Source organism: Verrucosispora sp. ts21, from assembly GCF_002879555.1.
Taxonomy (GTDB): Bacteria; Actinomycetota; Actinomycetes; order Mycobacteriales; family Micromonosporaceae; genus Micromonospora; species Micromonospora gifhornensis.
This window is the reverse complement of the sequence record NZ_PNOZ01000057.1, coordinates 1-41,111: the sequence shown is the minus strand read 5'-3', so window position 1 is coordinate 41,111 and position 41,111 is coordinate 1. Positions and strand designations below refer to the sequence as shown.

Genomic DNA, 41,111 nt, shown 5'->3' with positions numbered 1-41,111 from the left:
TCCGCCGCGAGGGCGGCGAGCGCTCCGGTGGCTTCCAGGGCGGCGACCGCCGTGAAGGCGGCTTCCGGCGCGACAGCGGCGAGCGTTCCGGCGGGTTCCGTGACGGCGGCGACCGTCGTGAAGGCGGCTTCCGGCGCGACAGCGGCGAGCGTTCCGGCGGGTTCCGTGACGGCGGCGACCGTCGTCAGGGCGGGTTCCGCCGTGACGGCGGCGAGCGCTCCGGTGGCTTCCAGGGCGGTGACCGCCGTGAAGGTGGCTTCCGTGGCGGCGACCGCCGCGAAGGTGGCTTCCGTGATGGTGACCGTCGTGAGGGCGGGTTCCGTGGCGGTGACCGCCGTGAGGGCGGCTTCCGCGATGACAGAGGGCGCGGCGACGACGCGCGTGCTCGGCGGGACGGAGCGGAGCAGGCCGACGGCACGGCGGCTCCGACGCTGCCCGACGAGATCCTCGCGACCGACCTCGACAAGGACGTTCGCGCCGAGTTGCTCTCGATCGCCAAGCCGGTCGCGGAGACGGTAGCGCGTCACCTCGTGGCGACCGGGCAGCTGATCGACGAGGACCCGGAGCTGGCGCTGGCGCATGCCCTGGCCGCGCGTCGCCTGGCATCGCGGATCTCCGCGGTCCGGGAGGCCGTCGGGCTGGCCGCGTACCACGCTGGCGAGTGGCAGACGGCGATCGCGGAGCTGCGGACGTACCACCGGATGAGTGGTCTGCAGAGTCACCTGGCGGTCATCGCCGACTGTGAGCGGGCCCTGGGCCGCCCCGAGCGGGCGATCGACCTGTTCCGTGGCGCCGACCAGGAGAAGCTCGACCGGGCCGTCGCGATCGAACTGCTGATCGTGGCCGCTGGTGCCCGAGGTGACCTCGGACAGCGGGACGCGGCCGTGGCCATGCTCCAGGTACGCGAGCTGACGTCCGAGACGGCGGAGCCGTGGACGGCGCGACTGCGGTACGCGTACGCCGATGCTCTGCTGGCCGTCGGACGGCGCGCGGAGGCCCGGGAGTGGTTCTCCCGTGCGGCGGAGGTCGACGCCGACGCCGAGACCGACGCGGCCGAGCGGCTGCTCGAACTCGACGGCGTGCTCATCGAGGGCGACGAAGAGGACGAGGCGGCCGAGGAACTGGTCGCCGGCCCGGGCGCGCCCGGAGCCGTCGAGGCCCAGCCGGACACCGACGTGTCCGGGGCCGCTGTCGCGTTCGCCGAACGCGCCGGTGACGACGACGAGGACGACGACGCGGACGACGACGACGAGGACGACGACGACGAGGACGGCGCGACCGAGGACGTGACCGTCGCCGTCGCCATCGAAGGCGAGCCCGGTGACGCTGTGAACGCGGACGACGCGGTCGAGGACAGCGCGGTGGAGAACAGCCCGGTCGTCGCGGTCGTCGAGGGCGACGCGGTCGAGGACGTGGCCGGGGAGGCTGCGGACGAGGAGCGGGACGACGACGCGGTGGTGCCGCCGACGGTTACGCCGGTCGACGGTGCGGACCGGTCCGAGGAGAGTGGCTCGCCGGAGTCGGAGACGCAGCGGCGATGAGCGGTGGCGGGGAGCGGCTGGTCGACGGCTACGCCTTGGTCGTCTTCGACCTGGACGGCGTGATCTATCTGATCGACCGGCCGATCCCCGGCGCGGTCGAGGCCGTCGCGCGGTTGCACGACGAGGGTCGGGCCGTGGCGTACGCGACGAACAACGCGTCGCGTCGCGCGGCCGACGTCGCCGACCTGCTCACCGGAATGGGTGTGCAGGCCCGGCCGGACGAGGTGCTGACCAGCGCCGGGGCTGCCGCCCAACTGCTGGGTGAGCGGCTGCCCGCCGGGGCGCCCGTGCTGGTGGTCGGTGCGGAGGCGCTGCGTTCCGAGGTCGCTGCGGTCGGGTTGAAGCCGGTGTCGCGGGCCGAGGACTCGCCGGTGGCGGTGATTCAGGGCTACGGTCCGCAGGTGGGTTGGGCTGACCTGGCCGAGGCGGCGGTAGCTGTGCGGCAGGGTGCGTCCTGGATCGCGACGAACACCGACCGGACGCTGCCCAGCGGTCGGGGACCGCTGCCCGGCAACGGTGCGTTGGTGGCCGCGTTGGCCACGGCGCTCGGGCGGGAGCCGGACGAGGTGGTGGGCAAGCCCGCACCGGAGTTGTTCGCCACCGCCGCGCGTCGCGCCGGTGAGGGGCGGACCCTGGTGGTCGGTGACCGGCTGGACACCGACATCGAGGGCGCCAACCGGGCCGGGCTGGACAGTCTGCTGGTGCTGACCGGTGTCAGTGACGTGCCGGAGTTGCTTGCTGCGCCGTCGGACCGGCGTCCCACGTACGTCGGGTGGAATCTGGCCGGGCTCTTCGACCCGGCGGAGGTGGTGCGGGTGCCGGCGCCGGCGGGTGACGTCGGCGGCTGGCACGTGGTCACCGGCGCCGACGGCTGGGAGTTGGCCGGTGCCGGGCGTCCCCTGGACGCGCTTGCGGCGCTCTGCGCGGTGGCCTGGTGGCATCGGCCGACCGGTGTACCCCGGGCGGCGTCGGCGGAGGCGGCGCAGGCGTTGGATGCTCTCGGCCTGACCTCCTGACCGCGCTCAGAGCAGCTTGCGGAGCTTCATCAGGTCGAACGGGTTCGCCTTGATCGACACCCGGCGGTTGGCCACCGCGCGGGTGACGTCGAGTTCGCCGCGGACCAGAGCGACCAGGTCGTCGCTTGTCGTACTCAAGGCGATCTTGGCTTTGGGGTCGTCGCCGTCGGCGAGGTCGATCAGCCGTCCGTCGCTGATCCGGCCGTGGAAGGCGGTCTCCAGGTCGGTGATCCGGCAGGCCAGGGTGCGATCCAGGTCGACCCGCTCACGGACGGTCTGCGCGTTGCTCTCCAGCCGGGCGGCCAGATCCTGCAACGCCTGCCGGCACTCGTCCACCGTGGCCACCATCGCCTCCTCACCACACCACGTCATCCCCCGGGCACCGTACCGCACGGGGTGGTCCGGGTGGCCCGGTAGCGTGACACCTGCAGACCCGCCGGGTGGAAGGAATCAGGCATGCAGGACGCGTGGCGCGCCTACCTCGAACTGGCCATGGGCTTGACGGAGGCGCCTCGGAAGAAGGCGCAGGACGCGGTGCGTCGGGCGATGGGCTCGACCGGCGCGACCGCCGCTCAGCTCCAGGCCCTCGCCGACGAACTCCGTGCGACCGGAGCGGCGAACCGGGAGTCGCTGACCAAGCTGGTGCGTTTCGAGGTCGAGCGGGCGCTCGGTGCAGTGGGGTTGGCCAGCGCCGACGAGGTGGCCGAGTTGGAGCGCCGGGTGCGGGAGTTGGAGCGCCGGCTGCGGACGGCCGGCGGGGCGGGCGGTCCGGCGTCGTCCGGCGACGGTGCGTCGGTGGGTACGCCTGCGACCGCTGCGGCGGCTCCGCCCAGCAAGGCCCTGGCCAAGCAGACCGTGGCGAAGAAGGCGGTCGCGAAGAAGGCGGTGGCCAAGAAGGCGGTGGCGACGAAGCCGGGCGTGAGTTCCGGCGAGGAAGCCGGGGACGCGGCGGTGGCCAAGCGGCCGGCGACGAAGGTCGTGGCGAAGAAGACGGTCGCGAAGAAGACGGTGGCCAAGAAGGCAGCTGGTGGGTCCGGCTCGGCGCGTCGAGCGGACACGGACGGCGCGGCATGAGTGCGCCGGGGCCGCTGCCGGGGCCGCTGCCGGGGCCACGTCCGGGTCCGCCGCCGCGTCGCTTCAGCGCGGAGGACACCGACGACGTCGAGCACCCGGCGGTGCAGGCCGCGGTCCAGGCGATGGCCAATGCCGCGGCCCTGGCCCCGGCCGACCAGATCGCGCAGTACGAGGCCGCGTACCAGACGTTGCGGGAAACGCTGGCCACCATCGATCAGGCCTGAGGAGACCGTCGGTCAATGGCACGTCGAAACCGGTTGGACGCCGAACTCGTCCGCCGTGGCCTGGCCCGTTCGCGGGAGCAGGCAGCCGCTCTGGTGGAGGCCGGTCGGGTCCAGTTGCGGGGGGTGCGGGCTCACAAGGCCGCCGCCATGGTCGATCCGGCCGATCCGCTGCTGGTCACCGGTGACGACCCCACCTCGGAGTACGTGTCCCGGGGCGGCCACAAACTGGCCGGGGCGCTCGCCGCGTTCACTCCCGGCGGGTTGACGGTGGCCGGTCGACGCTGCCTCGACGCCGGCGCGTCCACCGGGGGCTTCACCGATGTGCTGCTGCGCGCCGGTGCGGCCGAGGTGGTGGCGGTCGACGTCGGCTACGGGCAGCTCGCCTGGTCGCTGCGCAACGACGAGCGGGTACGGGTCTTCGAGCGCACCAACGTGCGGACGCTCACCACCGACGTGATCGGTGGTCCCGTCGAGCTGACCGTCGCCGATCTGTCGTTCATCTCGCTGCGGCTGGTGCTGCCGGCGCTGGCGGGCTGCACCGACGGGGACCTCGTGCTGATGGTCAAGCCGCAGTTCGAGGTGGGCAAGGAGCGGGTCGGCGCGGGCGGGGTGGTGCGGGATCCGGCGCTTCGGGCCGAGGCGGTGCTCGATGTCGCGGCAGCGGCTGCCGGGCACCAGTTGGGTCTGGTGGACGTGGCGGCCAGCCCGCTGCCCGGGCCGAGCGGCAATGTCGAGTTCTTCGTATGGTTACGCCGGGGCGCGCCGCCGGCCGATCCGCAACGGGTCCGGGCGGTGGTCGCCGCCGGGCCGCAGGGCCCGACGATGTCCGGGGAGGTGCCGGGCGCGGCGACGGAGGAGGTCGCAGGGTGAGCGCGAACAGTGGGCGTCGAACGGCACACCCGTACCGGCCGCTCGCCGGTCGGCGGGTTGGTGCCGTGACCGGAGGGTGGGGCCGGTGAGCCGGACCGCTCTGCTGGTCACTCACACCGGTCGTCGCCGCAGCACCGAGCATGCCCGGGCGGTGGCCTGCGACCTGATCGCCGCCGGTTTCGAGGTGCGGGTGGTCGCCGAGGAGGCCGAGGATCTGGACCTGCCCAAGGTCATTCCGGTCAGCGGTCCGCAGGCCGCCGATGGCGCGGAGATCGTTTTCGCGCTCGGTGGCGACGGCACGTTCCTGCGTGCGGCGGAGCTGGCCCGGCCGGCGAAGGTGCCGTTGCTGGGTATCAACCTCGGCAAGGTCGGTTTCCTGGCCGAGGCGGAGATCGATGACCTGGACAGTGCGGTAAGTGACGTGGTCTCCCGCAGTTACACAGTCGACGAGCGGCTGACCGTCGACGTCACGGCCGAGTTCGACGGCGGGCCGACCATCGAGTCCTGGGCGTTGAACGAGATCAGTGTCGAGAAGGGCGAGCGGTCCCAGATGCTGGAGCTGATGGTCGATGTGGATGGGCGGCCGTTGTCGCGGTACGGCTGCGACGGCGTGGTCTGCGCCACCCCGACCGGGTCCACCGCGTACGCGTTCTCCGGTGGCGGGCCGGTGGTCTGGCCGGAGGTGGAGGCGTTGCTGCTGGTGCCGATCAGTGCGCATGCGCTGTTCAGTCGTCCACTGGTCACCGCACCCACGTCGACCATCTCGATCACTGTTGATCCGTACACCACGCTTGCGGTGTTGTCCTGCGACGGTCGGCGCGTCTACGACGTGCCGCCGGGGGCGCGGATCACCGTGCGGCGGGGTGCGCTGCCGGTGCGGGTCGTGCGGCTGCGGGATCGGCCGTTCACCGATCGGCTGGTGGCCAAGTTCGACCTGCCGGTGCAGGGCTGGCGGGGCTCGCGTCGCTGACCGCTCCCGCTTCGTGAGGCCCCGGCGGTAACCTGCCGGACACCTGTCCGCCGTCCGGCGGTCCGTCCGGTGTCCACCTGGCGACATGTCGCCGGTGCGGCGTGCCGCGACTAGTGACCGTGCGATGCGGCGCGTCGCAGACTCCGAGCAATCGATCTTCGATGGATCGGGCCCCCGGAGCAGAGGAGCGCATCGCATGCACAGGCCCCCACGCTGGCTGATCGCCGGCGCGGTCGGCGCGTTGGCCGTCGGACTCGCCACACCCGTGTCCGCCGACCCGCCCGCTCACCCCACCGGCCCGGTGCCCGGGCTGACCGCCCCCGGTACCGGACCCGTCCGGATCACCCTCATCACCGGTGACCAGGTCGACCTCGTGCCGGCGGCGCCCGGTCGGGTCGCCGCGACCGTCCGTCCCGGCCCCGGCCGGGAACGGGTCATCTTCCAGACCCTGCAGGTGGACGGCGGGCTGCGGGTGATGCCCAGCGACGTCCTGCCGTACGTCTCCAGTGGCGTGCTCGACGCCGACCTGTTCGACGTGCAGGAGTTGGTCGAGGAGGGCTACGGCGACGACGCGCAGGGTGTCCTGCCGTTGATCGTGCGCTACCAGGAGCCGGCGTCCGGTCGGGTGCGGCCGCTGGCCGCCGTCGCCGAGGCGCGCCCGTTGGCGAGCATCAACGGTGCTGCCGTGCGGGTCGACAAGGACGATGTCGGTGGCCTGTGGAAGCAGTTGGCGGGCACACCGGCGGCCCGTCAGGGCGATGCCGCCCCGGCACTGGGTGCCGGCATCGCCGGCGTCTGGCTGGACGGGCGGGTGCGTCCCGCCCTGGAGCACAGTGTGCCGCAGATCGGCGCGCCCACGGCCTGGGCGGCCGGCCGCGACGGCAGCGGTGTCACCGTGGCCGTGCTGGACACCGGCATCGACGCCACCCACCCGGACCTGGCCGGTCGGATCGTGCAGGCGCGGGACTTCTCCCGCAGCGGCAGCGCCCACGACGGTCACGGTCACGGCACGCACGTCGCCGGGATCGTCGCCGGCAGCGGTGCCGCGTCGGACGGTCTGCGCAAGGGTGTCGCCCCGGGCGCACGGCTGCTGGTCGGCAAGGTCCTCGACGACAACGGCTCCGGCTACGACTCGGACGTCATCGAGGGCATGGAGTGGGCCGCCCACTCCGGCGCGAAGGTGATCAACATGAGTCTCGGTGGCGAGGCCACCGACGGCACCGACCCGACGAGTCAGGCGCTCAACGACCTGAGCGCGCAGACCGGGGCGCTGTTCGTGGTCGCTGCCGGCAACGCGGGCGAGGCGCGTACCGTCGGCTCGCCGGGCGCGGCCACGGCGGCGCTCACCGTCGGGGCGGTGGACCGCGCCGACGAGTTGGCGTGGTTCTCCAGCCGCGGGCCGCGCGTCGGTGACAACGGTCTGAAGCCGGAGATCACCGCGCCGGGCGTCGGTATCGTCGCGGCCCGGTCCGCCGGCACCGGTATGGGTACGCCGGTGGGTGAGGCGTACACGACCGCCTCCGGCACCTCGATGGCCGCTCCGCACGTGGCCGGTGCGGCGGCGATCCTCGCTCAGCAGCACCCCGGCTGGAACGCCGGGAAGCTGAAGGATGCGCTGGTCAGTACCACGACGGCGAATCCGCGGTTGACGGTCTTCGAACAGGGTGGTGGCCGCGTCGACGTGGCCCGGGCGCTCGGCCAGCGGGTGTACGCCTCGGCCACCGCCGACGTCGGTCGGGTGGCCATCGGTGGCGGTGCGGTCGAGCGGCGCGTCACGTACACCAACGGCACGGACGCGGCGCAGACCCTGCGGCTCGCCCTGGACCTGCGGCACCTGGACAGCGGGAAGGCCGTGACCGGTGGGGTCGACGTCGCGGCGGGTCAGGTGAGCGTGCCGGCGGGTGGCAGTGTGCCGGTGTCGCTGCGGGTGGACCCGGCGAAGCTGGCCCCCGGGCCGCACGGGGGCTGGCTGGTGGCGACCGGCGCGAACGGGGTGGTGGCCCGTACGGCGGTCGCCTTCACCGTCGCCCGTCCGCAGCGCAAGCTCACCGTCACCGTGCTGGACAGGCAGGGTCAGCCGGCCCTGTCACCGGGACTGACGGTCTTCGGTGAGCAGCCCGAGTCGGACTACTGGGGCCCGTGGGCGGGGACGGACACGCTGCTGGTCGAGGAGGGCACGTACCTGCTGACCGCGATGGTCGAGCATGGCGCGCCCCTGGACGAGCAGCTGACCTCCGTCATCGAGCCGGAGCTGACCGTCGACCGGGACATGAGCGTGGTGCTGGACGCGCGTAAGGGTGTCCCGGTGCGGATCGAGACGCCGAAGCCGACCGAGCAGCGGGCGTCGCTCAGTTACTACGTGCACCGGGTGTTGGGCAACGGCCGGCAGATCGACCACGGGGCGATGGCGTTCAGCACCGTGCAGCAGGTCAACGTCACACCGACCCGGCCGGTGCGTACGGGTCAGTTCGAGTTCGCCTCCCGTTGGCAGCTCGTCGCGCCGATGGTGGAGGCGAAGATCAGCGGGGTGTCCGGCTCGTCGGACATCAACCTGATGGGTATGTCGCCGGCGCCGACCGGCCGGCGGAAGCTGCCGCTGGTCTTCGCCGGCACCGGCACGCCCGCCGAGTTGACCCGGGTGCGGGGTGCGGCCGCGCTGCTCACCGCCGACCCGCGCCTATCGGAGGAGGAACAGGTCGCCGCCGCCGCGGCCGCCGGCGCCGCCGCGGTGCTGATCGTGCGGCCGGCGGATTTCAGCGCCTGGACGGTGTGGCGTCCGGAGGGCGACCGGCTGCCGGTGCCGTCGCTGGTGGTGGCGTACGACGACGGGCAGCGGCTGATCGCGGCGGCGCGTAAGGGCCGCACGACGCTGGACCTGACGTTGACCGTGGACAGCCCGTACCTCTACGACGTGTGGCAGGTGTCGACGGGGCGGGTGCCGGAGCGGATCGTGCACACGGTGACGGCGAAGAACACCGCCGAGGTGACCGCGAGCTACGGCGGCACCGGCGCGGGGTGGGCCACCGAGCAGCGGTTCAGTTGGCGTCCGTGGCAGACGCACTCCTGGAACGACGACCAGCGGATCGTGCGCAACGGCACGACCCGGCAGGAGTTCGTCAGCGCCGGAGACAGCTGGTGGCAGCACCGGGTGCTGCACAAGGTGATGTTCATGCAGTGGGGGCCGCTGGCCGACGGCCTGAGCCAGCAGCCCCGGCGGTACGGCGCCGGCGACCGGGTGACCGAGACCTGGCACGCCCCGGTGGTCCGTCCGGCGGTGCCAGCCGGTGCCCAGTCGGTGCCTGCGCGTACCGGTGACACGCTGGACCTGCAGGTGGCCGAGTTCGTCGACGCCGACGGTCACTTCGCTGGAGCCGACACCGGTGAGGAGCCGTCGACCGTCGAGGTGCGCCTGAGCCGGGACGGGCGGCAGATCGCGGACCTGTCCGACGGCTGGGCACCGGTGCCCACCACCGCCGGTTCGGCCCGCTACCGGCTGGACGTGTCCACCCGACGCTCGTCGGCGGCGTGGCGTTACGCCACCCGCACCGACACGGCCTGGCAGTTCACCTCGGCCCGCCCGGCCGGGGACCGGCCCACGCCGCTGCCGCTGCTGCAGGTCGACTACCAGGTTCCTGCCGACCTGCAGGGTGAGGTGCCGGGCAAGCGGGCGCACAAGCTCGGGCTGACCCTGCGCCATCCGGCCGGGGTGCCCGCGCCGACCGGCACCAGCCTGCGCGTCGAGGTGTCCTTCGACGGTGGGCGGAGCTGGCGTACGGCTTCGGTGAAGGCGCACGGCGGCCGGTACACCGCCACGGTGCCGGCCGGTCGGGGCAGTGTGTCGCTGCGGGTGCAGGCCAGCGACCGGGCCGGTAACAGTGTCGAGCAGACCGTGATCGACGCGTACGGGCTGCGCTGAGGCGCCGGCTGCGGGCGGGGCGGCCGGGTGGCTGTCCCGCCCGCAGCCTGCGGGGTCAGATCCAGCCGCGGCGGGCGGCCTGGAAGGCCAGGCCCGGTCGGGTGTCGACCCCGGCGACGGCCATCAGGTCGGCGAGGCGGCGTTGCACGGTTCGTCGGCTCACGCCGAGCTGTGAGGCGATGGATTTGTCCGGTACCCCGGCCACGAACAGGGACAGCAGCCGCACCTCGTCGGCCTGCGGCCGGTAGCCCTCGGTGACGTCGGCCGGTGGTGCGGTGGAGCGCAGCGGGGTGGCCATCTGCCAGTGGCTTTCGAAGAGGGCCAGCAGCGCGTCGAGTAACTGGCTGCGGCCGATCACCGCGGCGCTCGGTTCGCCGCTGCTGCGGTCGGGTACCAGCGGGCACAGGGCCGTGCGTGCGTCCACGATGGCCAGGCGCACCGGCAGGCGGTCGAGGACGCGGGCCTGTTCGCCGGCGCGTACGCCCTGCTCGACGTCTTGCAGCGCGGCGGGTTCGAGGAGCATCTCGCGTTCGTAGATGGCCCGGTAGCGGACGCCGCGGGCGAGGGCGTCGAACTCTTCGACGTTGTCCTGGCCGGGCATCGCCAGCGGGTTGGCCCGGCAGAACCAGAGCACCTCGGAGCGGGCGGCGTTCTGCATGTCGCGCAGGCGGTCGCGCAACGCCTGCGCCCCGGTGATCACCTCCACCAGATGTGCGGCGTCGTGTCGTCGCATCGCGGCCCGGTACTCCTCGGTGAGCTGGTTGACCGAGGCGCGGGCCGTCTCCAGGGCCTCCTGCTGGCGCAGCAGTGCCCCGCCGAGCGGGACGTCCGGCGCGAGGGGGCGCAGCGCCGCGTCCGGTTCGGGGCCGGCCGGCAGGACCAGCCCTTTGGCGCGCAGGGCGTCGAGGTGGGTGACGATGTCGGTACGGGGACGGTGCAGCCGTTCGGTCAGCTCGTCGATGCGGGCCGTGGTGAGCTGCACCAGGCAGCGGTAGAGCTCCTCCTCGGCCGGGGTCAGGCCGATCACCTCCAACATGGGGCTGAACTGTACGACGCCTGCCGTCGGGACGCGCCGCGGCCCGCGCCGGCTGGTCAACTGTCGGGGACCGCGTCTACTGTCGGGTGCTGTGCTGGAAGAGCTGCGCATCACCGGACTGGGCGTCATCGAGGACACCACGCTGCCGTTGACCGGCGGGATGAACGTCATCACCGGCGAGACCGGTGCGGGTAAGACCATGGTGGTGACCGGCCTCGGTCTGCTCTTCGGTGGCCGGGCCGACGCGGGGCGGGTGCGTGCTCAGCCTGGTCGGGCGGTCGTGGAGGGGCGGCTGCGGCTGTCCGGGCGGTTCGCCGAGACGGTGCACGCGCGCATCAGCGACGCCGGTGGTGAGCCGGACGAGGACGGTTCGCTGCTGTTGAGCCGTACGGTCACCGTCGAGGGGCGGTCGCGGGCGCATCTGGGCGGGCGGGGCATGCCGGTGTCGATGCTCGGTGAGGTGGGCGAGCAGGTGGTGGCCGTGCACGGCCAGTCCGACCAGCTGCGGTTGTTGCGTCCGGCCGAGCAGCGTGCCGCGTTGGACCGGTTCGCCGGCCCGGAGCACGAGAAGTTGCTGGACGCGACGCGGGAGGCGTACACGCAGTGGCGGCGGGTGGTCGACGACCTGGCCGACCGGCGGCGCAACGCGCGGGAGCGTCATCAGGAGTCGGATCTGCTGCGGTTGGGTCTCGACGAGATCACCCGGGTCGATCCGCAGCCGGGTGAGGACGACGAGCTGAAGGCCGAGGTGCAGCGGCTGGAGCATGCCGAGGGTCTGCGGGCCGCGGCGCAGCTGGCGCACCAGTGCGTGGCCGGTGGTCTGGAGGCCACCGACGACACGCCGGACGTGTCGACGCTGCTGGGCACCGCCCGGCGGACGTTGGAGGCGCAGGCCGGCACGGATCCGCTTCTCGGTGAGTTGGCGGCGCGGCTGGAGGAGGCCGCGACCCTGGTCGCCGACGTGTCGGTGGAACTGTCGACGTATCTGGCCGGCCTGGATGCCGATCCGGCCCGGTTGCAGGCCATCTACGAGCGTCGGGCGGCGTTGCGGGCGTTGACCCGCAAGTACGCCGACGACGTCGACGGGGTGATCGCCTGGGCGCAGCGCGCCGGTGCCCGGTTGTCGGAGCTGGACACCTCGGATGAGTTGCTCGACGAGTTGGACCGGGAGGCGTCGCGGCTGGCCGGTGAGGTGGCCGAGCTGGCCGGGCGGTTGTCGGTGTCCCGACAGGAGGCGGCGGCCCGGTTCGCCGACCAGGTCACTGCGGAGTTGGCCGGGCTGGCCATGCCGCACGCCCGGGTGGAGGTGGCGGTGCTGCCCCGACCGGCGGGTCGGTCCGAGCCCACGTTGTCGGTCAACGGGGTGGAGGTCGGTGTCGGGCCGGACGGTGGCGACGAGGTGGAGTTGCGGTTGCTGGCGCATCCGGGTGCGCCGTCGTTGCCGTTGCAGCGGGGTGCCTCCGGTGGTGAGCTGTCGCGGGTGATGTTGGCCATCGAGGTCGTCTTCGCCGGTTCCGGTGGCCCGCCCACGTTGGTGTTCGACGAGGTCGACGCGGGGGTCGGTGGTCAGGCGGCGGTGGAGATCGGGCGGCGGTTGGCCCGGTTGGCCCGTAGTCACCAGGTGTTGGTGGTGACCCATCTGCCGCAGGTGGCGGCGTTCGCCGACCGGCATCTGGTGGTGGCGAAGGACACCGGTGGTGCGGTGACCACCAGTGGGGTGCGGGTGGTGGAGGACACCGAGCGGGCGCGGGAGCTGGCCCGGATGTTGGCGGGTTTGCCGGACTCGGATCTGGGTATCGCTCACGCGGAGGAGTTGCTGGCCGTGGCGGCCCGGGAAAGGCGGTCGTGAGACCATCATTGTGAGCGGAGGCACACCGGCCTTCGCCGGTATGTGCTTCCCTGGGTAGGCGGCCCTGCTCAGGCATGTCGCGACAGATTCGCCTGCCTCACATGCCAGGATGGTCACGATGCGTCTACCCACGTTGCGCCGGGCCCGGAACGCGGAACCGGGACAGATCCTCGGCACCGCACGCCTTGACCGCCGGACGAAACGCCTGGTCGGGCGGCTCCGCCCGGGTGACATCGCGGTCATCGACCATGTCGACCTGGACCGGGTCGCCGCCGACTCGCTGGTCGCGGTCGGTGTCGGTGCGGTGCTCAACGCCAAGCCGTCGGTCTCCGGCCGGTACCCGAACCTCGGGCCGGAGGTGCTGGTCGCAAACGGCATCCCGCTGCTCGACGACCTGGGTGAGGGCATCTTCGAACGGATCCGCGAGGGCGACACCGTGCGGATCGACGGCAACACCGTCTTTTTGAATGACGACCCGGTGGCGCACGGCAGCCTGCAGGACGCCGAGAGCGTGGCCAAGGCGATGACGGATGCCCGGGAGGGCCTGTCGGTGCAGTTGGAGGCGTTCGCCGCCAACACCATGGACTACCTCAAGCAGGAGCGTGACCTGCTGCTCGACGGTGTCGGCGTGCCGGACATCGTCACCGAGGTCCAGGGCCGGCACTGCCTGATCGTGGTCCGGGGTTACGACTACAAGGCCGACCTGGACGTGCTGCGCCCCTACATCCGCGAGTTCAAGCCGGTGCTCATCGGCGTCGACGGTGGCGCCGACGCGCTGGTCGAGGCGGGCTACACCCCCGACATGATCATCGGTGACATGGACTCGGTCACCGATGACGTGCTGCGCTGCGGCGCCGAGGTGATCGTGCACGCCTACCCGGACGGGCGGGCGCCCGGCCTGCCCCGGGTCAACGGCCTGGGGGTGTCGGCGGTGACCTTCCCCGCCGCGGCCACCAGCGAGGATCTGGCCATGCTGCTGGCCGACGAGAAGGGCGCGTCGCTGATCGTGGCGGTCGGCACCCACGCCACCCTTGTCGAGTTCCTCGACAAGGGCCGCGGCGGCATGGCCTCGACGTTCCTCACCCGGCTCAAGGTCGGTGGGAAGCTGGTCGACGCCAAGGGCGTCAGCCGGCTCTACCGGCAGGGCATCTCCGGTTCCTCCCTGCTGCTGCTGGTGCTCTCGGCGGTCGCGGCCATGGCATCGGCGGTGGCCGTCTCCACCGTTGGTAAGGCGTACCTGGGTGTGGTCTCCGAGTGGTGGGACAATTTCGTGTTCCAGCTCGGCCAGCTCTTCTAGCCCCCGACCGATTCAAGAGGCTGCAAGCGTGATCAATTTTCGCTACCACGTGGTTTCCCTGACCGCGGTCTTCCTGGCACTGGCGATCGGCCTGGTGGTCGGCACCGCCGCGCTCAACGGCCCGGTGGCCGATTCGCTCAAGGAACACGTCGACGCGCTGAGCAAGGCCAACCAGCAGATGCGCCAGACGGTCCAGAGCATGGAACGGGAACTGGAGCTGGAGGAGGAGTTCGCCGCCGAGATGGCGCAGATCACGCTGCCGGGCAAGCTGACCGGCAAGCGGGTGCTGGTGCTGACCACGCCGACCGGCCGTGACCACGCCGAAGGCGTGATCAAGATGTTGCAGCTGGCGGGCGCCGACCTCACCGGCCGCATCGATCTGCAGGACAAGTTCATCAACCCGGAGAACAACAACAACCTGCTGGAGTTGGCGGTCACCGCGGCGCGGCCGACCGGGGCGCCGACGGCCAACCTGCCCGGCAACGGCCACGGGGTGGAGACCTCCAGCGCCCTGTTGGCCACCGTGCTGCTGGACCAGCCGGCCGGGTCGGAACCGGTCACCGAGGCCGACCGGCGGGCCGTGCTGGCCGCGTACAGCAACGCCAGCTATCTGAGCGCCGCCGACCGGATCACCACGGCGGCCGAGGCGGTGGTGGTGGTCAGCGGGCTGCCGTACGTGGACAAGGACTCCGCCAAGAAGGACGAATCGGTCGTCAAGATCGCCGAGCAGTTCGACCGGACCGGGGGCATCGTGGTGGCCGGCAACGGCTCCGCCAACGGCAACCTGGTGGCTTTCGTCCGCGGCGACGCCGTGCTCGCGCAGACCATCTCGACCATCGACAACGCCAACACCGTGCAGGGGCAACTGGTCACCACGCTGGCCCTGGTGCAGCAGCTCACCGAGCGCAAGGCCGGTCAGTACGGCGTGGGTGACAACGCCGCGTCGCTGCTGCCTAAACTGCCCCAGTGAGCGCCGGTGCACTTGGTGCACCGAATTCGACGATGTCCGCCGACTGGCAGGAGGGCCGTGTGAGCGTGCGGAGCGAGGCGGCGGCGTGACGATCGTGCGGGGACTGCTGGCGGCGGGCATCGGGGCGGCTGCCGCCCGGTACGCGCTGCGTCAGGTGCGCACCTCCCCGGCCGGGGCCGGGCTTGAGCGGACCAACTTCCGCGGCCGTACCGTCACCCTGGCGGCCGGGCCGGCGCTCGCCGCGGGTGCCAGCGGCGCGGCGGCCTGCGGGGCGGCGAGCGTGCCCGCCGGCGCGGCGACCCTGCTGGCCGGGCTCGGCGCCGGTGCCGTCGGCCTGTACGACGACGTGGTCGGCGCCCGGCCGGAACAGAAGGCGTACAAGGGCTTCGCGGGGCACCTCGCCGCGCTGCGGCAGGGCCGGGTCACCGCCGGCCTGGTCAAGATCGTCGGGGTGGGTGCGGCCGGTCTCGGCGCCGCGACGCTGCTCGCCGCCGACCAGGGCGTGGCCGGGCATCGGCGGCGGCAGCGGCAGGGTCCGCTGGGCCGTGGCGTCGACGTGCTGCTCGGCGCGGGTGTGATCGCCGGGACCGCGAACCTGCTCAACCTGCTGGACCTGCGGCCCGGGCGGGCGTTGAAGTCTGGCCTGCTGCTCGGCACACCGTTGACCGCGGGCCGGCAGGGCGGGATCGCCGCCGGTGCGATCGGTGCCGCCGCCGGGCTGCTCCCCGCCGACCTGGACGAGGACGTGATGCTCGGCGACAGCGGCGCCAACGCCCTCGGCGCGGTGCTCGGCGTGGCGCTGGCCGCCCGCACCGGCCCGGCCGGTCGGGCCGCCCTGCTCACGGTGCTCGCCGGACTCACCGCCGCCAGCGAGAAGGTCAGTTTCACGAAGGTCATCGCGAGTACGCCGGGACTACGTGAACTCGACGCGCTGGGCCGCCGCCCCGACTGACGTGACCAGACCGGCCCCCCTCGCCGGCGCCGGCCGGGTGGCCTCGGCTGCCGCGCTCATCGCCGTACTCACCGTGCTCAGCCGGGTGGCCGGGTTCGGGCGTACGGCCGTGTTCACCTGGGTGGTCCAGGACAGCGACCTGGGTGCGATGTACGTGCTGGCCAACACCGCACCCAACATCATCTTCGAGATCGTGGCCGGTGGGGCACTGGCCAGCCTGGTCGTGCCGCTGCTCGCCGGTGCGGTCGCCGCCGGTGACCGGCGGGCGGTGGCGGCCACCACCGGTGCCCTGCTGACCTGGACGGTGACCCTGCTGGTGCCGTTGGCGGTGCTGCTGGCGCTGGGCGCCGGCCCGCTGATCAACCTGCTGGGGGACAACCGGTCGCCGGAGGAACTGGCCGCCGGGGCCCGGATGTTGCGGGTCTTCGCGCCGCAGCTGCCGCTGTACGGCATCGGCATCGTGCTCAGCGGTGTCCTGCAGGCGCACCGCCGCTTCGCCTGGCCGGTGATCGCGCCGCTGCTGTCCAGCCTCACCGTGATCGTCGTGTACCTGGTCTTCGTCGGTGTCGCCGGGCCCGGGGCGAGCGTGGCGCAGGCCGGTCGCGGCGCGGAGCTGATCCTGTCGGCGGGCACCACCCTCGGCGTGGTGGTGTTGTCGCTGTCGCTGCTGATCCCGATCCGCCGGCTGCGGCTGCGGCCCCGCCTCGGGTACACCTTCACCGCCGACGCCCGGGCCCGGGTCGGTGGGCTGGCCGTGGCCGGGGTCGTGACCGTCACCGCCCAACAGGTCGCCCTCGCGGTGATCCTGTACCGGGTCGCCGGTGGGCTCACCGAGGCGCCGCAGGTGTTCAACCTCGCCCAGACCTTCTACCTGCTGCCCTGGGCGGTGCTGGCGGTGCCGCTGGCCACCGCCGCGTACCCCACCCTCGCCGCGGCCTGCGCCGGCGGCGACGAACAGACCTACCGTGACACCCTGGCGGCCACCCTGCGCGGGGTGCTGCTGCTCAGCTTCCTCGGCGCCGCCGTGCTCGTCGGCACGGCCGGGCCGATCGGGCGGTTCTTCCCCCTCAACGCCGACGCCACCGCCGACGCCATCGCCGGGTACGCGCCCGGGCTGCTCGGGTACGGGCTGTTCGCGGTGCTCTCCCGGGCCCTGTACGCCCGGGGGGCGACCCGCTCGGCCACCGCCGCCATCACCGCCGGATGGCTTGTCGTCCCGCTGGCCCTGCTGCCGCTGTCGACGCTGCTGCCGGTGGCCGACCGGGTGCTCGCCGCAGCACTTGCCAACTCGGTGGGCATGCTGCTGCTCGGCGGGCTGCTGCTGGTCGCCGTGCGGCGCGCCGCCGGGCCGGTGGCGCTGGCCGGTGCCACCCGGGCCGCCGGCGCGGGACTGCTGGGCGCCACCACGGGGACGCTGGCCGCGCTGGGCCTGCTGCGGCTGCTCGCGGACGCCGACGGCACCCCGACGCGGTGGGTGGCCCTCGGGCAGGGCATGCTGTCCGGAGCCTTGGTCGGTGTCGTGTTCCTCGCCGTGGTCTGGTTGGTCGACCGACGCGACGTGCGTCCGGTGCTGGCCGGGCTGCGCCGACGGCTGCCGGCCCGCGTACGGGGTAGGCAGGCGGACGGGAACCGCCCGGAGCAGGCCGACGGGAAGGGGTGATCAGCCGGTGGGCACGCCTGAGCGGACGGGCACGGTGGTGCTGCTGCTGGCCTCCAGCACCGGTGGTGTCGGACAGCACGTGCGGGCACTGACCCGCGGGTTGACCGCCGCCGGGCTGCCGGTGCTGGTCTGCGGGCCCGCGGCGACCCAGGACCAGTTCGACTTCGTGGCGGCCGGTGCCCGGTTCGCGACGGTGGAGATCCCGGCCAGCCCCGCCCCCGGCGACGCCCGGGCGGTCGCGGTGCTGCGGCGGGTGCTCGCCGACGAGCAGGTCCGGGTCGTGCACGCGCACGGACTACGCGCCGCTCTGGTGGCGGTGCTCGCCCGACCGTCCGCCCCGCTGGTGGTCACCTGGCACAACGCGGTGCTCGCCGGTGGGCTGCGGGGACGCATCTCCCGCCTGGTCGAGCGGATCGTCGCCCGGGGCGCCCGGGTCACCCTCGGCGCCTCGGCCGACCTGGTCGACCGTGCGGTCGCGCTCGGTGCGCCCGACGCCCGGCTGGCGCCGGTGGCCGCGCCGGTGCTGCCCGCGCCGCGTCGAGGGCGCGCCGCCGTACGGGCCGAGTTCGCCGTCGCCGCCGACCAGCCGTTGATCCTCTCGGTCGGCCGGTTGCACCCGCAGAAACGCTACGACGTGTTGATCGACGCCGCCGCCCGATGGCGGGAGCGCACCCCGCCCCCGGCGGTGGTGATCGCCGGCAGCGGGCCGGCATATCTGCCGCTGGCCGCCCGGATCAGTGCCGTCCGCGCGCCGATCACCCTGCTCGGGCACCGCACCGACGTGGCGGACCTGCTCGCCGCCGCGGACCTGGCCGTGGTGACCAGCGACTGGGAGGCGCGTCAGTTGTTCGCCCAGGAGGCGTTGCGTGCCGGCGTACCGCTGGTGGCCACCGCGGTGGGTGGCCTGCCGGAGCTGGTCGGCGACGCGGCCGTGCTGATACCACCGGGTGATGTCGACGCGGTCGACGCGGCGGTACAGGGCCTGCTCGACGACGACGCCGGCCGCGCCGAGTGGGGGCGGCGCGGCGCGGCGCGGGCGGCGACGTGGCCCACCGAGACGGACACCGTCGCCCAGGTGGTTGCGCTCTACGCCGAACTGGCCGCACCGGACGCTGACGCCTCGTCGACGGGACGTCGGTGATGCTGCGACGAGTCGCTCCGATCGTGCTCACCCTGGTCGTGGTGGTGGTGGGCATCTTCGCGTTGGCGGCCGGGCCGCGGACGCCGCCGCCTCGACCCAGCGCCGACTTCGTGGTGCTGGTCGGGGTGGCCGGGCTGCGGTGGGACGACGTCGACCCGCAGCGCACCCCGACGCTGTGGCAGATGGCCCGGGGAGGGTCGATCGGGTCACTGTCGGTGCGTTCGGCCTACCGGCCCACCTGCCCGCTGGACGGCTGGTTGACGTTGGGGGCGGGCAGCTTCGCCGGGTGGACCGGCGGTCAGCGGGACGGCACGTGCCCGCCGACCGAGGTGAGGGTGGACAAGCCGGACCGCATCGGCGCGAACCTGCCGGAGCAGGAGAGCGTGGTGGTGCACAACCAGGACCGGCTGCCGTGGGGCACGGTGCCCGGCGCCCTGTCGGAGTCGGTGCGCTGCTCGGTGGCGGTCGGTCCGGGCGCGGCGGTGGCCGCCGCCCGACCCTTCGGCCGCGTCGACCGGTACGAGCCGACCCTGCCGCAGGATCCGGCCGGGCTGCTCGGCTCCTGCGTGCTCAGCATCGTCGACCTGGGCACGGTCGCCGGCACCGACCCGGCCGAGCGGGCGGCGGCGGCCCGTGACGCCGACGCGCAACTGGCCCGGGTGCTGGCCGCCCGGCCACCGAACTCGCTGGTGATCGTGGCCGGGGTCGCGGACACCGAACAGCCGTCGCGGCTGCATGTGGCCGTCGCTGACGGGCCGGGGTGGGACAACGGCTGGTTGACCTCGCCGACCACCGGGCGTCGCGGCTACCTGCAACTGATCGACCTCGCGCCGACCGCGTTGACGGCGTTGGGTCGTCCGATGCCGGACCGGGCGTTCCTCGGTCGACCCGCCGAGTCGGTCGGTGGCCGGCCGGACGACCTGGCCGCGGCGATCGCCGAGCCCGCCGACGCCGACCGGGAGGCCGCCGCGCAGCGGGAGGTCGCCGGTGGGTTCTTCATCCTGCTGGCCGGCGTGCAGGTGGCGTTGGCGGTGGCGGTGCTGCCGCTGCTGCGCCGGGCCCGCCGGCACGCCGGGCCGTACGGTCCGAAGCCGGTGTCCCGGCGGGTGGTGGCGGTGGTGGAGCTGCTGCTCGTCGCCGCCGCGCTGGCCATGCCGGCGGCGCTGCTGGCCGAGGCGGTGCCCTGGTGGCGCAACACCTACCCGGCCCTCACCTTCGCCGGGCTGACGGCTGCGCTGCTCGCCGCCGCGACGCTGCTGGTGCGGCTCGCACCGGGCTACCGCAGCACCCTCGGCCCGCTGGGTGCGGTGGCCGGGTTGACCATGCTGGCGGTCGGTCTGGACGTGGTCACCGGCGCGCGCCTGCAACTCAACGGGGTCATCGGCTACTCCGCGCTGGAGGGCGGCCGGTACGCCGGGCTCGGCACGGTCGGGCTCGGCGTGTTCATCGCCGCCGCGTTGCTGACCGCCGGATGGTTGGCCCAGCGGGTGCGTCGCGAGTGGCGGCCGACGGTGATGGTGCTGATCGGTGGTGCGGCCGTGGTGGTGGTCGGCAGCCCCTACCTGGGCGCCGACTCGATCGGGGCGATCGCGTTGACCGCCGGGGTGAGCGTGGCCGCGGCGATCAGTACCGGTGGTTGGCTGACCATGACCCGGCTGGCCTGGGCGGGCATGGCCGGGCTGGCGGTGATGATCGGTTTCGCGGTGGTGGACCTGGGTCGTCCGCCCGGTGAGCGGGGGAGCCTGGGCCGGTTCCTCGCCGCCCTGGGCGACGGTACGGGCGGGTTGACGGTGCAGCGGTCCAGCGCGTCGAGCTTCCAGACCCTGGTGAACAGTCCGTTGACGGTGCTGGCGCTGGTCGGGGCGCTGTTGGTGTGGTTCGCGCTGTTGCAGCCGTGGGGTGGCCTGCGGCGGCTGTTCGGGATCTATCCGGCGATCCGTGCGGCGATGGCGGGCACCGGTGTGGCGGTCGGGATCGGTGGCGTACTGGGCGCGGTGGCCCTGGACGTGGCCGGCGCGGCCGCGGCGGTGGTGGTGCCGATGGCGGCGCTGTCCGCGCTGCGGGTGCTCGACCATGCCGCGGACCGGACGCGGCCCACCACCGATCGCCCCCAGGACGCCGGCCCGTCCGATGCCGGGCCCGCTGACGCCGACCGCTCTGGTGCCGCCCCGGCGGGCGACGCGGGGGTGTCGCACGAGCCGCGACGCGACCGGGGCCGGGTCGTACGGTCATCGGCCGAGGTGGCGACCGGGTGAGCCGATGTGGCGTACCTCGGGTGCGCCACCAGGCCCGCACCGGGAAGGTGTTAGCGTGGAATCCCGTGGATCGCGTGATCACTTCGCTGATCGGCTCGGCGGTCTGCACGACCGCGACGGACGACACGGGAGCAGGCCTTGGCCCCAACAGCACGGACGACCAGGCACATTTTCGTCACCGGGGGAGTCGCCTCCTCGCTGGGTAAGGGGCTGACCGCCTCCAGCCTCGGTAACCTGCTGACCGCGCGGGGACTGCGCGTGGTGATGCAGAAGCTCGACCCCTACCTCAACGTCGACCCCGGAACGATGAACCCGTTCCAGCACGGCGAGGTCTTCGTGACCGAGGATGGCGCCGAGACCGACCTCGACGTCGGCCACTACGAGCGTTTCCTGGACCGGGCGCTGTCCGGCAAGGCGAACGTCACCACCGGCCAGATCTACTCCGACGTGATCGCCAAGGAACGGCGCGGCGAGTACCTGGGCGACACCGTCCAGGTGATCCCGCACATCACCAACGAGATCAAGTCCCGGATCCTGGCGATGGGTGACCCGGACGACGACGGCCGTACCCCCGACGTGGTGATCACCGAGGTGGGTGGCACGGTCGGTGACATCGAGTCGCTGCCGTTTTTGGAGGCGATCCGTCAGGTCCGCCACGACCTGGGCCGGGACAACTGCTTCTACCTGCACGTGTCGCTGGTGCCGTACCTGGCGCCGTCGGGGGAGTTGAAGACCAAGCCGACGCAGCACTCGGTGGCGCAGCTGCGCAACATCGGCATCCAGCCCGACGCGATCGTCTGCCGCTCCGACCGCGACATCCCGGACAAGCTCAAGCACAAGCTGTCGCTGTACTGCGACGTCGACGCCGAGGCGGTCATCGCCGCCCCGGACGCGCCGAGCATCTACGACATCCCCAAGGTGCTGCACCGCGAAGGCCTCGACGCGTACGTGGTGCGTCGGCTCGGCCTCTCCTTCCGCGACGTGGACTGGGACGGCTGGGACGACCTGCTGGAGCGGGTGCACCAGCCGCAGCGCACCATCACCGTCGCCCTGGTCGGCAAGTACGTGGACCTGCCGGACGCGTACCTGTCGGTCAGCGAGGCGATCCGGGCCGCCGGATTCGGCAACCGGGCCCGGGTGCAGCTGCGCTGGGTGCCCAGCGACGACTGCGTCACCCCGACGGGCGCAGCAGCCGCCCTGGCCGGTGTCGACGGCATCGTCATCCCCGGTGGCTTCGGGGTACGCGGCATCGAAGGCAAGATCGGCACCGCCCGGTACGCCCGGGAGAACGGCATCCCGCTGCTCGGTCTCTGCCTCGGCCTGCAGTGCATGACCATCGAGGTGGCCCGACACCTGGCCGGACTCGAAGGGGCCAACTCGGTGGAGTTCGACGCCGAGGCCGTGCACCCGGTCATCGCCACCATGGCCGACCAGGAGGACATCGTCGCCGGCAAGGGCGACCTGGGCGGCACCATGCGGCTGGGCGCGTACCCGGCGAAGCTGGCCGAGGGGTCGATCGTCGCCGAGGCGTACGGCAGCACCGAGATCAGCGAACGGCACCGGCACCGCTACGAGGTGAACAACGCCTACCGTGACCAGCTGACCAAGGCGGGGCTGCACATCTCCGGCACCTCGCCGGACGGGCGGCTTGTCGAGTTCGTCGAACTGGACCGCGAGCTGCACCCGTTCTTCGTGGCCACCCAGGCGCACCCGGAACTCAAGAGCCGCCCGACCCGGCCGCATCCGCTGTTCGCCGCGTTCGTGCAGGCCGCCGTGGCGTACTCACAGGCCGACCAGCTTCCGGTCGACCTGGACGCCGCCGAGCGGGTCACCCGCAACGGCACCGCCGCACCGGCGACGTCCGCGTCGTGAGCGCGGTCGAGCACCGCTACGAGGTGCGCTCCCGCCAGGTGCGCTACTCCGGGCGCATCTTCGAGGTGGTCTCCGAGGAAGTCACCATGCCCGGTGGTGGCACCGCCACCCGTGACCTGGTCCGGCACGTCGGCGCGGTGGCGGTGGTGGCGCTCGACGACGCCGGTCAGGTGGTGTTGATCCGGCAGTACCGCCAGCCGGTCGGCCGACGGTTGTGGGAGTTGCCGGCGGGGCTGACCGACGTGGCCGGCGAGGACCCGGCGGTCACCGCGGCACGGGAGTTGGCCGAGGAGGTCGACCTGACCGCCGGCCGTCTCGACGTCCTGGTCGACCTGCACAGCTCGCCGGGCTTCACCGACGAACTGGTCCGGGTCTTCCTGGCCCGCGATCTGGCCGACGTGCCTGCGGAGCAGCGCCACGACCGGCACGACGAGGAGGCCGACCTGCAGATCGTCCGAATCGACCTGGACGAGGCGGTCGGCATGGTGCTGGCCGGCGAGATCACCAATGCGTCCTGTGTGGCCGGGCTGCTCGCCGCCGCCCGCGCCCGCGACGCCGACTGGTCGGCGCTGCGCGGGGCGGACGCCCCGCTGCCGGGCTGAGCCGGGAGCAGACGACGCGCAGGGGCCGGGCGAACATCGCCCGGCCCCTGCGCGCTGTCACGGGTCAGTCGCGCAGCAGACGTCCCTGGGCGTCGGTGCCACCGTTGACCAGGATCATGATGCCGTCGATGAGGCCCCACAGGCCACCGAGGCCGAGGGTGCAGACACTCACGACGAGCTGCAGCACGCCGATCTTGATGTGGCCGGTGTAGAACCGGCCGACGCCGAGGCTGCCCAGCAGAATGCCGAGGACGCCCGCGACGACCTTGCTCTTGTCAGAAACGCCCTGGGGAAACCCGGGCTGAGGGGTTGACAATTGCTGTGATGTCAGCAGTCTTTGGTGCTCTATGAGCATCTATGGCGGTCGGGTGAACTTGAAGGAATGGGCTGGCTACCGGAATCGCGTATATCACTGCTCGGCGGCAGTACGCGGCTGGAACTCTGCCTGTTCCCACCTATCGTGTCGGTCGTCTGATCATGGTGGGGGAGCCAGTGACCGGTGCTGCCTGCGATACCGGGCAGACTGTGGTGTATGCCTGTGTGCCCTCGGCTGATCGGAAGCCGGAGTTGGATCGGCAGGTCGCCCGGGTCACGGTGTGGGCCACCGGCCAGAAACGCGCCGTGGACCGAGTGGTGACCGAGGTCGGCTCGGCGGTGAACGGACACCGCACGAAGTTCCTCGCCCTGCTTCGCGACCCGGCTGCGAGCACGATCGTGGTCGAGCACCGCGACCGGTTCGCCCGGTTCGGGGCCGAGTACGTGGAGGCGGCACTGTCGGCGCAAGGCCGTCGGTTGCTGGTGGTCGATCCGGCCGGGGTCGATGACGATCTGGTCCGGGACGTGACCGAGGTCCTGACGTCGTTGTGCGCCCGACTGTACGGGCGTCGCGCCGCCGCGAGCCGTGCCCGCCGCGCCGTCGAAGCGGCCACCGGGGGCGGCTCGCAGTGAAGACGATCCAGGCGTACCGTTTCGCTCTCGACCTCACGCCGACCCAAGAGAGGGCGGTGCTGGCGCACGCGGGTGCGGCACGCGTGGCGCACAACTGGGCCCTGGCGCGAGTCAAGGCGGTCATGGACCAGCGTGCGGCCGAACGCACCTACGGCATCCCTGACGAACTGTTGACCCCGTCGCTGCCGTGGTCGCTGCCCGCGCTGCGGAAGGCGTGGAACCAGGCCAAGGCGAAGGTCGCGCCGTGGTGGGGTGAGGTGTCCAAGGAGGCGTTCAACACCGGCCTGGACGCCCTGGCGCGTGGGTTGAAGAACTGGGCGGACTCCCGCACGGGTAGGCGGGCTGGTCGGCCGGTCGGGTTTCCCCGGTTCAAGTCCCGCCGCCGCACCACGCCGTCGGTGCGGTTCACCACTGGCGTGATCCGGGTGGAGTCGGACCGCAAGCATGTTGTGCTGCCCCGTTTGGGCCGGTTGAAGTTGCACGAGTCATCCCGCAAGCTGGCCCGGCGTCTGGACGACGGCACGGCCCGGATCATGTCTGCCACCCTGCGTCGTGACGGTGGACGCTGGCACGTCGCGCTCTGCGTGCAGGTCGACCGTGTCGAGCGCCGGGTGGCCCGGCCCGCGTCAGTGGTCGGGGTGGACATCGGGGTCAAGTACCTGGCGGTGCTGTCCACCGGCGAACTGGTGGCCAACCCGCGTCACCTGACGGCAGCGCAGGCCCGGCTGCGGCATCTCGGCCGGGCGCTGTCGCGCAAGACCGGCCCTGACCGGCGTACCGGGCAGCGCCCGTCGAGACGGTGGCGCCGCGCATCCGCCCGGCTGGGCCGCGCCCACGCCCGCGTGGCGAACCTGCGCCGCGACGGGCTACACAAACTGACCACCCGACTGGCTGGCGAGCACGGCACGGTCGTGGTGGAAGACCTCAACGTGACCGGCATGCTGGCCAACCGCACGCTGGCCCGACACATCGCCGACGCCGGATTCGGCGAGATCCGCCGCCAGTTGGCGTACAAGACCGAATGGAACGGCGGCCGGTTGCTGGTGGCCGACCGCTGGTACCCATCATCCAAAACGTGCTCGGGGTGCGGCGTGGTGAAAACCAAACTCGCCCTGTCCGAACGCGAGTACACCTGCCAGGCATGCGGCCTGGTCATCGACCGTGACCGCAACGCCGCACTCAACCTCGCCGCCCTCGCGGCGAAATCCGCCGGGAGTGGCCCGGTGCCAGCACGTGGAGCCGACCAGAAGACCCGCACACGTGGGCAGGTGGCCATGAAGCGTGAACCCGGCACGACACCAGTCGGTCAGACCGGGACCGTCCCGCCGCAAGGCGGGGACTACCAATCGTGTGCCAAAGCACACTGAGAGGTAACGGGGTATGTCATGAGGCGACACACACACAGACAGTAGTGATCCATCCGGCGGCCCGTGTGACCGGCATGCCATGAGTGGGACGCTGTGGCCGATCACCGTCTGGACGGCTGACCTGCCACTCCGCCGAAGGGTGGGGTTCTGCACCTGACACTTCGTCAACGTCCGCGGGCACCAGGTGTCACAGTGCATGCTCCGACGTGGTGCCGGGCCCGAATAAACTGCGCCGACGGGACCGGTTGTCCGTGTAGTGGCAAAGGGGCCACCACATGCCGCGTAGTCGGGTTAGCGGTCCGGCGGAGAGAGGGTCTGCATCGTGAAGGTCGGCATTCCCCGCGAGGTCAAGAACCACGAGTACCGGGTGGCGATCACGCCTGCGGGAGTCAACGAGTTCACCCGCAACGGTCACCAGATCTTCGTCGAGGCCGGCGCCGGAGTCGGGTCGAGCATCACCGACGAGGAGTTCGCCGCCGCCGGCGCCAAGATCCTGGACACCGCCGACGAGGTGTGGGAGACCGCGGAACTCGTCCTCAAGGTCAAGGAACCGGTCGCCGAGGAGTACCACCGGATGCGTGAGGGGCAGGTGCTCTTCACCTACCTGCACCTGGCCGCGTCCCCGGACTGCACCCAGGCGCTGCTGGACCGCAAGGTCACCGGCATCGCGTACGAGACGGTGGAGCTGCCCGACCGGTCGCTGCCGCTGCTCGCCCCGATGTCCGAGGTGGCCGGTCGACTCGCCCCGCAGGTCGGCGCCTTCTACCTGATGCGTACCGGCGGGGGTCGGGGAGTGCTGCCCGGCGGCGTCTCCGGCGTCTACGCGGCCAAGACCGTCGTCATCGGCGCCGGTGTCTCCGGCATGAACGCCGCCGCGATCGCGTTGGGCCTGCAGTCCGAGGTGCTGCTGCTGGACATGAACGTCGGCCGGCTGCGGCAGGCCGACGCCATCTACCGGGGCCACCTGCAGACCGTCACCTCCAACGCGTACGAGATCGAGCGGGCGGTGCTGGACGCGGACCTGGTCATCGGCGCGGTGCTGGTGCCCGGCGCGAAGGCCCCCAAGCTCATCTCCAACGAACTGGTCTCCCGGATGAAGCCCGGCAGCGTGCTCGTCGACATCGCGATCGACCAGGGTGGCTGCTTCGAGGACTCGCGGCCCACCACGCACGCCGACCCGGTCTACAAGGTGCACGACTCGATCTTCTACTGCGTGGCGAACATGCCCGGCGCGGTACCGAACACCAGCACGTACGCACTGACCAACGTCACCCTGCCGTACGCGCTGGAGCTGGCCAACCACGGCTGGCGTGAGGCGTCCCGCCGCGATCCGGCGCTGGCGCTGGGCCTGAACACACACGACGGACAGGTCGTGTACGGCCCGGTCGCGGAGGCACACGACCTGCCGACCACCCCGTTGGCCGAGGTGCTGGCCTGACCGGCCGCACCCCGACCGCCGCAGCGGACGGAGCCGGCACGGGCCACCAGCCCGCGCCGGCTCTGCGCCGCGCCCTGCGCGGCTACCTGGACCACCTCACCGTCGAACGTGGCCTGGCCGCGAACACCCTGGTGGCCTACCGCCGGGACCTGGACCGCTACCTCAACAGCCTGGCCGCCGCCGGGGTGAGTGACCTGGCCGCCGTCCCCGCCGGCGAGATCGAACGTCACCTGGCCCGGCTGCGCGCCGGTGACGACGGGCATCCGCCGCTGGCCGCCTCGTCGGCAGCCCGCGCCGCCAGCGCCGTGCGGGGCCTGCACCGGTTCGCGCTGCGCGAGGGCCTCGCCGCCGCCGACCCGAGCCGTGACGTGAGGCCGCCCACCCCGCCGCGCCGGCTGCCGCGCGCCCTGTCGCTGGACGACGTGGTCCGACTGTTGGACGCCGCCGGGCCGGTGCAGGCGGCCGGGGACACCGCGCCGCTCGCGCTGCGTGACCGGGCGCTGCTGGAGTTCCTGTACGGCACCGGCGCCCGCATCTCCGAGACCGTCGGCCTTGCGGTGGACGATGTGGACCTCACCGACGCGGTGGTGCAGCTGCGCGGCAAGGGCGGACGGGACCGCCTGGTGCCCATCGGTGGGTACGCGATGCAGGCGCTGGGCGCCTACCTGGTCCGGGCCCGACCCGGGCTGGTCGCCGCCGGCCGCGGCACCCCGAGGGTCTTCCTCAACTCCCGGGGCGGTCCGTTGACCCGCCAGGGCGCCTGGATGATCCTGCGCCGCGCCGCCGAACGCGCCGGCCTGCCCGTCGACGGACCGCAGGCGGTCTCCCCGCACACGTTGCGCCACTCGTACGCCACCCACCTGCTCGACGGCGGTGCCGACGTGCGGGTGGTGCAGGAGTTGCTGGGGCATGCCTCGGTCACCACCACCCAGGTCTACACTCTGGTCACCGTCGACCGGCTGCGCGAGGTCTACGCCACCGCCCACCCACGTGCCCGCGATTGAGCGGCCCTGGTCGGTGCCGCTGGCCGACACGCCGAGCGGGTGCCGAACGCCCTGCTCGCCGGTGGCGTACAGTCGGCAGCGCAGCCTTGGCGGTGAGATGACCGGGGTGTGCAGCGGCGCCGCAAAGGACGTCGGGCGGCTCCGACGCCGGATGGTCGTCGGGAGGGGGCAACGAGGACATGGCTGGCAACGGTGACCGTGCCGAGACCTGGACGTCGGAGCTCCGCGAACAGCAGAATGCCCTCGGTGCGGACCTGGGGCCCGCCGACCCGGCCGCCTACACGATGCGCAAGCCCATCCCCGAGCCGATGCCCACCGACCGGCACGGCCCGGCGCGGATCATCGCGATGGCCAACCAGAAGGGTGGCGTCGGCAAGACCACCACGACCATCAACCTGGGTGCCGCCCTGGCCGAGTACGGCCGCAAGGTGCTGCTCGTCGACTTCGACCCGCAGGGCGCCCTCTCGGTCGGCCTGGGGGTCAACCCGCACAACCTGGACCTGTCGGTCTACAACCTGCTGATGCAGGACGACGTCACCGCCGAGGACGTCCTGATCAAGACCGACGTGGCCGGTCTGCACCTGCTGCCCGCCAACATCGACCTCTCCGCCGCCGAGATTCAACTGGTCAACGAGGTCGCCCGGGAGATGGCCCTGGCGCGGGTGCTCCGCAGCGTCCGCAAGGAGTACGACTACATCCTGATCGACTGCCAGCCCTCCCTGGGTCTGCTGGCGATCAACGCGTTGACCGTCGCGCACGGCGTGCTCATCCCGCTGGAGTGCGAGTTCTTCAGCCTGCGCGGGGTGGCGCTGCTGCTGGACACCATCGACAAGGTCCGCGAGCGGCTCAACTTCGACCTGGAACTCGAAGGCATCCTCGCGACCATGTACGACAGCCGCACCACCCACTGCCGGCAGGTGCTGCAACGGGTGGTGGAGGCCTTCGGCGACAAGGTCTACCAGACGGTGATCACCAAGACCGTGAAGTTCCCCGAGTCCACCGTCGCCGGCGCCCCGATCACCACCCTCGACCCGGCCTCCTCCGGAGCCCGCAACTACCGCCAGCTCGCCCGCGAGGTGATCGCCGCGCAGGCGGAGCGGTAGGCTCCGCAATCCCGTGGCCAGGCCGTGGACTACGGTCGTCGGCGTGACCGCCCCGCCCCTCGACCCCGCCGCTGCGGACGACCAGACGCCGGTGGCCGATCCGGACGCGGTCGACGGTGCCGACACCGGCAAGTTCACCGTACGGCTGGCCAACTTCACCGGCCCGTTCGACCTGCTGCTGCAACTGATCGGCAAGCACAAGCTGGACGTCACCGAAGTCGCCCTGCACCAGGTCACCGACGAGTTCATCGCCTACATCCGGGCCATGGGTGACGACTGGGACCTCGACGAGGCCAGCGAGTTCCTGCTCATCGCCGCCACCCTGCTCGACCTGAAAGCCGCCCGGCTGCTGCCCTCCGCCGAGGTGGAGAACGAGGAGGACCTCGCCCTGCTGGAGGCGCGGGACCTGCTCTTCGCCCGGCTGCTGCAGTACAAGGCGTACAAGGAGGCGGCGGCGCACATCGCCGCGCTGGAGGAGGTCGGCGGACGCCGCTACCCGCGCGCGGTGACCCTGGAACCCCGCTTCGCCGAAGCCCTGCCCGACCTGGTGCTCGGCATCGGCCCGCAACGCCTGCTCAAGCTGGCCGTGAAGGCGATGACCCCGAAACCGATCCCCGAGGTCTCCATCGCCCACGTGCACATGGTCCGGGTCAGTGTCCGGGAACACGCCGGGATCATCGCCGAACGACTGCGCCGCGCCGGCACCGCCACCTTCTCCCTGCTCTGCGCCGACTGCGAGGCCACCCTGGAGGTGGTGGCCCGCTTCCTCGCCCTGCTGGAGCTGTACCGGCAGGGTGTGGTGGCCTTCGTGCAGGAACAGGCGTTGGAGGAGCTGACCGTACGCTGGACCGGACCCGCCGACGGCGGACCGGCGCTGACCATCGACGAGTACGCCGGCGCCCCCGCCGAGCCGGCCGAGAACCCGGCGGCACCGGCCGCTGACACGGATCCGGAACCCGGGTCAGTCGTCGACACGGATCCGGGGCCCGCGCCGGTGGTCGACACGGTGACGGACTCGGGGGCCGTGTCGGGAAGCGAAGCAGGCACGGACGGGACGGCAACGAGGCAGGAGCACGCCGGATGAGTCACGAGGAACGCCGGGATTCGCTTGCCGACCAGGCAGCCGCCTGGATCCCACCCTGGCAGCGTCCCGCCCCACCCGCCGAGACCGCCACCACCGTGCCTGCCCAGGCACGGCCTACTGACGATGCTGTCGACGACACGGGTGAGTCCGGCCCGCAGAGCCCGACCGAGCCGCCGCAACAGGACGCCGACGACACCCCGCCGCCGGCTGGCGACGGGCAGGCATCCGACGCCTCGGTGACCCTTCCCGCCGGCGAACCGGTTGCCGACGAGCCGGCAGCGGATGCGTCAATGGCGCTTGCGGTCGGTGCACCGGTCGCCGACGAACAGCCGACAGATGCGTCATCGACGCACTCGGTCGGTGAGCCGGGTGCCGACGAACAGGGGACAGATGCGTCGTCGACACTCTCGGTCGGTGCACCGGGTGCCGGCGGGCAGGCGGCCGGTGAGCGGGCCGGGACGGCGGTGGGGGATGCCGGCGGGGCGCGCAAGCAGCGGTCCGGGCGGGCCAGGCCGGCACCCGAGCCGACACCGCTGCTCGACGACACCGAACTGCGGGGCGCGTTGGAGGCGATCCTGCTGGTGGTGGACGAACCCGTCAGCGAGCTGACCCTGGCCCAGGTGCTGGAGCAACCGCCGGAGCGCATCGGCCCGATGCTCGACGACATCGCCGCCGGCTACACCGCCGCCGGACACGGCTTCGACCTGCGGCGGGCGGCCGGTGGCTGGCGGCTGTACACCCGGCCGGAATACGCCAGCTACGTGGAACGCTTCATCCTGGACGGGCAGTCGGTCCGCCTCACCCAGGCCGCCCTGGAGACCCTGGCCGTGGTCGCGTACAAGCAGCCGGTGACCCGGTCGCGGATTTCCGCCATCCGCGGTGTCAACTGCGACGGGGTGATCCGTACCCTGGTCTCCCGGGGGTTGGTCGAAGAGTGTGGCACCGAGTCCGACAGTGGGGCGTACCTCTACCGGACGACCACGATGTTCCTCGAGAAACTCGGCCTCAACAGCCTCGACGACCTGCCGCCGCTGGCCCCGTTCCTCCCCGACGACGTAGAAGAGCTTGCTGATGCCTCGCGATAACCGCACCCCCTCGCCCGACGCACCCGTCTACACCGGCCCGGAACGCCTGCAGAAGGTGCTCGCCGCCGCCGGTGTCGGCTCCCGGCGCGCCTGCGAGGACCTGATCTTCCGGCGGAAGGTGACGGTCAACGGGCGGGTGGCGCAGCTCGGCGACAAGGTCGACCCGGCCACCGCCGTCATCCACGTCAACGGTGAACGACTGCAGGCCGACACCCGGCTGGTGTACCTGGCCATGAACAAGCCCCGCGGGGTGGTCTCCACCATGGCCGACGAGAAGGGCCGCACCGCGCTGGCCGACTTCCTCAACAACCGGGTCGAGCAGCGGGTCTACCACGTCGGGCGGCTCGACGCGGACAGCGAGGGCCTGCTGCTGCTCACCAACGACGGCACCCTCGCGCACCGGCTGATGCACCCCTCCTACGGGGTGCTGAAGACCTACCTGTGTGAGGTGGCCGGGCCGATCCCGCGCAACCTGGGCAAGCGGCTGGCCGCCGGCATCGAGCTGGAGGACGGCCCGGTGAGCGTCGACGCGTTCCGGGTGGTGGACAGTCTGGGGCGTACCGCCCAGGTCGAGCTGAGCCTGCACGAAGGACGCAAACACATCGTCCGGCGGCTGCTCGCCGAGGTCGGGCACCCGGTGAGCCGGCTGGTGCGTACCGCCATCGGGCCGATCCGGCTCGGCGACCTGCGCAGCGGGCGGACCCGACGGCTGACCAACGCGGAGGTCGCCGCCCTGTTCAAGGCCGTGGGTGACTGACCGCGCGGTCGCGGGTACCGCTGAGGGTAGGCTCGCGGACGGCCCGGCGGGCCGTGGGGTTCGGCGCCGGGCATGATGGGACATGTGTGTCAACCGCTTGCGTGACGTCGATGACGGCGGACCGTGAGGTACGGGCTGAGGAGGACAACGGTGGGAGAAAACATACCGATCGGGCGCTGCGTCGTCGCTGTGGACGGGCCGTCCGGTTCGGGTAAGTCCACCGTGTCGCGACGGCTCGCGACCAGCCTGGGCGCCCGTTACCTGGACACCGGCGCGATGTACCGGGCCATCACCTGGGCGGTGCTGCGCTCCGGTGTCGACCTCAACGACGCGCACGCGGTGGCCAAGGTCGCCGGTGAGGTCGACCTGCGCATCGGCACCGACCCCGAGGGGTACGCCGTCACCGCCGACGGGGTGAACGTCGAGACCGAGATCCGGGGCGCCGACGTGACCGCCGCCGTGTCCGCGGTGGCCGCCGTACCGGCGGTGCGGGCGCTGCTCGTCGCCCGGCAACGCGACATGATCGACAAGGCGGGCCGGATCGTGGTCGAGGGCCGCGACATCGGGTCCGTGGTGGCCCCCGACGCCGACCTGAAGGTCTACCTCACCGCCTCGGCTGCCGCGCGGGCTGCCCGCCGCAGCGCCGAGAACGCCTCCGACGTCGCCGCCACCGCCGCCGACCTGGCCCGGCGTGACCAGCTGGACTCGACCCGCAAGGCCGACCCGCTGGCCCAGGCGGCCGACGCCGTGGTGCTCGACAGCACCGAACTGGGCATCGACGAGGTCGTGGCCCGACTGCGTGAGCTGCTCACCGAGCGGGGCGTGGCGTGAGCAACGACGACGGTTGGGTGGAGCTGCGGGAACCGGACCTCGACATCGAGGAGCCGACCGGCCCGCAGCCGGTGGTTGCCGTGGTCGGCCGGCCCAACGTCGGCAAGTCCACTCTGGTCAACCGGATCATCGGCCGCCGTCAGGCGGTCGTCGAGGACGTACCCGGGGTGACCCGCGACCGGATCCCGTACGACGCGCAGTGGTCCGGCCGGGCCTTCACCGTGGTCGACACCGGCGGCTGGGAACCGGACGCGAAGGACCGGGCCGCCGCGATCGCCGCGCAGGCCGAGACGGCCGTGGCCACCGCCGACGTGGTGGTGTTCGTGGTCGACGCGACGGTGGGCTCCACCGACGTCGACGAGGCGGCGGTGAAGATGCTGCGGCGCAGCGCCAAACCGGTCATCCTGGTCGCCAACAAGGCCGACAACGCCAACATCGAGCTGGAGGCCACCTCGCTGTGGTCACTCGGCCTCGGCGAACCGCACCCGATCTCGGCGCTGCACGGCCGTGGTTCCGGTGACCTGCTCGACGCCATCATGGCCGCGCTGCCCGAGGCACCGAAGATCGTGGAGAACCGCCCGCGCGGCCCACGACGGGTAGCGCTGGTCGGCCGACCCAACGTCGGCAAGTCCAGCCTGCTCAACCGCTTCTCCGGCGAGGAACGCGCGGTGGTCGACTCGGTCGCCGGCACCACCGTCGACCCGGTGGACAGCCTGGTCACCATCGGCGGCGAGACCTGGCACCTGGTGGACACCGCCGGCCTACGCAAGCGGGTCGGCAAGGCCAGCGGCACCGAGTACTACGCCAGCCTGCGTACCGCCGCCGCGATCGAAGCGGCCGAGGTGGCGGTGGTGCTGCTCGACTCCAGCGAGCCGATCAGCGAACAGGACCAGCGGATCCTGTCCATGGTCACCGAGGCCGGCCGGGCCATGGTCATCGCCTTCAACAAGTGGGACCTGGTCGACGCCGACCGTCGGTACTACCTGGACAAGGAGATCGACCGGGAACTGCGCCGCATCCCGTGGGCGATCCGGCTGAACCTGTCGGCGATGACCGGTCGGGCCGTCGACAAGCTCGCCGCCGCCCTGCACCGGGCGTTGGACAGCTGGGAGACGCGCATCCCCACCGCGCAGCTCAACGCCTGGCTCACCGCCCTGGTCCAGGCCACCCCGCACCCCGTACGTGGGGGACGGGCACCGCGGATCCTGTTCGCCACTCAGGCCGGCGTGGCTCCGCCACGGTTCGTGCTGTTCACCACCGGCCCGCTGGACGCCGGCTACCAACGCTTCGTCGAGCGCAAGCTGCGCGAGGAGTTCGGCTTCGAGGGCAGCCCCATCGAGATCTCGGTACGCCCCCGCAAGAAGCTCGGCCCCGGCGGCCGAGGCAAAGCACACGGCTGACCTAGCTTCCCGGGCCCAGGTGAGAGGCTGCTTGCCCTCCCACCTGGGCCCGCCCTCTTCACCCTCCTTCCTAGGACGCTTTAGGGGTGATGACCTGTCCGGCTCAGAGAGTCCGGTGGGGGTGGGGGCTGTGCGACGGATGGGAGAAGCTGCGCTAAGCTGTACCGGCTGCCGCGGGCAAGGTCCGGCGGTAGCAACGGGACGTGGCGCAGCTTGGTAGCGCACTTGACTGGGGGTCAAGGGGTCGTCGGTTCGAATCCGGCCGTCCCGACAGGGTTTCAGCAGGTCAAGGCCTTGATTCACTTCGGTGAGTCGGGGCCTTCTTGCTGTTCCGTCTCACAATTCATCACGTACGCCTGTACTGCTGGGATCCGGGCGTAGAAGTCACCCGAACAGGCCTGATTCGAGGTGCTCGGCTGCCAGTTTCAGGTGGCTGTTGTCCGGGTGGACGTAGACCCGCTTGGCGAGGGTGCCGCCGTCCGCGTGGCCGGCCCAGGCCGCCAGCACGACATCGGGCACGCCGACTCCGGCCAGGTAGGTCAGGCAGGCGTGCCGCGCGTCGTACGGCCGGACCTTGCGTACGCCGACCTTGGCCATCAGTTCGTACACCCGGCGGCGGAGCCAGTCGGTCCGCTGCGGCTGGCCGAGTTCGTCGACCAAGACGTAGCCGCTGTCGACGTAGGCGTTGCCAGCTTTCAGGCGCTCCTTCTTCTGCAGGGTGTGGAAGGCCTTCAGCGCCTTCGTTACAGTTGCCGGCATTGGTAGGCCGCGTTTGCCGGCCGCCGACTTGGCCTCCTTCTCCTCGATCTCGCCGTCGACGAGCGTCCGGGTGTTCTCCCCGGCTGCGATCGTGCCGGCCTCGAAGTCGACATCGGACCAGCGCAGGCCGCACACCTCGGCCGGTCGTAGGCCCATCAGCGACAGCAGACAGACGGCGTACAGGCGTTCGCCCGTGATGCCGGTCAGGAACGTCTTCACCTCCTCCTGGGTCCACGGCTTGCGCTCCGCCCGTGCCTCGGCGGCGGCCTTCGCCGCCGCCCTGGGGATGGTGACGAACGCTGCGACGTTGCGGACCACGAGCTGACGGCGGACCGCGACGTTCAGCGCGGTCCGGAGGCGGCCGAGCGTCAGCCGCACCGATCGGACACCCAGGCCCGTTCCCGGTTTGCCGCCGCGTTTCCGGCGCTCCGTCAGCATCCAGTCGACCAACGCCTCGATGTCGGCCTCGGTGATGTCCTGGAGTGGCTGTCCGCCGAGACGCGCCCGGACCGGCAGGAGCGCGTCCCGGTAGTTGGCGGCGGTGGCCTTCTCCACGTCGCGGGTGGCCGACGTCAACCACTCGTCGAGGAACTCGTCCACCGTGATCTTGCCGGGTTTGACGTACGTGCCGCGGTCGGTCTCGTGCTTGATCCGGGCGTATTCGGCCCTGGCTTCCTTCTTGGTGTCGAAGGTGTACGTCCGCTGGTCCCGGCGTCCGTCCGGCTTGCGTCCGACGTCAATGACGAACCGGTAGCGGGCCTTGCCGCTGCGAAGAGTGATCTTCTTGATCGGGTCCGACGTACTCACGCTGGTCGTGCTCCTTCCGTTGAGGGATGCGCCGCTGCTCTGGCGTCAACGCCTGAGACAGCATCACGTACGAATTGATGGCACCTCTGTCCGGTACCTAATATGGGTACCGAGGTTGCCTGTATGGTGGCGGATGGTGATAGGCGATGTGGGTGTGGGAACCTCGACTCGTTATCCAGCCGTGTGAGCCGCTCGTCGAGGAGTTGAGGCATGCCGCGACAGCGTCCTGTCGCCGACAACCTGCCGCCGTTGCCCGCGCGCGAGAAGCGGGATCAGCAGGTCAAGATCAGGCTCACGCCGTCGGAGATTGAGAGGCTGGCGGTGATGCGGCCTGACCTCACGCCGTCCGGGATTCTCGCCTTGCTCGTCGACGACGTGCTCGCCGGGCGCTACCGGCCGGCGTGGGCTGCCGCTGCTCCCGACGAGGCTGAAGCGGGCGGACCTCAGCGGTCGGCGTAGTCGCCTGTCCGGTCCGGAGGATTCTCGCGGTCGGTCTCCTGCCGTTCGACGCCAATGAGCTTGAGCAGGTCCGCCGTGCGCACGCGGTAGGAGGTTCCGATCCGAAGCACCGGGCACGGGAAGGCCCCGCTCTTCGCCAAGTCGTAAGCCTTCGTACGGCCCACGCCGAGAGCGCGAGCGGCGGTCGCGAGATCGACCACTGCGGGTAGTTGGAGTAGCTCGTCCTGGTTGAGAGTGCTGGCGATCATCACCCTGCTCCTTTGGTCGAGGGGAGCGGACGCCGGGGGCGTCTGGCTGGACAGGCACGGTTCGACATGCCTCGACACGACCATCGGGCTCGGGTGTTGCTTGTGGCGCTACCCGTCTCCGTTAGCGGTGTGACCCGGAACGCTGGTAACGCCGTGTTCTTCCCGGCATTCGACGCCGCGCACCATCAGCGAAACGGGTTGACGGCGCCGTAACCGGCAGGAGCGCGTTCGCTTGATGCGAGTTCGGCAGCTTGGTCACGCCGGGTAGGTGATCCCGCGGCCCGTGGGGGCTCACCTAGACTCTCTCGATCGTGGGAGAGACGGTGGTGCTCGGCGAGGTGACGTGCCCGTCAGGAGAGCTTGTCTTGATGGACGGCGGTTACCTGGAGCTGTGGTCCGGAGACCGATCGCCCGACGAAGTTGACGGATCCGAAGACATGCCGGCGTCCGACTTCGAGGTCGTCGGCCCCGATGCGGAGGCCGCAGCGGCATCGTTCGATCGTCAGTCCGGCCGCACGCTGTACGACATCCCGCAGCACGCTATTGACGAATTCACCACGCTGAGCCTTTTTCAACCTGATTTTGCAGGTCAGCGCGGGTAGGCCGGGGCCGCGGATCGATGAGGGCGAGGCTCCAGGTAAGACAGCAAATCGACCAAAACCCGATGCCCCAACCGGGAGCCTCGCCTGTGCTGTCTTACCCGTCCACGATCGCGTTGTCCAGCCGGACCTGAGCTACCTCGCCGACCGCATCCGCAGCCACCGTGAGAAGCGCCGATCCCGCTGGCGGCGCCTCAACCCGGGACGTCAGGCACTGCTCGCCCTGGCCCACCTGCGCAACGGCGACACCTACTCCCGTCTTGCAGCCGGATTCGAGATCGGCGTCAGCACCGCATGGCGGTACGTGCAGGAAGCAATGACCCTGCTCGCGGCAGCATCCGACGACCTGGCCGCCGCCATGCACCGGATCCGCAGGCTGGCGTACGCGATCCTGGACGGCACGCTGATCCCGATCGACCGAGTCGCCGACCAACGGCCCTACTACTCGGGCAAACATAAGCGGCATGGGGTGAATGTGCAGGTCATCGCCGATGCGGCTGGCCGGCTCGTCTGGGTTGCACCCGCGCTGCCGGGCGCGGTGCACGACCTGACCGCAGCCCGGGCCCACGGCATCATCGACGCGCTTACCAGCGCGGACGTGATGACCTTCGCCGACAAGGGCTATCAAGGTGCCCACGGCAGCGTGCGCACTCCGTTCAAGCGGCGCCGCTTCCGGCCGAAGCTGTCACGCCGGCAAAAGACGGTGAACCGGGCCCACGCGAAGATCCGCGCCCGCGGCGAACGCGCGATCGCCACCCTCAAGACCTGGAAGATCCTCGCCAAGCTGCGTTGTTGCCCGCGCCGGGCTACCACGATCGTGCAGGCCATCCTCGTGCTGCACCACGTCGAAGCCAACCGCTACACAGGATGAAAAAGGCTGAGTAATCAGGATGGGGCCACGGCGACGGCGGCGCCTTGATCAACCGGTGCCGGGCGCGCCATCAAGGTAGCCCAACGACATCCTTGTACCTGATCTGGTCTGCGAAGAAGGTTCCTTCGTAGTTTTCGTCGTTTGGTGCGGCCATGAGTGTCTGGAAGACATCCCTGTCTGTCGCGCGTCGTTCCCATGCGTTTGCGATGGTCTCCATTCTTGCCCAGTGAAGCGGGCCAAACTCAAACGCTGATGCATTCGCATCATCGGAAAGTTCTCTGAGGGTGCGCCTTGCGCGAAAGAGTGAGTCACGTGTGCCGCCGAGGAGGAGGAGCAAGCCATCGGCGGTTCCGGTCGCAGCTACAGTAGTTCTCTGCCGCGAGCGCTACCGCCCATCCGGTTCCAAAGTGGCCGGCGGCCGTGAAGAAGGCGGTATTTTTCGATCAGCTGACCCTCGATTTCTACTGCGCTTTCCAGCCCGCTCGTCTCATGTGAGGCGAATCCAGCGGGATACTCTTCATCATAGTCCGCGCGCGCCTGTATTTGCCTCTCTCTCGATGGGTGTCAACCTGCGCCAATGTGGATTGCACTAAAGCAGGAAAAACCCAGGCGAGGATGCTCACTGAACCATCTGCGGATTTGTTCGCGCTTGCAGCCGTTTGCTGGGAACGAGATTAGACCGGCATGCTGAGCGAAACGCTCCGATAAGTCGCGTGCGAGCCCGATGTACAGGAGATGGCAACCACGGCCGCACCTCCCGCGGATCAGGGTCGTAAAAGGCATACACACCGACGCTCGCCCAGCCGTAGGTATCACGCGGGGAGCACAAGTCCTCGATCGCCGCATGAACGGCCGCACGCTCGTCCGGTTGAAAGACGTCATGGAGAACAGTGCCGAACATGGATCCAAGTCTCGCAGAGCCGGCAAGAGCCGGCGACGGAGAGACGATCTTGATCGGCGAGCATGGACCCGGTTGGGAGCCCATAGGTCCCTATCGGCTGTGTCAGCCATACCCGTACGGCCCGGCTGGTAGGGGCGATTACCAGGCGGGATCGGGTCGATTTGCGTAGTCATCAGATCGGCCAGCTGAGGATCGGGGCGCGTCGGAGAAGATTGACATGCCGTGTGTTGGAGGTCCGGTCGATGGCCGGTCCTTGCTGGCGCCCCGACGAGGACGGCGTTTCCGCCCAAGGTGATCGACCAGAACTGGCTGTAGGCGGAGTTCGGTGGCGAGTTATTCGATTTCCGACATTACCGGCGTCCACGAGCTGGAGCGCTTCCGACAAGAGCTAGCAGCGCCAAGGGAGTGAACGATCTTGGGTACCTCGGCGCACCCTTGGTGGCATATGCTGACACCTGCATCGCGTTGCGGAAGATCGTGAGGACCACATGCCCCTCTCTGCACTGACGATTAAGAACTTCCGCAGCGTGTGCGGCGAATGGAAGTTGCCCTTGATCAAGGGCAAGCGCCCGGCATCGCTCCTACTCATCGGCGAGAACGGCACTGGCAAGTCCACGGTGGCGGATGCCCTCGAATTTGCGCTTCAAGGTCCGGGTCGCGTCGTGACGTGGCGCAACATCTATGCGGACCAGGCTGAGGAATCCTGGTGTAAGGTCGACTTCCTGCCCCCTGGACAAGCGGTAGTCCGACCGAATAGGTCGGAAAGCCGGAGTTCCGCTTCAACGCCACCCGACCCCCGCTTCGCGCGCAGCAATTTCGTTATTCGGAGACGTGAATTGGAGCGCTTCTCGTCTTTGCCGGACAAAGAACGATCCGAGCTCTTGGCGGGATTCCTGAGATTCAACGAAACCGCACGGATTGAAAGCGACCCAGAGCGCTTGAACCTTGTAGGGCAACTGGTTGCACTAAAGGGCCGGAGGGATGCGGCTCTGCGCCGGATCGCCCTCTCCGAAGGCCTGAAAGAGGATGAGGAGCCCCGTACTGAGAAACAGTTCGAAAAGTTCGTCCTCATAAGACGCGGCGGATCGCCGGGGATGTCGCGATCGGAACGCAAGGCGCTTCCCGCGCTGCCCTCCGCGCTCAATGCATTAGTTAAGCAAGTCAGATCGTTGAACGCTGAAATTGGTGCCACCCAACGAAAGTTTTACGGCGTCAACCGAGGCCTCCGAGCGTCTCATCTGGCAGAGGAACTGGCTAGAGTCAGCGACGATGTCACTAACGCTTTCTTGGCCCTCGCCCCTCAAGGTCAAGGTGTTCGCAGCGTCTCTTTCCAAGTGGGAGGGGAGGCGTCCCCGGCAATTACCATACAAGCCGAGTTTGAGAATGGACTCAAACTATCTCCCTTCAAGGTGCTAAGCGAGGCCGGCCTCGACCTGTTGGCCTTGCTCACCTTCACCAGCCTGGTAAAGGAGGCCTCGCGTCACGGACAAGAGAAGTTGCTCGTTTTGGACGACGTGTTCAGCAGCGCTGATGCGTCTCTACGCGCTCGGTTCGCTGAATACCTCTTCCGTGAGTACGCGGACTGGCAGATCGTGGCCATCTTCCACGACAGGCTCTGGTTTGAGCAGTTCCGACGGGCTGCCCTTAATGCCGACCATCCGACGCTTAGCCTTCAGTTTGGCCCTCGCCGGTTCGCACTGCCACCGCTTGTGTACGAAGTGCCGGCCAACTCCTCCGTTCGCCTCAGGAATCAGCTTGCAGATCCGGCAGTCGCCCCTCAAGATTTGGCCTCTACTGCAGGCTACCTCCTGGAGACTGTTTGCGAGCATCTCTCGTTGAGTCTGAGTATCAAGGTCGGGCGGAAACTCGATGACGCCTACACTATTGGCGACCTTTGGCCTGGGATACTTTCTGCACTAGAAGGAACTGGCGCTGAAGCGTCCGCTAAACGTGTTCAAGCTGTCGTGCATCTTCGCAACTTAGTGGGCGCACACTTTATGAAGTGGGCACAAGGAATTTCGTTTGACGAGTGCCGAGACTTCGCTGAGGCCGTGCTGGATTTTTGGGATCACACCTACTGTCCCAAGTGCGATCAATTCATCCGGAGGAAGCGAGGACGCTGCACCTGCCCGTGCCAAGAACTGAGCTAGCCTCGATGATTCGTGCCTGACGCCGGCTCCTTCGGCCCGGCGGAGCTGATCGTTG

Annotated in this window: 31 protein-coding genes, 1 tRNA gene and 5 pseudogenes; 31 read left to right on the top strand and 6 right to left on the bottom strand. The window is 70.8% G+C overall.

The features are described from left to right. Positions 1 to 581 (bottom strand): annotated as a pseudogene (locus C1A38_RS31450) (hypothetical protein); the annotation flags it as partial. On the opposite strand from C1A38_RS31450, the pseudogene C1A38_RS22350 reads away from it, so the two are divergent. Both C1A38_RS22350 and C1A38_RS22345 read left to right on the top strand, forming a co-directional pair. Further along, positions 483 to 1,346, top strand: a pseudogene (locus C1A38_RS22350) (Replicase polyprotein 1ab); the annotation flags it as partial. The pseudogenes C1A38_RS31450 and C1A38_RS22350 overlap by 99 nt on opposite strands. 191 nt (positions 1,347 to 1,537) lie before the next feature. Next, positions 1,538 to 2,557, top strand: a complete 1,020-nt coding sequence (locus C1A38_RS22345; RefSeq protein ID WP_102659710.1) for an HAD-IIA family hydrolase — start codon at positions 1,538 to 1,540, stop codon at positions 2,555 to 2,557. 6 nt (positions 2,558 to 2,563) lie between these two features. On the opposite strand, the gene C1A38_RS22340 is transcribed toward C1A38_RS22345, so the two are convergent. Then, positions 2,564 to 2,902 (bottom strand): SCP2 sterol-binding domain-containing protein, encoded by a 339-nt coding sequence (locus tag C1A38_RS22340; protein WP_043723725.1) that lies wholly within the window; start codon positions 2,900 to 2,902, stop codon positions 2,564 to 2,566. A 111-nt stretch (positions 2,903 to 3,013) separates the two neighbouring features. On the opposite strand from C1A38_RS22340, the gene C1A38_RS22335 reads away from it, so the two are divergent. From C1A38_RS22335 to C1A38_RS22315, 5 genes are all read left to right on the top strand, one after another. Beyond that, positions 3,014 to 3,631, top strand: a complete 618-nt coding sequence (locus C1A38_RS22335; protein WP_102659709.1) for a hypothetical protein — start codon at positions 3,014 to 3,016, stop codon at positions 3,629 to 3,631. Further along, positions 3,628 to 3,855, top strand: coding sequence for a hypothetical protein (locus C1A38_RS22330; RefSeq protein WP_102659708.1), 228 nt, complete (start codon positions 3,628 to 3,630; stop codon positions 3,853 to 3,855). Before C1A38_RS22335 ends, C1A38_RS22330 begins: the two co-directional genes overlap by 4 nt. 15 nt (positions 3,856 to 3,870) lie before the next feature. Then, the gene (locus C1A38_RS22325; protein ID WP_102659707.1) at positions 3,871 to 4,725 is read left to right on the top strand and encodes a TlyA family RNA methyltransferase; all 855 of its coding nucleotides are present in this window, start codon (positions 3,871 to 3,873) and stop codon (positions 4,723 to 4,725) included. An 85-nt stretch (positions 4,726 to 4,810) separates the two neighbouring features. After that, a complete protein-coding gene (locus C1A38_RS22320; protein ID WP_102659706.1) occupies positions 4,811 to 5,695 on the top strand; it encodes an NAD kinase in 885 nt (294 codons plus the stop codon). A 196-nt stretch (positions 5,696 to 5,891) separates the two neighbouring features. Continuing rightward, positions 5,892 to 9,611 (top strand): S8 family serine peptidase, encoded by a 3,720-nt coding sequence (locus C1A38_RS22315; protein ID WP_102659705.1) that lies wholly within the window; start codon positions 5,892 to 5,894, stop codon positions 9,609 to 9,611. Between the two features lie 55 nt (positions 9,612 to 9,666). Here C1A38_RS22315 and C1A38_RS22310 read toward each other — a convergent pair whose 3' ends face one another. Continuing rightward, entirely contained in the window at positions 9,667 to 10,647 is a 981-nt protein-coding gene (locus C1A38_RS22310; protein ID WP_102659704.1) for a helix-turn-helix domain-containing protein, read from the bottom strand. A 91-nt stretch (positions 10,648 to 10,738) separates the two neighbouring features. Between C1A38_RS22310 and recN the strand changes: the two genes are divergently transcribed. From recN to C1A38_RS22265, 9 genes are all read left to right on the top strand, one after another. Continuing rightward, positions 10,739 to 12,496 (top strand): DNA repair protein RecN, encoded by a 1,758-nt coding sequence (gene recN / locus C1A38_RS22305; RefSeq protein ID WP_102659703.1) that lies wholly within the window; start codon positions 10,739 to 10,741, stop codon positions 12,494 to 12,496. 118 nt (positions 12,497 to 12,614) lie between these two features. Further along, positions 12,615 to 13,793, top strand: coding sequence for a putative cytokinetic ring protein SteA (gene steA / locus C1A38_RS22300; protein ID WP_102659715.1), 1,179 nt, complete (start codon positions 12,615 to 12,617; stop codon positions 13,791 to 13,793). A 28-nt stretch (positions 13,794 to 13,821) separates the two neighbouring features. Continuing rightward, complete coding sequence (locus C1A38_RS22295; protein WP_102659702.1) at positions 13,822 to 14,763, top strand: copper transporter; 942 nt, start codon at positions 13,822 to 13,824, stop codon at positions 14,761 to 14,763. 94 nt (positions 14,764 to 14,857) lie between these two features. Continuing rightward, on the top strand, positions 14,858 to 15,715 hold the full coding sequence (locus C1A38_RS22290; RefSeq protein ID WP_102659701.1) for a hypothetical protein: 858 nt from the start codon (positions 14,858 to 14,860) through the stop codon (positions 15,713 to 15,715). Position 15,716: 1 nt separating this feature from the next. Further along, positions 15,717 to 17,375: a murein biosynthesis integral membrane protein MurJ gene (gene murJ / locus C1A38_RS22285; protein ID WP_102659714.1), complete on the top strand. Its 1,659-nt coding sequence runs from the start codon at positions 15,717 to 15,719 to the stop codon at positions 17,373 to 17,375. A gap of 7 nt (positions 17,376 to 17,382) precedes the next feature. Next, entirely contained in the window at positions 17,383 to 18,516 is a 1,134-nt protein-coding gene (locus tag C1A38_RS22280; RefSeq protein ID WP_102659700.1) for a glycosyltransferase family 4 protein, read from the top strand. After that, a complete protein-coding gene (locus tag C1A38_RS22275) occupies positions 18,516 to 20,771 on the top strand; it encodes a hypothetical protein (protein ID WP_102659699.1) in 2,256 nt (751 codons plus the stop codon). Before C1A38_RS22280 ends, C1A38_RS22275 begins: the two co-directional genes overlap by 1 nt. A gap of 138 nt (positions 20,772 to 20,909) precedes the next feature. Next, positions 20,910 to 22,643, top strand: coding sequence for a CTP synthase (pyrG, locus tag C1A38_RS22270; protein ID WP_043720374.1), 1,734 nt, complete (start codon positions 20,910 to 20,912; stop codon positions 22,641 to 22,643). Continuing rightward, positions 22,640 to 23,245, top strand: coding sequence for an NUDIX domain-containing protein (locus C1A38_RS22265; protein WP_102659698.1), 606 nt, complete (start codon positions 22,640 to 22,642; stop codon positions 23,243 to 23,245). The genes pyrG and C1A38_RS22265 overlap by 4 nt, the downstream gene beginning before the upstream one ends. A 64-nt stretch (positions 23,246 to 23,309) precedes the next feature. Here C1A38_RS22265 and C1A38_RS22260 read toward each other — a convergent pair whose 3' ends face one another. Beyond that, positions 23,310 to 23,600 carry a TM2 domain-containing protein gene (locus tag C1A38_RS22260; protein ID WP_102659697.1) on the bottom strand — a complete coding sequence of 97 codons (291 nt, stop codon included), beginning with the start codon at positions 23,598 to 23,600 and terminating at the stop codon, positions 23,310 to 23,312. A gap of 13 nt (positions 23,601 to 23,613) precedes the next feature. Between C1A38_RS22260 and C1A38_RS22255 the strand changes: the two are divergent. From C1A38_RS22255 to C1A38_RS22205, 11 genes and pseudogenes are all read left to right on the top strand, one after another. Then, positions 23,614 to 24,193, top strand: a pseudogene (locus C1A38_RS22255) (IS607 family transposase). Then, on the top strand, positions 24,190 to 25,560 hold the full coding sequence (tnpB, locus tag C1A38_RS22250) for an IS607 family element RNA-guided endonuclease TnpB (protein ID WP_102659695.1): 1,371 nt from the start codon (positions 24,190 to 24,192) through the stop codon (positions 25,558 to 25,560). The pseudogene C1A38_RS22255 and the gene tnpB overlap by 4 nt, the downstream one beginning before the upstream one ends. Before the next feature lie 322 nt (positions 25,561 to 25,882). Then, positions 25,883 to 26,998: an alanine dehydrogenase gene (gene ald / locus C1A38_RS22245; RefSeq protein ID WP_013732863.1), complete on the top strand. Its 1,116-nt coding sequence runs from the start codon at positions 25,883 to 25,885 to the stop codon at positions 26,996 to 26,998. Then, complete coding sequence (locus C1A38_RS22240) at positions 26,995 to 28,002, top strand: site-specific tyrosine recombinase XerD (RefSeq protein ID WP_102659694.1); 1,008 nt, start codon at positions 26,995 to 26,997, stop codon at positions 28,000 to 28,002. The genes ald and C1A38_RS22240 overlap by 4 nt, the downstream gene beginning before the upstream one ends. 179 nt (positions 28,003 to 28,181) lie before the next feature. Continuing rightward, positions 28,182 to 29,105, top strand: a complete 924-nt coding sequence (locus C1A38_RS22235; RefSeq protein WP_013732865.1) for a ParA family protein — start codon at positions 28,182 to 28,184, stop codon at positions 29,103 to 29,105. A gap of 24 nt (positions 29,106 to 29,129) precedes the next feature. Beyond that, positions 29,130 to 30,189: pseudogene (locus tag C1A38_RS22230) on the top strand (segregation and condensation protein A). A 290-nt stretch (positions 30,190 to 30,479) separates the two neighbouring features. Further along, the gene (scpB, locus tag C1A38_RS22225) at positions 30,480 to 31,274 is read left to right on the top strand and encodes an SMC-Scp complex subunit ScpB (RefSeq protein ID WP_353505530.1); all 795 of its coding nucleotides are present in this window, start codon (positions 30,480 to 30,482) and stop codon (positions 31,272 to 31,274) included. Then, positions 31,261 to 32,031 (top strand): pseudouridine synthase, encoded by a 771-nt coding sequence (locus C1A38_RS22220; RefSeq protein WP_102659691.1) that lies wholly within the window; start codon positions 31,261 to 31,263, stop codon positions 32,029 to 32,031. The genes scpB and C1A38_RS22220 overlap by 14 nt, the downstream gene beginning before the upstream one ends. A gap of 150 nt (positions 32,032 to 32,181) precedes the next feature. Then, positions 32,182 to 32,862 (top strand): (d)CMP kinase, encoded by a 681-nt coding sequence (gene cmk, locus C1A38_RS22215; RefSeq protein ID WP_102659690.1) that lies wholly within the window; start codon positions 32,182 to 32,184, stop codon positions 32,860 to 32,862. Continuing rightward, entirely contained in the window at positions 32,859 to 34,262 is a 1,404-nt protein-coding gene (gene der / locus C1A38_RS22210; protein WP_102659689.1) for a ribosome biogenesis GTPase Der, read from the top strand. Before cmk ends, der begins: the two co-directional genes overlap by 4 nt. Positions 34,263 to 34,459: 197 nt before the next feature. Then, positions 34,460 to 34,533, top strand: a tRNA-Pro gene (locus C1A38_RS22205). A 113-nt stretch (positions 34,534 to 34,646) separates the two neighbouring features. Here the strand turns inward: C1A38_RS22205 and C1A38_RS22200 are convergent. Next, positions 34,647 to 35,828 (bottom strand): tyrosine-type recombinase/integrase, encoded by a 1,182-nt coding sequence (locus C1A38_RS22200; protein WP_102659688.1) that lies wholly within the window; start codon positions 35,826 to 35,828, stop codon positions 34,647 to 34,649. Positions 35,829 to 36,038: 210 nt separating this feature from the next. On the opposite strand from C1A38_RS22200, the gene C1A38_RS22195 reads away from it, so the two are divergent. Continuing rightward, positions 36,039 to 36,287: a hypothetical protein gene (locus C1A38_RS22195; RefSeq protein ID WP_146017595.1), complete on the top strand. Its 249-nt coding sequence runs from the start codon at positions 36,039 to 36,041 to the stop codon at positions 36,285 to 36,287. On the opposite strand, the gene C1A38_RS22190 is transcribed toward C1A38_RS22195, so the two are convergent. Further along, entirely contained in the window at positions 36,272 to 36,535 is a 264-nt protein-coding gene (locus C1A38_RS22190) for a helix-turn-helix transcriptional regulator (protein WP_102659713.1), read from the bottom strand. The genes C1A38_RS22195 and C1A38_RS22190 overlap by 16 nt on opposite strands. A 311-nt stretch (positions 36,536 to 36,846) precedes the next feature. On the opposite strand from C1A38_RS22190, the gene C1A38_RS22185 reads away from it, so the two are divergent. From C1A38_RS22185 to C1A38_RS22175, 3 genes and pseudogenes are all read left to right on the top strand, one after another. After that, a complete protein-coding gene (locus C1A38_RS22185) occupies positions 36,847 to 37,137 on the top strand; it encodes a hypothetical protein (protein ID WP_102659686.1) in 291 nt (96 codons plus the stop codon). 86 nt (positions 37,138 to 37,223) lie between these two features. After that, positions 37,224 to 38,005: pseudogene (locus tag C1A38_RS22180) on the top strand (transposase family protein). Positions 38,006 to 39,394: 1,389 nt separating this feature from the next. After that, positions 39,395 to 41,056: an AAA family ATPase gene (locus tag C1A38_RS22175; RefSeq protein WP_102659685.1), complete on the top strand. Its 1,662-nt coding sequence runs from the start codon at positions 39,395 to 39,397 to the stop codon at positions 41,054 to 41,056. Positions 41,057 to 41,111: the final 55 nt, after the last annotated feature.

What these genes read in the sequence shown, in the direction of transcription:
- C1A38_RS22345 (WP_102659710.1), top strand. Translation starts at nt 1,538, where the DNA reads ATGAGCGGTGGCGGGGAGCGGCTGGTCGACGGCTACGCCTTGGTCGTC.
- C1A38_RS22335 (WP_102659709.1), top strand. Translation starts at nt 3,014, where the DNA reads ATGCAGGACGCGTGGCGCGCCTACCTCGAACTGGCCATGGGCTTGACG.
- C1A38_RS22330 (WP_102659708.1), top strand. Translation starts at nt 3,628, where the DNA reads ATGAGTGCGCCGGGGCCGCTGCCGGGGCCGCTGCCGGGGCCACGTCCG.
- C1A38_RS22325 (WP_102659707.1), top strand. Translation starts at nt 3,871, where the DNA reads ATGGCACGTCGAAACCGGTTGGACGCCGAACTCGTCCGCCGTGGCCTG.
- C1A38_RS22315 (WP_102659705.1), top strand. Translation starts at nt 5,892, where the DNA reads ATGCACAGGCCCCCACGCTGGCTGATCGCCGGCGCGGTCGGCGCGTTG.
- C1A38_RS22310 (WP_102659704.1), bottom strand. Translation starts at nt 10,647, where the DNA reads ATGTTGGAGGTGATCGGCCTGACCCCGGCCGAGGAGGAGCTCTACCGC.
- steA (WP_102659715.1), top strand. Translation starts at nt 12,615, where the DNA reads ATGCGTCTACCCACGTTGCGCCGGGCCCGGAACGCGGAACCGGGACAG.
- C1A38_RS22275 (WP_102659699.1), top strand. Translation starts at nt 18,516, where the DNA reads ATGCTGCGACGAGTCGCTCCGATCGTGCTCACCCTGGTCGTGGTGGTG.
- C1A38_RS22260 (WP_102659697.1), bottom strand. Translation starts at nt 23,600, where the DNA reads ATGCTCATAGAGCACCAAAGACTGCTGACATCACAGCAATTGTCAACC.
- C1A38_RS22235 (WP_013732865.1), top strand. Translation starts at nt 28,182, where the DNA reads ATGGCTGGCAACGGTGACCGTGCCGAGACCTGGACGTCGGAGCTCCGC.
- scpB (WP_353505530.1), top strand. Translation starts at nt 30,480, where the DNA reads ATGGCGCTTGCGGTCGGTGCACCGGTCGCCGACGAACAGCCGACAGAT.
- C1A38_RS22220 (WP_102659691.1), top strand. Translation starts at nt 31,261, where the DNA reads ATGCCTCGCGATAACCGCACCCCCTCGCCCGACGCACCCGTCTACACC.
- C1A38_RS22195 (WP_146017595.1), top strand. Translation starts at nt 36,039, where the DNA reads ATGCCGCGACAGCGTCCTGTCGCCGACAACCTGCCGCCGTTGCCCGCG.
- C1A38_RS22190 (WP_102659713.1), bottom strand. Translation starts at nt 36,535, where the DNA reads ATGATCGCCAGCACTCTCAACCAGGACGAGCTACTCCAACTACCCGCA.
- C1A38_RS22175 (WP_102659685.1), top strand. Translation starts at nt 39,395, where the DNA reads ATGCCCCTCTCTGCACTGACGATTAAGAACTTCCGCAGCGTGTGCGGC.